The organism is Novosphingobium lentum NBRC 107847 (genome assembly GCF_001590965.1).
Classification (GTDB): Bacteria; Pseudomonadota; Alphaproteobacteria; order Sphingomonadales; family Sphingomonadaceae; genus Novosphingobium; species Novosphingobium lentum.
Genome location: NZ_BCTW01000025.1, coordinates 1 through 55,588, shown reverse-complemented (window position 1 = coordinate 55,588; position 55,588 = coordinate 1). Strand labels below are relative to the sequence as shown.

General features: G+C 66.6%; 55 protein-coding genes. 25 read left to right on the top strand and 30 right to left on the bottom strand.

The genetic code is table 11. The features are described 5' to 3' along the window. Positions 1 to 29 precede the first annotated feature (29 nt). On the bottom strand, positions 30 to 458 hold the full coding sequence (locus tag NL2_RS18400) for an acyl-CoA thioesterase (RefSeq protein ID WP_281191069.1): 429 nt from the start codon (positions 456 to 458) through the stop codon (positions 30 to 32). A 59-nt stretch (positions 459 to 517) separates the two neighbouring features. Further along, positions 518 to 1,153, bottom strand: coding sequence for a TetR/AcrR family transcriptional regulator (locus NL2_RS18395; RefSeq protein ID WP_068077478.1), 636 nt, complete (start codon positions 1,151 to 1,153; stop codon positions 518 to 520). A 178-nt stretch (positions 1,154 to 1,331) separates the two neighbouring features. On the opposite strand from NL2_RS18395, the gene NL2_RS18390 reads away from it, so the two are divergent. Then, positions 1,332 to 3,119, top strand: a complete 1,788-nt coding sequence (locus NL2_RS18390) for a bifunctional metallophosphatase/5'-nucleotidase (RefSeq protein ID WP_068077476.1) — start codon at positions 1,332 to 1,334, stop codon at positions 3,117 to 3,119. A gap of 21 nt (positions 3,120 to 3,140) precedes the next feature. Here the strand turns inward: NL2_RS18390 and NL2_RS18385 are convergent, their stop codons facing one another. Genes NL2_RS18385 through NL2_RS18375 form a run of 3 tightly spaced genes read right to left on the bottom strand, consistent with a single transcriptional unit; the run spans position 3,141 to position 5,119 of the window. Further along, on the bottom strand, positions 3,141 to 3,635 hold the full coding sequence (locus tag NL2_RS18385) for a DUF2306 domain-containing protein (RefSeq protein ID WP_068077474.1): 495 nt from the start codon (positions 3,633 to 3,635) through the stop codon (positions 3,141 to 3,143). Positions 3,636 to 3,666: 31 nt separating this feature from the next. After that, positions 3,667 to 4,458, bottom strand: a complete 792-nt coding sequence (locus tag NL2_RS18380; RefSeq protein ID WP_068077472.1) for a DUF1295 domain-containing protein — start codon at positions 4,456 to 4,458, stop codon at positions 3,667 to 3,669. Further along, complete coding sequence (locus NL2_RS18375; RefSeq protein ID WP_084356205.1) at positions 4,451 to 5,119, bottom strand: lysophospholipid acyltransferase family protein; 669 nt, start codon at positions 5,117 to 5,119, stop codon at positions 4,451 to 4,453. The genes NL2_RS18380 and NL2_RS18375 overlap by 8 nt, the downstream gene beginning before the upstream one ends. 138 nt (positions 5,120 to 5,257) lie before the next feature. Between NL2_RS18375 and NL2_RS18370 the strand changes: the two genes are divergently transcribed. The 3 genes from NL2_RS18370 to NL2_RS18360 are packed head-to-tail and all read left to right on the top strand — an operon-like array spanning position 5,258 to position 8,394. Beyond that, the gene (locus tag NL2_RS18370; protein ID WP_068077470.1) at positions 5,258 to 5,707 is read left to right on the top strand and encodes a MarR family winged helix-turn-helix transcriptional regulator; all 450 of its coding nucleotides are present in this window, start codon (positions 5,258 to 5,260) and stop codon (positions 5,705 to 5,707) included. Further along, positions 5,700 to 6,818 (top strand): HlyD family secretion protein, encoded by a 1,119-nt coding sequence (locus tag NL2_RS18365; protein WP_068077468.1) that lies wholly within the window; start codon positions 5,700 to 5,702, stop codon positions 6,816 to 6,818. The genes NL2_RS18370 and NL2_RS18365 overlap by 8 nt, the downstream gene beginning before the upstream one ends. Then, a complete protein-coding gene (locus NL2_RS18360; RefSeq protein ID WP_068077466.1) occupies positions 6,802 to 8,394 on the top strand; it encodes a DHA2 family efflux MFS transporter permease subunit in 1,593 nt (530 codons plus the stop codon). The genes NL2_RS18365 and NL2_RS18360 overlap by 17 nt, the downstream gene beginning before the upstream one ends. Before the next feature lie 27 nt (positions 8,395 to 8,421). Here NL2_RS18360 and NL2_RS18355 read toward each other — a convergent pair whose 3' ends face one another. The 6 genes from NL2_RS18355 to NL2_RS18330 all read right to left on the bottom strand — a co-directional run bounded on the left by NL2_RS18355 (position 8,422) and on the right by NL2_RS18330 (position 12,669). Then, the gene (locus NL2_RS18355; protein ID WP_245647756.1) at positions 8,422 to 9,051 is read right to left on the bottom strand and encodes a ferritin-like domain-containing protein; all 630 of its coding nucleotides are present in this window, start codon (positions 9,049 to 9,051) and stop codon (positions 8,422 to 8,424) included. Between the two features lie 89 nt (positions 9,052 to 9,140). Further along, complete coding sequence (locus NL2_RS18350; RefSeq protein WP_068077464.1) at positions 9,141 to 9,689, bottom strand: glutathione peroxidase; 549 nt, start codon at positions 9,687 to 9,689, stop codon at positions 9,141 to 9,143. Positions 9,690 to 9,875: 186 nt separating this feature from the next. Beyond that, entirely contained in the window at positions 9,876 to 10,562 is a 687-nt protein-coding gene (locus NL2_RS18345; RefSeq protein WP_068077462.1) for a glutathione S-transferase family protein, read from the bottom strand. Positions 10,563 to 10,580: 18 nt separating this feature from the next. Further along, complete coding sequence (locus NL2_RS18340; RefSeq protein ID WP_068077460.1) at positions 10,581 to 11,240, bottom strand: CoA transferase subunit B; 660 nt, start codon at positions 11,238 to 11,240, stop codon at positions 10,581 to 10,583. Then, on the bottom strand, positions 11,240 to 11,959 hold the full coding sequence (locus tag NL2_RS18335) for a CoA transferase subunit A (RefSeq protein WP_068077459.1): 720 nt from the start codon (positions 11,957 to 11,959) through the stop codon (positions 11,240 to 11,242). Before NL2_RS18335 ends, NL2_RS18340 begins: the two co-directional genes overlap by 1 nt. After that, a complete protein-coding gene (locus tag NL2_RS18330) occupies positions 11,956 to 12,669 on the bottom strand; it encodes an HAD-IA family hydrolase (protein ID WP_068077457.1) in 714 nt (237 codons plus the stop codon). The genes NL2_RS18335 and NL2_RS18330 overlap by 4 nt, the downstream gene beginning before the upstream one ends. Before the next feature lie 199 nt (positions 12,670 to 12,868). Between NL2_RS18330 and NL2_RS18325 the strand changes: the two genes are divergently transcribed. The 4 genes from NL2_RS18325 to NL2_RS18310 all read left to right on the top strand — a co-directional run bounded on the left by NL2_RS18325 (position 12,869) and on the right by NL2_RS18310 (position 17,640). After that, positions 12,869 to 13,654 carry a universal stress protein gene (locus NL2_RS18325; RefSeq protein WP_068077455.1) on the top strand — a complete coding sequence of 262 codons (786 nt, stop codon included), beginning with the start codon at positions 12,869 to 12,871 and terminating at the stop codon, positions 13,652 to 13,654. 41 nt (positions 13,655 to 13,695) lie between these two features. After that, the gene (locus NL2_RS18320; protein ID WP_068077453.1) at positions 13,696 to 14,163 is read left to right on the top strand and encodes a hypothetical protein; all 468 of its coding nucleotides are present in this window, start codon (positions 13,696 to 13,698) and stop codon (positions 14,161 to 14,163) included. A 76-nt stretch (positions 14,164 to 14,239) separates the two neighbouring features. Further along, positions 14,240 to 15,010 (top strand): class I SAM-dependent methyltransferase, encoded by a 771-nt coding sequence (locus tag NL2_RS18315; RefSeq protein ID WP_157083253.1) that lies wholly within the window; start codon positions 14,240 to 14,242, stop codon positions 15,008 to 15,010. A gap of 305 nt (positions 15,011 to 15,315) precedes the next feature. After that, a complete protein-coding gene (locus tag NL2_RS18310) occupies positions 15,316 to 17,640 on the top strand; it encodes a CDC48 family AAA ATPase (protein WP_068077449.1) in 2,325 nt (774 codons plus the stop codon). Positions 17,641 to 17,822: 182 nt separating this feature from the next. Here the strand turns inward: NL2_RS18310 and NL2_RS18305 are convergent, their stop codons facing one another. Further along, entirely contained in the window at positions 17,823 to 19,136 is a 1,314-nt protein-coding gene (locus NL2_RS18305) for a sensor histidine kinase (RefSeq protein WP_068077447.1), read from the bottom strand. A gap of 206 nt (positions 19,137 to 19,342) precedes the next feature. On the opposite strand from NL2_RS18305, the gene rpmH reads away from it, so the two are divergent. From rpmH to yihA, 5 genes are all read left to right on the top strand, one after another. Beyond that, positions 19,343 to 19,477, top strand: a complete 135-nt coding sequence (gene rpmH, locus NL2_RS18300) for a 50S ribosomal protein L34 (RefSeq protein WP_068077445.1) — start codon at positions 19,343 to 19,345, stop codon at positions 19,475 to 19,477. A 38-nt stretch (positions 19,478 to 19,515) separates the two neighbouring features. Then, positions 19,516 to 19,923, top strand: a complete 408-nt coding sequence (gene rnpA, locus NL2_RS18295; protein WP_245647755.1) for a ribonuclease P protein component — start codon at positions 19,516 to 19,518, stop codon at positions 19,921 to 19,923. Further along, positions 19,920 to 20,129, top strand: coding sequence for a membrane protein insertion efficiency factor YidD (gene yidD, locus NL2_RS18290; protein ID WP_068077440.1), 210 nt, complete (start codon positions 19,920 to 19,922; stop codon positions 20,127 to 20,129). The genes rnpA and yidD overlap by 4 nt, the downstream gene beginning before the upstream one ends. A gap of 83 nt (positions 20,130 to 20,212) precedes the next feature. Then, positions 20,213 to 22,003 (top strand): membrane protein insertase YidC, encoded by a 1,791-nt coding sequence (gene yidC, locus NL2_RS18285; protein WP_068077438.1) that lies wholly within the window; start codon positions 20,213 to 20,215, stop codon positions 22,001 to 22,003. A gap of 29 nt (positions 22,004 to 22,032) precedes the next feature. Further along, on the top strand, positions 22,033 to 22,701 hold the full coding sequence (gene yihA, locus NL2_RS18280) for a ribosome biogenesis GTP-binding protein YihA/YsxC (RefSeq protein WP_084356207.1): 669 nt from the start codon (positions 22,033 to 22,035) through the stop codon (positions 22,699 to 22,701). Between the two features lie 21 nt (positions 22,702 to 22,722). Here the strand turns inward: yihA and NL2_RS18275 are convergent, their stop codons facing one another. Then, positions 22,723 to 23,901, bottom strand: a complete 1,179-nt coding sequence (locus NL2_RS18275) for a right-handed parallel beta-helix repeat-containing protein (protein ID WP_084356203.1) — start codon at positions 23,899 to 23,901, stop codon at positions 22,723 to 22,725. Positions 23,902 to 24,078: 177 nt separating this feature from the next. On the opposite strand from NL2_RS18275, the gene NL2_RS18270 reads away from it, so the two are divergent. The 3 genes from NL2_RS18270 (at position 24,079) to dapE (ending at position 26,757) form a co-directional block, all read left to right on the top strand. Beyond that, positions 24,079 to 24,486, top strand: a complete 408-nt coding sequence (locus NL2_RS18270) for a hypothetical protein (RefSeq protein WP_068077434.1) — start codon at positions 24,079 to 24,081, stop codon at positions 24,484 to 24,486. A 451-nt stretch (positions 24,487 to 24,937) separates the two neighbouring features. After that, positions 24,938 to 25,603 carry a glutathione S-transferase family protein gene (locus NL2_RS18265; RefSeq protein ID WP_068077432.1) on the top strand — a complete coding sequence of 222 codons (666 nt, stop codon included), beginning with the start codon at positions 24,938 to 24,940 and terminating at the stop codon, positions 25,601 to 25,603. After that, the gene (gene dapE, locus NL2_RS18260; RefSeq protein WP_068077430.1) at positions 25,600 to 26,757 is read left to right on the top strand and encodes a succinyl-diaminopimelate desuccinylase; all 1,158 of its coding nucleotides are present in this window, start codon (positions 25,600 to 25,602) and stop codon (positions 26,755 to 26,757) included. Before NL2_RS18265 ends, dapE begins: the two co-directional genes overlap by 4 nt. On the opposite strand, the gene NL2_RS18255 is transcribed toward dapE, so the two are convergent. The 3 genes from NL2_RS18255 to NL2_RS18245 all read right to left on the bottom strand — a co-directional run bounded on the left by NL2_RS18255 (position 26,741) and on the right by NL2_RS18245 (position 29,245). Further along, a complete protein-coding gene (locus NL2_RS18255) occupies positions 26,741 to 27,292 on the bottom strand; it encodes a Smr/MutS family protein (protein ID WP_245647754.1) in 552 nt (183 codons plus the stop codon). The two genes, dapE and NL2_RS18255, sit on opposite strands and share 17 nt — an antisense overlap. A gap of 43 nt (positions 27,293 to 27,335) precedes the next feature. After that, complete coding sequence (gene mltA, locus NL2_RS18250) at positions 27,336 to 28,334, bottom strand: murein transglycosylase A (protein ID WP_439646909.1); 999 nt, start codon at positions 28,332 to 28,334, stop codon at positions 27,336 to 27,338. 245 nt (positions 28,335 to 28,579) lie between these two features. Further along, the gene (locus NL2_RS18245; protein ID WP_068077488.1) at positions 28,580 to 29,245 is read right to left on the bottom strand and encodes a Tim44/TimA family putative adaptor protein; all 666 of its coding nucleotides are present in this window, start codon (positions 29,243 to 29,245) and stop codon (positions 28,580 to 28,582) included. Between the two features lie 300 nt (positions 29,246 to 29,545). Here NL2_RS18245 and secB point away from each other — a divergent pair, with 300 nt between their 5' ends. From secB to NL2_RS21280, 5 genes are all read left to right on the top strand, one after another. Further along, positions 29,546 to 30,073, top strand: a complete 528-nt coding sequence (secB, locus tag NL2_RS18240; protein ID WP_068077423.1) for a protein-export chaperone SecB — start codon at positions 29,546 to 29,548, stop codon at positions 30,071 to 30,073. Between the two features lie 45 nt (positions 30,074 to 30,118). Then, entirely contained in the window at positions 30,119 to 31,702 is a 1,584-nt protein-coding gene (gene murJ / locus NL2_RS18235; RefSeq protein WP_068077421.1) for a murein biosynthesis integral membrane protein MurJ, read from the top strand. A 9-nt stretch (positions 31,703 to 31,711) separates the two neighbouring features. Beyond that, positions 31,712 to 32,764 carry a tryptophan--tRNA ligase gene (gene trpS / locus NL2_RS18230; RefSeq protein WP_068077418.1) on the top strand — a complete coding sequence of 351 codons (1,053 nt, stop codon included), beginning with the start codon at positions 31,712 to 31,714 and terminating at the stop codon, positions 32,762 to 32,764. Positions 32,765 to 32,924: 160 nt separating this feature from the next. Next, positions 32,925 to 33,662 (top strand): DUF4136 domain-containing protein, encoded by a 738-nt coding sequence (locus NL2_RS18225; RefSeq protein WP_068077415.1) that lies wholly within the window; start codon positions 32,925 to 32,927, stop codon positions 33,660 to 33,662. Then, positions 33,643 to 34,011: a hypothetical protein gene (locus NL2_RS21280; protein WP_157083252.1), complete on the top strand. Its 369-nt coding sequence runs from the start codon at positions 33,643 to 33,645 to the stop codon at positions 34,009 to 34,011. Before NL2_RS18225 ends, NL2_RS21280 begins: the two co-directional genes overlap by 20 nt. Positions 34,012 to 34,040: 29 nt before the next feature. Here NL2_RS21280 and dut read toward each other — a convergent pair whose 3' ends face one another. Then, a complete protein-coding gene (gene dut, locus NL2_RS18220; RefSeq protein WP_068077412.1) occupies positions 34,041 to 34,517 on the bottom strand; it encodes a dUTP diphosphatase in 477 nt (158 codons plus the stop codon). After that, complete coding sequence (gene coaBC / locus NL2_RS18215; RefSeq protein WP_068077410.1) at positions 34,504 to 35,739, bottom strand: bifunctional phosphopantothenoylcysteine decarboxylase/phosphopantothenate--cysteine ligase CoaBC; 1,236 nt, start codon at positions 35,737 to 35,739, stop codon at positions 34,504 to 34,506. Before coaBC ends, dut begins: the two co-directional genes overlap by 14 nt. A 111-nt stretch (positions 35,740 to 35,850) precedes the next feature. Here coaBC and NL2_RS18210 point away from each other — a divergent pair, with 111 nt between their 5' ends. Beyond that, positions 35,851 to 36,249 carry a hypothetical protein gene (locus NL2_RS18210; protein ID WP_068077408.1) on the top strand — a complete coding sequence of 133 codons (399 nt, stop codon included), beginning with the start codon at positions 35,851 to 35,853 and terminating at the stop codon, positions 36,247 to 36,249. Positions 36,250 to 36,255: 6 nt separating this feature from the next. Here NL2_RS18210 and NL2_RS18205 read toward each other — a convergent pair whose 3' ends face one another. From NL2_RS18205 to NL2_RS18195, 3 genes are all read right to left on the bottom strand, one after another. Further along, complete coding sequence (locus NL2_RS18205) at positions 36,256 to 37,401, bottom strand: acyltransferase family protein (protein WP_245647753.1); 1,146 nt, start codon at positions 37,399 to 37,401, stop codon at positions 36,256 to 36,258. Further along, the gene (ubiB, locus tag NL2_RS18200; RefSeq protein ID WP_068077406.1) at positions 37,398 to 38,951 is read right to left on the bottom strand and encodes a 2-polyprenylphenol 6-hydroxylase; all 1,554 of its coding nucleotides are present in this window, start codon (positions 38,949 to 38,951) and stop codon (positions 37,398 to 37,400) included. The genes NL2_RS18205 and ubiB overlap by 4 nt, the downstream gene beginning before the upstream one ends. A gap of 72 nt (positions 38,952 to 39,023) precedes the next feature. Beyond that, positions 39,024 to 39,773 carry a class I SAM-dependent methyltransferase gene (locus tag NL2_RS18195; RefSeq protein ID WP_068077405.1) on the bottom strand — a complete coding sequence of 250 codons (750 nt, stop codon included), beginning with the start codon at positions 39,771 to 39,773 and terminating at the stop codon, positions 39,024 to 39,026. A 61-nt stretch (positions 39,774 to 39,834) separates the two neighbouring features. Here NL2_RS18195 and mutM point away from each other — a divergent pair, with 61 nt between their 5' ends. From mutM to NL2_RS18180, 3 genes are all read left to right on the top strand, one after another. Next, positions 39,835 to 40,647, top strand: coding sequence for a bifunctional DNA-formamidopyrimidine glycosylase/DNA-(apurinic or apyrimidinic site) lyase (mutM, locus tag NL2_RS18190; RefSeq protein ID WP_068077403.1), 813 nt, complete (start codon positions 39,835 to 39,837; stop codon positions 40,645 to 40,647). A gap of 53 nt (positions 40,648 to 40,700) precedes the next feature. Further along, complete coding sequence (locus tag NL2_RS18185) at positions 40,701 to 41,756, top strand: PLP-dependent cysteine synthase family protein (protein ID WP_068077402.1); 1,056 nt, start codon at positions 40,701 to 40,703, stop codon at positions 41,754 to 41,756. Between the two features lie 180 nt (positions 41,757 to 41,936). Beyond that, entirely contained in the window at positions 41,937 to 43,361 is a 1,425-nt protein-coding gene (locus NL2_RS18180; RefSeq protein ID WP_084356201.1) for a methyl-accepting chemotaxis protein, read from the top strand. A 27-nt stretch (positions 43,362 to 43,388) separates the two neighbouring features. Here NL2_RS18180 and NL2_RS18175 read toward each other — a convergent pair whose 3' ends face one another. The 9 genes from NL2_RS18175 to leuS all read right to left on the bottom strand — a co-directional run bounded on the left by NL2_RS18175 (position 43,389) and on the right by leuS (position 55,503). Next, positions 43,389 to 44,489: a hypothetical protein gene (locus tag NL2_RS18175; protein ID WP_157083250.1), complete on the bottom strand. Its 1,101-nt coding sequence runs from the start codon at positions 44,487 to 44,489 to the stop codon at positions 43,389 to 43,391. A gap of 143 nt (positions 44,490 to 44,632) precedes the next feature. Next, positions 44,633 to 46,855 (bottom strand): GumC family protein, encoded by a 2,223-nt coding sequence (locus NL2_RS18170; RefSeq protein ID WP_084356200.1) that lies wholly within the window; start codon positions 46,853 to 46,855, stop codon positions 44,633 to 44,635. A gap of 26 nt (positions 46,856 to 46,881) precedes the next feature. Next, on the bottom strand, positions 46,882 to 47,625 hold the full coding sequence (locus tag NL2_RS18165) for a polysaccharide biosynthesis/export family protein (RefSeq protein ID WP_084356199.1): 744 nt from the start codon (positions 47,623 to 47,625) through the stop codon (positions 46,882 to 46,884). A gap of 147 nt (positions 47,626 to 47,772) precedes the next feature. Next, positions 47,773 to 49,104: an O-antigen ligase family protein gene (locus NL2_RS18160; protein WP_157083249.1), complete on the bottom strand. Its 1,332-nt coding sequence runs from the start codon at positions 49,102 to 49,104 to the stop codon at positions 47,773 to 47,775. Positions 49,105 to 49,326: 222 nt separating this feature from the next. Next, complete coding sequence (locus NL2_RS18155) at positions 49,327 to 49,593, bottom strand: hypothetical protein (protein WP_068077394.1); 267 nt, start codon at positions 49,591 to 49,593, stop codon at positions 49,327 to 49,329. A gap of 192 nt (positions 49,594 to 49,785) precedes the next feature. Next, positions 49,786 to 51,192, bottom strand: a complete 1,407-nt coding sequence (locus NL2_RS18150) for a sugar transferase (RefSeq protein ID WP_245647752.1) — start codon at positions 51,190 to 51,192, stop codon at positions 49,786 to 49,788. Between the two features lie 226 nt (positions 51,193 to 51,418). Next, positions 51,419 to 52,429 carry a DNA polymerase III subunit delta gene (gene holA, locus NL2_RS18145; protein WP_068077393.1) on the bottom strand — a complete coding sequence of 337 codons (1,011 nt, stop codon included), beginning with the start codon at positions 52,427 to 52,429 and terminating at the stop codon, positions 51,419 to 51,421. 25 nt (positions 52,430 to 52,454) lie between these two features. Continuing rightward, positions 52,455 to 52,883 (bottom strand): LPS assembly lipoprotein LptE, encoded by a 429-nt coding sequence (gene lptE / locus NL2_RS18140; RefSeq protein ID WP_169799542.1) that lies wholly within the window; start codon positions 52,881 to 52,883, stop codon positions 52,455 to 52,457. Positions 52,884 to 52,965: 82 nt separating this feature from the next. Next, on the bottom strand, positions 52,966 to 55,503 hold the full coding sequence (gene leuS / locus NL2_RS18135) for a leucine--tRNA ligase (RefSeq protein WP_068077390.1): 2,538 nt from the start codon (positions 55,501 to 55,503) through the stop codon (positions 52,966 to 52,968). Positions 55,504 to 55,588 lie beyond the last annotated feature (85 nt).

The window sequence follows — 55,588 nt, the reverse complement described above, 5'->3', positions numbered from 1 at the left end:
GCCGCCCGCCGTGAGGCGGGAAAACAGACTCAGGCCGCCTCGGGCGCTTCCGGGAAGAACCTGTCGATGATGTCGCGCGCCAGCCGTGCCGGGCGCATCGTCGCCACGTCGATGCAGCACCAGCTGGAGCGGACTTCGGCCAGAACTTCCTCGCCGCGGCGGATGATCGTTTCGTAGAACGCGCGCGCGCCCTGCACCTTTTCTAGCAAGACCGTGGCAATCACGTCGTCGCCCAGGAACGTGGGGCGGCGGTAGGTGATCTCGTGCTTCAGCGCGACCCAGAGGTGCGCGGCGACGGCATCGGCCGGGGCCAGGCTGCGCCAGTGGTCGACCACCGCGTCCTGCACCCATTTGAGATAACTTGCGTTGTTGACGTGCCCCATGAAGTCGATGTCGCCGGGCTCGACACCGATGGCGAAGGCGTAGGGAACGGCGGGGCTGGCGGGGGATTTACTCACAACGATGTCAATACCACGCGGCGCCGATTCCAGCCAGCGCAATCGGTCGCGGTGCGGGGTCAGGCGGCGCGCAGGCCGGTCACCGCGCGGGCGCCGCGATCGGCTGCCGAAAGTCCGTCGAAGATCGCATCGATGATCCGCGCGAGTTTGGCTTCCGAGAGCCGGTCCATCACCGGCCCCATCCCGGCGATGTTGCAATAGCAGCTGACCATCTGGTTGATGATGCTGATCGTGTCGTCCACCTCGAGCCCGGCAAAGTGACCTTCGTCCATCGCCTCGCCGATAAGGACGGCCAGGTAGTGATCGCCCAGATCGATGTAGCTGCGGATCAGTTCGAAATGGTCGTTGCCGATCTCGACCGTGGTCTCGAACGCGATCGGATCGGCGTAGTACGATTCGCGCAGTCGCGCGAAACGCCGGGCGAAGAATTCGTACATCTTGCGGCGCGGCGGCAGGTCGCTGGCCAGCACTTCTTCCATGATCGCCACCTTGGGGCGGAACCACAGTTCAGCCAGCGCTTCGAGCAGCGCGTCCTTGCTGTCGAAATAGCGATAGATGTTGGCGGTCGACATGCCGGCGCGGGCGGCCAGCTCGTTCATCGTCAGCGCCTGGCTGCCGCGCTCGGTCACCAGCGCCATGGCGAGTTCGGCAAGGCGTTCGCGCCCGGCATCGATGTCGGTCTGCGGTCTGGGCATGGGTCGCGTCCTGCTCTGCCGTGGAGTTGAGTGATTTTACCGGATGAATGTTCACATTACAATTAGCGCAACGCAAATTACGCCGCGTCCTCCCGTAAAACCCGCCTTCATGCCGTAACCGGTTTGCGCTAGATCGGGTGACAGATCCCGCCTCGCTTGCAAGAAGGCCCGCAGTTTCATGAACTTGCCGCTTCGTTTCTGCCCTGTCGCGCGGCTTGCCCCGCTCCTGGCACTGCTCGCTTCGGCGTGTGCCGCACCGATGGCGTCGCATCCGGTCGCGCACGTCGGCACTCCTGTCGACAATGCCCCGGTCGAAGTCGGTATCGTGGCGATCAACGATTTCCACGGCAGCCTCGAACCGCCGCACCAGTCGGTCCAGGCGCCCGACGGCAAAGGCGGAGTGGTGCAGGTTCCCGCCGGCGGCGCGGCGTGGCTCGCCTCGGCGATCGACGGCGTGCGCGGCCAATATCCCAACCACCTGACCGTGTCGGCGGGCGACCTCATCAGCGCCTCGCAATTGCCGTCGTCGCTGTATCTCGATGAACCGGCGGTGGGCGTGGCCAACCGTTTCGGGCTGGAATTCAACGCGGTGGGCAACCACGAATTCGATCGCGGGCGCGACGAACTGCTGCGCATGCAGACCGGCGGCTGCGTGAAGCACACCGCGCGCCAGCCGTGCCAGCTCGAACCGTTCGCCGGGGCGGAGTTCAAATTCCTGTCGGCCAGCACGATCGACCGCGACGGCAAGACGCTGTTTCCCGCCACCGGCCTCAAAAGTTTCGGCACCGGGGCGCGGAAGGTCACCGTGGGCGTGATCGGGCTGACGCTGAAGGGCACGACCGAACTGGTCTCGCCCGAGGGAATCAAGGGGCTGACCTTCGCCGACGAGGCGCAGACCATCAACGCCGCCGTGCCGGTGCTGAAAGCGGCGGGTGCCGACGCCATTGTCGTGCTGATCCACCAGGGCGGCAAGACATCGGGCCAGCCCGATCCCAACGGCTGCAACGCCATGCTCGGCGATATCCGCCCGATCATCGACCAGCTCGATCCGCGCGTCGACGTCATCGTGTCGGGGCACACGCACTGGGCGTATATCTGCGACTATCGCACGATGGACCCGGCGCGCCCGTTCCTGCTGACCAGCGCGGGCGTCTATGGCGAACTGGTCACCGACATCAGGCTGGAGATCGATACGGTGCGCCACGCGGTGGTCGAAAAGCAGGCGCACAACGTGATCGTGCAGTCGCTGCCCTATACCTCGTCGCGCGGTCCGGTGGCCAACACCGCGCTCTATCCGCAGTTCCAGCCGCGCGCCGACATCGCGCAGTACGTGCAGCGCTATGCCGATGCGGCCAAGTCGTTCTCGCAGCGGGTGATCGGGCACGTTTCTGGCCCGGCCAGCAAGGGCGAGGGCGCGGCGGCCAACAGCGGCGGGGCGCTGGGCAACCTGATCGCCGATTCGCAGCTGGGCGCCACGCGCGGCGCTGGCGCGCAGATCGCGTTCATGAACCCGTTCGGCATCCGCGCCAGCCTGGTCCCCACCGCCGACGGCACGGTCACGTTCGGCGATATCTACGCGATCCAGCCGTTCGGCAATCAGGTGGTGACCGAAACGATGACCGGAGCCGAACTGAAGGCCACGCTGGAACAGGGGTTCGACAACGATGGCCCCGAACAGGTGCTGACGCCCTCGGCCGGGTTTGCCTATCGCTTCGACCGCAGCCGCCCGGTGGGTTCGCGGATCGTGGCGATGACGTTCGCAGGTCGCCCGGTCCGCTCCGAGGCGAGCTACCGCGTGACCATGAACGGCTTCCTGTCGCAGGGCGGCGATGGTTTCACCGGCTTTGTCGGCAAGCCCGGCGCGGTGACCGGCGCGACCGACATCGATGCGCTGGAAGGCTGGATCAAGGCCGTGCCGTTGCGCCAGGTGCCCGACGAGGACCGGGCAGGGCCGGTGGGCGGCTAGCGCTGTTGGGCGCCCGCCCGCCTACCCGCCTGACAGCCACGTCCCCAGCATCCGCCCGAACGGCAGGGTGAACACCCCGGCGGTGAGCAGCGCGCCGATCACCATCGCGCGCACGGCGCGGCGGTGGCGGGCGTGGCGGTGGGTGCGCGCGGTCCACACGATGAGCGGCACCTGGATCAGCACCCACGCCGACAGGATGTGGATGAAGCCGAGCTGCCCGTGGTTCGCATCGCGGATCAGAAAGCTGTCGAGCGCGGTCGCCAGCAAGGCGACGACCCAGGCGTAGCCGAAGCGGCGATGGCGCCGGGTGCCGCGCGGCAGCCACAGGATCGCGGGCGTCAGCGCCAGCGCGGTCATCATTGTCGCCAGGTGCAGCCAGACCGTCCATCGCACGCCCGGCCAGTGGGCATGCCCGCGCAGCACCGCGATCCCGACCACGGCGAGCAGGACAAGCGTGGCCCAGCCCAGAACGCGCTCGGACCGGTTGAGCTGCGTGGCATAGGCAGGGGCGGTCATGGTCCCGTTGTGCAAGCGCCGTCCGGTGCGGTCAATCGCGCTTCGGCGGCCACGGAATGAAACCTGAAGTGCGCTTCACGTACTGGGTATAGCCCGGCCGGCGATCGGCCATGCCCTTTTCGAGCAAGGGCTTGCCCGACCAGCGGGTGAGCGTGAAGGTCAGGAACAGCGGGCCCGGCAGGCTGGCCAGCGCGATCCATGGGCCGGCCTCGGCAGCAGCCAGCCAGATGCCCCACCACGCGCAGGCGTCGCCGAAATAGTTGGGATGGCGGGTGTAGCGCCACAGTCCGGTGTCGAGCACGCGGCCCCGGTTGGCGGGATCGGCGCGGAAGCGATCGAGCTGCCAGTCGCCCACCGCCTCGAACGTGATCCCCACCAGCCACAGCAGCGCCCCGCCGCTCGCCAGCGCGCCGGTCGAGGCTGAGCCACTGGCGAGGATGCCGAGCTGCGCAGGCAGGCACGTGAGATAGAGCAGCAACGCCTGCGGCCCGAACACGCGCTTCAGCGCGGCGTTGGCATAGCGTCCCTCGGCCCGTGCCTTGCCCAGGATCACGGCATAGCGCGGGTCCTCGCCGCCCCGGCGCCAGCGGCGATAGAGATGCATCGCCAGCCGCGCGCCCCACGCCAGCGTCATCGCCGCGATCAGCGTCGCGCGCGATCCGGGTCCGGACAGCTGCGACCAGCTGGCCACGGCCAGCATCGCCATGCCGCCGCCCCACACCGCGTCGATGAAGCTGACGTCGCCGATCCGCGCGGCCACGCGCCACAGCGCCAGCATCGCAACCAGCAGCACCGCCGCGTTGATCAGCAGGCTCTCAGCCATGGCCGGTGACGCCTGAACCGCTGCCGGTTTCGCTGCCCGCGTCGCTGCCGAAATCGCTCATCGCGCGCGCGGGATGGCGCGGGGTGACGCTGCGATAGAATTCGGCGATGCGCGCCATGTCGGCCGCGTAATCGCCGGTGGGCATGATCGCCGGGCCGAGCCCGCCGGTGCGCGTGGCGTAATCCATCATCCCGCAGACCAGCGGCACGCCCGCGCCATGCGCGATGTGGTAGAACCCCGTGCGCCACGTGCGCACCGCGCCGCGCGTCCCCTCGGGCGCGATGGTCAGCATGAATTCGCGGCGCTTGCCGAACTCCGCGATCATCGCCTCTACATAGTTGTGCCGTCCCGCGCGATCGACCGGCACCCCGCCCATGTCGCGCATGAACCGGCCCATCGGCCAGCGGAACAGGCTTTGCTTGCCCATGAAGTGCGCCTTGATCCCCAGCGCATCCGTCAGGCCGAGGAAGTTGACGAAATCCCAGTTGGAGGTGTGCGGCGCGGCGATGATGACGCAGCGCCGATCCGCCGGGGGCTGCCCCTGCGCCGTCCAGCCGCGCGCGCGGTAGAACGCCAGCAACAGCCGCCGCACGCCGCGCGACAGGCGGCTGGGCGCCCGGTCCTGGGTCTGCAGGTCTTGTCCCTGAGCAGGCTGTGTCATGATGTCGTCCCCCGCAGCGGTCCTAGCCATTCGGACCGGCCTTGTCGCCAGTCTTTGATGGCGCTTCGCGGGTAGGGAAAACCTGTACTAAGCCATAGGTGTCTTGACGGTAATAAGCATAGCTATTATCTTGTCGTTGTGCAGAGCAACATCGCCTTTCTCGCGACCGATATCGGCCGCCTGTTCCGCAAGCGGTTTGACGTGACCAGCCGCGACCTGGGTGTCACCGGGCCGCAGTGGCGTATGCTCATGGCGATCGAGCGGACGCCCGGGATCAATCAGGGGGCGCTCGCCGCGTGGCTGGAAGTCGAGGCTATTACCGCCGGGCGTATGATCGACCGGCTCGAACGGGCCGGACTGGTCGAACGGCGCGCCGATCCTGCCGATCGCCGTACGTGGCGGCTGTACCTCTCCGAGGCGGCCAAACCGATGGTCGATCGCCTGCGCCGTCGCGCCGCGACGGTGATCGACGAAGCGGTCGAAGGCTTTACCCCGGCCGAGCACGAACAACTCATCTCGCTTTTGCAACGCGTACGCTGCAACCTGAGCGACGAAACTTCCCTCGAGGCTAAACTTGTCCATGGCTGAAGCCGATCCCTTTCCCGCCGCAGACGCGCCCGCGCCAACCGTGTCGCGTGCCGCCGCGCGTGGCGGCGCCGCAGCCGGGGTCGATGCCGCACTGGTGATCGATCCGTCCGCGCGGCGCAGCCGGTGGCGGCTGCCGCTGATGCTGATCGTGCCGCTGCTGATCATCGCCGGCGGCCTGTGGTTCTGGTTCGGCGATTCGGGCACGGTGTCGACCGACAATGCTTATGTGAAGCAGGACATCGTTTCGGTAGCGGGCGAGATCACCGGCCAGGTGGTCTCGGTCAAGGTCCACGAGAACCAGATGGTCAAGGCCGGCGACGTGCTGTTCACGATCGACCCCGCCGCGTACCAGACCGCGATCGCGCAGGCCGATGCCTCGATCGCCAGCGCGCAGGCCAACGTCACCGCGTTGCAGGCCGATGTCGGCGCCAATGCGGCCGACATTGCCGGCGCGCGTGACGACCTTGCGCTGGCCCAGGCCAACTATTCGCGCGAAAAGGCGCTGATGGACCGCGGCTTCAACACCCGCGCGCAGATGGATTCGTCGAGCCATGCGGTCGCCTCCGCGCGCGATCACCTCGCCTCGATCGAGGCGGGCGTGGCCAAGGCGCAGGCCCAACTGGCCAATGGCAGCGCGGTTCCGGGGATCAACCCGGCGATCGCTGCGGGGCAGGCGCAACGCGCGGTGGCCGAACTGAACTTGCGCCGCACCGTGGTGCGCGCGCCCACCGCCGGGCGGATCAGCCAGGCCAGTCGCTTGCAGGTGGGGCAGATGGTGTTCCCCGGCGTACCGATGGTCAGCGTGGTGCGCGACAGCCAGACGCGCGTCGATGCCAATTTCAAGGAAACCGATCTCAACCACATGCGTCCGGGCCAGCCGGCCACGGTCAGCATCGATGCGTACCCGGGGATGAAGCTGAAGGGCCACGTCGAAAGCATCGGCGCGGGCACGGGTTCGGAATTCTCGGTGCTGCCGGCGCAGAACGCCACGGGCAACTGGGTCAAGATCATCCAGCGCGTGCCGGTGCGGATCGCCATCGACGACAAGGCCGATCGCCCGTTGCTGGCGGGCCTGAGCGCGAACGTGCGGGTCGATGTCGGCGGCAAGTAAGGCCGACCCCGGCAGGCTAGACACCGGTCCGGGCGGGCTCGACGAACGCCCGGCGCTGGTCGTTCCCAACCGCTCGCTGCTGCTCGCTGCGGTGATGGCAGCGATGATCATGACGATGATCGACACGACCATCGCCAACGTCGCGTTGCCGCATATGCAGGCCGCGCTCAGCGCGACGCAGGAAACGGTCACCTGGGTGCTGACCAGCTATGTGCTGGCCTCGGCGGTGGCGCTGCCGGCGTCGGGCTGGCTGGTCGATCGGCTGGGCATGCGCATGGTCTTGGTCGGCTCGGTGATGATGTTCACCATCGCCTCGGTGATGTGTGGCCTCGCCCAGAACATGACCCAGATCGTGCTGTTCCGCGTGTTGCAGGGGCTGGCCGGGGCGTTCATTTCGCCCATCACGCAGACGATCATGCTCGACACCAGCACCCCGCGCGAACGCCCCAAGGTGATGTCGATCTTCACCCAGGGCGTGATGGTCGGGCCGATCGCCGGGCCGGTGCTGGGCGGTTACCTGACCGAGAATTTCGACTGGCGCTGGGTGTTCTTCGTCAACGTGCCGATCGGCATCGTCTGCACCTTCGCGCTGCTCGCGCTCATGCCGCATACGCCCAAACGTCACCGCAAGTTCGACATGACTGGGTGGCTGCTGGTGGCGGTGGCGGTGTCGTGCCTGCAGTTGATGCTCGATCGCGGGGCGTCGAAGGACTGGTTCGGCTCGCCCGAGATCGTGATCTACGCCGTCCTCAGCGCTTGCGCGGCGTGGATGGCGGTGGTCCACCTCGCCACCGCGCGCGCGCCGCTGTTCGCGACCGCGCTGTTCAAGGATCGCAACCTCGTCGCGGCGCTGGGCCTCTACATGCTCGTCGGCATGGTGATGATGTCGGTGCTGGCGCTGCTGCCGGTGCTGCTGCAATCGGTGTTCGGCTATCCGGCGATCGAGGCGGGGTGGCTGCTGACCCCGCGCGGCGTGGGCATGGTCGGCGCGATCATGCTGACCGGGCGCCATCTCGACAAGGCCGATCCGCGCCTGCTGCTCGCTTTCGGCCTCGGCATCGCGGGCATATCGCTGTGGATGATGACCGGGTGGACGCCCGACATGCCGACCGGGCCGATCATCTTTGCCGGTGTGCTGCAGGGCGTGGGGCTCAGCTTTACCTTCATCCCGCTCAACCTGATCTCGTTCGCCACCATCGACGCCAAATTCCGCACCGATGCGGCGGGGCTCAACATGCTGTTCCGCAACGTCGGGTCGTCCACCGGCATCGCTGCCGGCACGGTGCTGCTGTCGCGCAACCTCCAGCTCAACCACGCCGAACTCGGCGCGCAGATCACGCGGATGAGCGTGCCGTTCGATCTCGACCGGATCACCGCCTATGGCGGGATCGGCGATTCCGCGATGACCATGGTCGACCTGATGGTGAACAAGCAGGCGGCGATGATCGCCTACCTCGACGATTTCCTGGTGATGAGCATCGCCTGCTTCGCCGCGATTCCGGTGCTGCTGATCGTCAAGGGCACCAAAAAGGGCGCCAAGGCCGATCCCGACGCGGTGGCGGCTGCGGGGCACTGATCGGTTGATCGCGGCACCGGCCCGCTTCTACCCCGCCGCGTAGACCGTCGCGTCCTGGTCGGGCCACACGTCCAGCCGCGGGTTCGCGCGGTTGACGAAGATCGCGGGCAGTTTGGCCAGCATCAGCGATTTGTGGATCCAGTAGTCGGTCCACCGCTCGCGCCATTTCGCGGTGACCCGGCCCTGCCGGGTCAGCCAGTGGAAATAGGGCAGCCAGTGGTCGGGCTCGTCCTTTTCCACGATGCGGAAGATTTTGGACATCACCGGATCGGACTTCACGTGGCGGTTTTCCAGCAGCACGTCGACCTGCCGCATGCCCCTTTGCTCGGTCAGCATGATCACCCGGCACAGCTGTTCGAACTGGTCGCCGTCGGCGATGATCGCGGCGGTATCGAGCTCCTCGATGGTGCAGCCGAACACGCCTTCGATGAACCGGTCGATGTGTCCGCACGTGCGATCGACCTTCAGCGGCATGCGACCCTGCCGTTCGAACCAGCGTTTGAACATCAGGTAATGCTTGCGCTCGTCGGCGCGGTGCTTTTCGACCGCGGCGATGAACTCGGCCTCGTCCGGGCAGCGCGCGCGCACCGCTTCGAGCACGCGATCGAGCGAGGTGTAGCCGCGATATTCGTTGTAGATGTAGATCGAAGCAAGCACGTCGAGGAACCGCGCGCGGAACGCCGCCGTCGACAGAAGCTGCGGCTCGACGGCCGCCGGTTTCCCGGCGGCGCTTTGTGGCGCGGCGCCTATTGCGCCAGCGCCTGCTCGATCGAGCTCACCAGGTCCGCGTCGTCCGGCGTGGTCGTGGGGGAGAAGCGCGCTACCACCGATCCGTCGCGTGCCAGCAAAAACTTCTCGAAATTCCACAAGACCTCCGGATCTTCGTTCGGGGTCATCCCGTAGCCCTTCAGGCGCTCGCGGAACGTTTCCGCGTCCCCGCGCTTGTCCGGCATCGCTTCGGTCAGCGCGGCATACAGCGGCTGCTTGGCCGCGCCCACGACGCTGGCCTTGGCGAACAGCGGAAAGCTGACGTTGAAGCCTGTGTCGCAAAACGTCGCAATCTCGGCATCGGTTCCCGGCTCTTGCGCGCCGAAATCGTTGGCGGGGAAGCCAAGCACCTCAAACCCTTGATCGCCATAGGTCTTTTGCAACGCCTCGAGCCCGGCATATTGCGGGGTCAGGCCGCACTGCGATGCGGTGTTGACCACCAGCAGCACGTTGCCGCGATGCGCGGCCAGGCTGTCGGCAGAACCATCGTTGCGGGTCAGGGCGATATCGGCAAGCGGCTGGGACATGGGGGTAATCCTGTGGCGATAATGGAGGGTCAGTCAGGCAGCTTATCGTGGATTGCGGACAATCGAAACCATTTGTGATCCCCCGCGAAGGCGGGGGTCTCATGCGATATGGGAACGGTCGCGACACACACCCTGAGATCCCCGCCTTCGCGGGGAAGCACCGGTCAGGCGTGTGCCCCGACAGGCTCACACCGGCCTGCGATAGTCCGCGGTCAGTTCGCCGGCGTCGGCGAGTTCCTGCTCGTGGCTGGCTTCGCGCCATGTCTCGGCGAGCGCCTCATGCTCCCACTGCAGCATCGCCGGATGCGCCAGCACGCGGTCGACCCATGCCTGCCCGGCGCCGACGTCGAGTCCGTAGGTGCGCACGCGGAACGCCACCGGCGCGAAGAACGCATCGACCGCCGTGAACGCCGGGCCCGCCAGCCAGGGCCCGCCGAACGATGCCAGCCCCTGTTCGAACAGTTCGCGCACGCGCGTCACGTCGCGCAGCAGCGCCGTCGACATCGGCCGGGGTTTCACCCGTACGCCCACGTTCATCGTGCAATCGTTGCGCAAAGCAGAAAAGCCGCCGTGCATTTCGGCCCCCGCGCTCATCGCAAAGGCGCGGGCGGCCTCGTCGCTCGGCCACACCGCCGGAAAGCGATCGGCCAGGTACAGCGCAATGCCCAGCGAATCCCACACCGTGCGCGCGCCGTCGAGCAGCACCGGCACTTGCCCTGTGGGCGAAAACGCCCGGAAATCGTCGTAGTTCATCGGCTTGGTGAACGGCTCCAGCCGATCCTCGAACGCGATGCCCAGCGCCTTCATCAGCACCCACGGGCGCAGCGACCAGCTCGAATAGTTGCGGTTGGCGGTGATGAGGGTGAAGGCCATGGTCGGTCTGTTCTGCGCTCAGGCCACGTAATGCCCGGTGGTCTTGGCGGCGACTTCCTCGGCCGTCACGCCCGGCGCCAGTTCCACCAGCTTGAACGGGCTGGCATGGTCGGGCCGCTGGAACACGCACAGATCGGTGATGACCATGTCGACCACGCCCACCCCGGTCAGCGGCAGGGTGCAGGCGGGGATGAACTTGGGGCTGCCATCCTTGGCGCAGTGTTCCATCACCACGATGATTTTCTTGACGCCAGCGACAAGGTCCATCGCCCCGCCCATGCCCTTGATCATCTTGCCGGGCACCATCCAGTTGGCGATGTCGCCGTTTTCGGCCACTTCCATCGCGCCCAGCACGGTCAGGTCGATGTGCCCGCCACGGATCATGGCAAAGCTCGCCGCGCTGTCGAAATAGGCCGATCGCGGCAGTTCGCTGATGGTCTGCTTGCCCGCGTTGATCAGGTCGGGATCTTCCTCGCCCGCCCACGGGAACGGCCCGATGCCGAGCATCCCGTTCTCGGACTGCAGCGTCACTTCCATGCCATCGGGGATGTGGTTGGCCACCAGCGTCGGAATGCCGATGCCAAGGTTGACGTAAAAGCCGTCCTGCAGCTCGCGCGCGGCGCGGGCGGCCATCTGGTCGCGGGTCCAGCCTTTGGTCAGGCCGTCATGCGTGGTCATCAGGCCGTCTCCCTTTCGCGCACCGTGCGGAATTCGATCTTCTTGTCATACGGCGCGCCCACGATCATGCGCTGGACATAGACGCCGGGCAGGTGGATCGCCTCGTTGTTGAGGCTGCCCACGGGCACGATTTCCTCGACTTCCACGATGCAGACCTTGCCGCAGGTCGCGGCGGGCACGTTGAAGTTGCGCGCGGTCTTGCGGAACACGACGTTGCCGGTCTCGTCCGCCTTCCACGCCTTCACCAGCGCGAGGTCGGCGAAGATTCCGCGTTCGAGGATGAAGTCCTGCGTGCCGTTGGGCCCGTCGAAGCTTTTCACGTCCTTGCCCTCGGCGACCAGCGTGCCGACGCCGGTGCGGGTGTAGAAACCGGGAATGCCTGCGCCGCCGGCGCGCATGCGTTCGGCCAGCGTGCCTTGCGGGCAGAATTCGACCTCGAGCTCCCCTGCAAGATACTGGCGCTCGAACTCCTTGTTCTCGCCGACGTAGCTGGCGATCATCTTCTTGACCTGCCGGGTGCGCAGCAGCTTGCCGATGCCCTCACCATCGATGCCCGCGTTGTTGCTGGCGAACGTCAGGTCCTTGACCCCGCTGTCGCGCACCGCGTCGAGCAGGCGTTCGGGAATGCCGCACAGGCCGAAGCCGCCGCTGGCAATCAGCAGGCCATCGCGCAACAGCCCGTCGAGCGCGGCAGCCGCATCGGGATAGAGTTTTTTCATTGGTGCCCCATCGTGTTTGGTCCCGTCGTCATTGAACCGGCGTCCGCTGTCCCCAGGTCGAGCCCGAGAATCGTTGACAAGTCTCTAAGCGCCTGCGCCTCGCCTGTCACCTTGATCGCGCGCATGCCCAGCGTTGCCGCCGGTTTGCAGTTGATCCCCAGGTCGTCGAGATAGACGCAATCGCGCGGCGCCAGTCCCAGCGCGTCGCACATCATCCGGTAGATCGCCGGATCGGGCTTGCGCACCCCGGCCCTGGCGCTTTCGATCACGTGCTCGAACCGCGCGAACACGGGTGCAAGCAGGTCTGCCGCCGCACTGTCGGTCGCCATGCCGGGACCATGTCCTGATTGTCCGGGGCCAGACGGCGCGTTGTTGGTGATGCAGGCGATGCGGTAGCCGGCGTCGGTCAGCCGGTCGAGCGCGCGGACCATGCCGGGGCGCAAGCGACCGGCCAGGCAGGCGAGCACCGCCGTGCCGTCTATCCGGTGGCCCAGCGCTGCCGATTCGGTGGCGAAGGCTTCGGCGAATTCCGCGCGTGACAGGAGCCCGCGCTCCAGCCGTGCCCAGGCGTTGTCCTGCGGGTTGGCGGTGTTGACGCGGCGGATGAAGTCGGCGGGCGCGCCCAGTTCGGCCTCGAGCCGGTTGAACGCCTCGAACGGCGAACTGGTCATCACTCCGCCGAAATCGAAGATCACCGCCGCGAAATTCATGCCTGCATCTGCTCCTGCGCCGGCGCTGCACCGCTTCCTTAGCGCGCGATCGCGGCCGGGCAAGCGGCAGATCGGCCACGCGTGCGGCGAAACGCGATCCCGGACGTTGATGCCCGGTGGCGATGCCGTTCGTTGACCAACGTCAATGACAGGCGCTGCAGCAGGTCCATAACGGACTTAGCCACAAGGAACCGTGCTTATGCGATCGATCGTATGCTCCGCAGACCATCAGGCCGCCTTCGACGACCGGCTCGAGACCGCGCTGGCGCTGGCGCGGGCGACGCGCGGCCATCTCAGCCTGCTGATCGCCACGCCGATGAGCCAGTTGATGACGTGGGAGCCGTTCGGCGGCCCGGCGCTCTCCGCCGAAGCTATTCGCGTCGCGCGCGAAGACGATGACGCGCTGGCGGTGCGGGTCAAGGAACGGCTGGTCCACCAGGACGTGCCGTTCGATATCACCACCGCCGACATGGATCGAGTCGAGGCGCTGGGCGATGCGGCGCGGCTGGCCGACGTGATCGTGATGGGGATCGACGATGTGGCGCTGAAGGAAGTCGCGATCGGCGTGCGCTGCCCGGTGCTGGCGGTGCCCAGGGGCAAGCCGCTGCTCGCGTTCGACGGCACCGTGCTGATCGCGTGGAACGGATCGCGCGAGGCCGCCAACGCGATGCGCGCGGCGCTGCCGCTGCTGAAACTGGCGGCAGCGGTCCATGTGCTCGCCGTGGGTGAGGACGGGCTCGAAAGCGATCCGGGCGAGGCGCTGCGCTATCTGTCGCGTCACGACATCCACGCCGAACTGCACAATGCGCAGATCGGGGCCGGCGGAACGGTCGCGGGCGTGATCGCGCAGACCGCCGCCACGCTGGACTGCGGGCTGGTGGTGATGGGTGTCTATGGCCACAGCCGGTTGCGCGAACTGCTGCTGGGCGGCGTGTCGCGCACGCTGCTCGGCCAGTCGGACAGGGCTTTGCTCCTGGCGCATTGACCGCTAAGCCGCCCGCAGACGGGGGCTGGAGAACGGTCGCAATGCTGAAACGAGCACCTTGTCACGTCCTTGTCGCCGGTCTGATCAGCGTTTCGCTGGCCGCCTGTGATCGCACAGAACCGGCCGCCAGCCATGAAGCCGCCAACGTCGCCGCTGCCCAGCCTGCCGCCCCAACCTTGCCGACCGCCACGCCCACGCCTGCGCCCGCGCCGATCGATCCCCCCGCGCGTCTCACTGCTCGCGGCACGGCGCCCGACTGGTCGGCGAAGATCGATGGCGGCTTCCTCATGTACATCACCCGCGACTTTCCGCAGGGCACGCGCATCGCGGTGAAGCGCACAGCCACGCGCGACACCGTCGCCTACGCCGGGTCGATCGACGGCAAGCCGATCCTGCTGACGCTGGCAGCGGGGCCGTGCAGCGATGGCCAGGAGGACAAAGTCTGGGCCTACACCGCCACGCGCGAAATCGGTCCCGACGTGCAGCGCGGTTGCGCCGGCGGCGGTTGATCCCCAGACTGGTATGCATAAGCTTGGCAGGCATCAGACTGGCAGGTATCAACCAGCCATGCGGGGAGTGTGCGCCGTGACGACGAACATCAGACGAAAGTTGCTCGGGCTCGCGGGCTTCGCCGCGCTGGCCACGGCTGGACTGGCCTCAGCCCCCGCCATCGCCAGCCCGGCAGACGATGCGTGCGCCGTGGCCGATCCGGCGCGCAGCGAGGCCAACCGCACGCTTGACGAGGGGCGGATGCCCGCCGCCGTGCTCGATTTCGCCGGATTCAGGCGTGGCGACGTCGTGGCCGATTATGGCGCGGGCGGCGGATACTACAGCGAACTGATCGCCGATGTCGTCGGGCCCAAGGGCCGCGTCTATGCCATGGTCCCGCCGACCGGGTTCAAGGCCGAAACGCTCGGTGCGGTCGCACAAGCCCACGCCAACGTCCTGCCGCTGGTCGCGCCGTACGACCAGATGGCGCTGGCGCCGCGCAGCGTCGATGCGATTTTCGCGCATCTGGAATACCACGACCTCTATTTCGTCTCCGAAAAGTTCCACCACCCGCTGCTCGATGTCGATGCGGTGCTGCGCGGCTGGTTCGCGGCGGTGAAGCCGGGCGGGATGGTGGTGATCGCCGATCACGTCGGCCCGGCGGGCGATCCGCGCGAGGTGGTCGAGAAGTTCCACCGCATCGATCCGGCACGCGTGCGCGCCGACCTTGAAAAAGCAGGATTTGTGTTCGTGGGGCAAACCGACGTGCTGCACCGCAGCGAAGATCAGCACACTGCCAACGTTTTCGATCCCTCCGTGCGCGGAAAGACCGACCGCTTCGTGCTCAAATTTCGCAGACCTGCGTAGATTCAGGCCCTGAATTGCGTAAACTGCAACTACGATTACCTATTTCGCACTTGCACAATAATGGGGGTGGGAGCATATCAAAATGGCCTTTCAGGCATCCTCTCCCAAAACTTCCAAGGCCTGGTCGGAAACGACCAGGCCTTTTTTTGTCCTGCGTTCCGGCACCCACGGGTCGCCCCAGCGTTAGGCTGTCGGACGATGAGCGGCCCGGCTGCCGGCGCCCGCAATGGCCCAGCCGTTTGCAAAGTCGCCGACCAGTTCCTAGCTTCGCTTTACGCAATCACTGAACACGGACGGGACAGCCCATGGCAGACGCGAGCACGGCGATCGACACCGCGACGGCAGGCAAGACCGCGCGCCTGCAGGTGGCGGGCGCGCGCCAGGAAGAAAGCGGCCACGGCATCGCCCGGATCGGCCGCCAGATCATGGCGCAGATCGGCGTGACCGAGGGCGATATCATCGAAATCATCGGCAAGCGTTCCACCGCCGCGCGCGCGGTGCTGCCCTATCCCGAGGACGAAGGGCTCCAGTTGATCCGGCTCGACGGGTTGCAGCGCGCCAACGCGCAAGTCGGTTCGGGCGAGCATGTCGAGATCCGCCGCATCGAATCGCGCCCGGCACAACGCGTGGTGTTCGCGCCCGCGCAGCGCGAGCTGCGCTTGCAGGGCCCGGCGGTGGCGCTGAAGCGCAACTTCTTCGGCCGCCCGCTGGTGACCGGCGATCTGGTCGCCACCGCCGGCCAGCAGCAGGTCGATCGCGACAACATGCCGCCGCAACTGCGCCAGATGCTCAACGCGCCGGCGTTCGCGCTGACCCAGATCCGCCTGTCGGTGGTCTCGACCATGCCCAAGGGCATCGTCCACATCGACGAGAACACCGAAGTCGAGCTGCGCGCCGAGTTCGAGGACCCGCGCGATGGCCGCGCCGACGTGAATTATGACGATGTCGGCGGGATGGGCGACACGATCAAGCAGCTGCGCGAGATGGTCGAGCTGCCGCTGCGCTATCCCGAACTGTTCACCCGGCTGGGCGTCGATCCGCCGAAGGGTGTGCTGCTGCACGGCCCGCCGGGCACCGGCAAGACCCGGCTGGCGCGCGCGGTGGCGAGCGAAAGCGACGCCAACTTCTTCGTCATCAACGGCCCGGAAATCATGGGTTCTGCTTATGGCGAAAGCGAAAAGCGCCTGCGCGAAGTGTTCGAGGAAGCGACCAAGAACGCGCCCGCGATCATCTTTATCGACGAGATCGATTCGATCGCGCCCAAGCGCGACCAGGTGCACGGCGAGGCGGAAAAGCGCCTCGTCGCGCAGCTGCTGACGCTGATGGACGGGCTGCAGTCGCGCTCCAATCTCGTGGTCATCGCCGCCACCAACCGCCCCGACGCGATCGATGAGGCATTGCGCCGGCCCGGCCGGTTCGACCGCGAGATCGTGGTCGGCGTGCCCGATGAAAGCGGCCGGCGCGAGATCCTGGGCATCCACACCCGCGGCATGCCGCTGGGCGATGGCGTGGATTTGCAGGAACTGGCGCGCACCACGCACGGCTTCGTCGGCGCGGACCTGGCCGCACTGACGCGCGAGGCGGCGATCGACGCGGTGCGGCGGATCATGCCCAAGCTCGATTTCGACCAGCAGACCATCCCGCCCGAAGTGCTCGACGCGCTGCGGGTGGAACGCGACGATTTCATCGGTGCGCTCAAGCGCGTGCAGCCGAGCGCCATGCGCGAAGTGATGGTGCAGGCGCCGACCGTGGGCTGGGCCGACATCGGCGGGCTGGACGAGGCGCAGGAGAAGCTGCGCGAAGGCGTCGAACTGCCGCTGAAGAACCCCGAGGCGTTCCACCGGCTGGGCATCCGCCCGGCCAAGGGCTTCCTGCTCTATGGCCCGCCGGGCACGGGCAAGACGCTGCTCGCCAAGGCGGTGGCGAAAGAGGCGGAAGCCAACTTCATCGCGATCAAGTCGTCCGACCTGCTCAGCAAATGGTACGGCGAAAGCGAACAGCAGATCGCCCGGCTGTTTGCCCGCGCGCGGCAGGTTGCGCCGTGCATCGTGTTCATCGACGAGATCGACAGCCTGGTGCCCGCACGCGGCAGCGGTGCCAGCGAACCGCAGGCGACCGCGCGCGTCGTCAACACCATCCTGGCCGAAATGGACGGGCTGGAAGAACTGCAGTCGGTGGTGCTGATCGGCGCGACCAACCGCCCCAACCTGGTCGATCCGGCGCTGCTGCGCCCCGGCCGCTTCGACGAGCTGGTCTATGTCGGCACGCCGGGCGAGGCGGGGCGACTGCGCATCCTGGGCATCCACACCAAGCAGATGCCATTGGCGGGCGACGTCGATCTGGCGATCATCGCGGCGCGCACCGAACGCTTCACCGGCGCGGATCTGGAAGACGTGGTGCGCCGCGCCGGCCTTGCCGCGATCCGGCGCGACGGCGGCGCGGTCAGCCAGGTGACCCGCGCCGATTTCGAGGACGCGCTGGAGGACAGCCGCGCCACGGTCACGCCCGAGATGGAAGAGGAATACGGCAAGATGAAGGGCGAGCTCAAACGCCGTGCGATGGAACCCGGCCCGCTGGGCTTCATCGTCCCCGGCATGGTCAGCTCGACCCGCGATGCGAAGCATGGGTGATGGGGTGAAGGTCAGGATGCGTTGATCGGGATCAGCTGGCGCTGGTCACCCGCGCTAGCTGCGAGACGGGAAAAGGGACTCGCCCCGATGTGCGTCCCCGCGAAGGCGGGGACCTTAGGCCTGCAAGCACAACTGGTCTGCGCTGCCGCCCGAGACTCCCGCCTTCGCGGGAGCGCAGGTGTTTACGCTTCCGCCGGAAAGTCGATCCGCACCACCACGCCGCGTGTGCCGAAGCTGCGGTCGATCGTACCGCCCAGCTGCTGGGCGGAGCTGCGGATCAGCATGGAGCCGAAGCCTTCGCGGGCATCGGCCTGCTCGCCCGACCACTCGCCGGCCTCGCACAGTTCCTCCCAGTCGAGCCGCACGCGGCCGCCGCTCTCGCGCCAGCTGACCTTGAGCAGCCCGCCGGGCTTGGCCCACGCGCCGTACTTCACCGCGTTGGTCACCAGTTCGTGCAGCACCAGCCCGATCGGCACCGCCAGCCGCGCCGACAGGATCAGTCGGCCGCCGTCGAGCTCGCACCGCTCGCTGTCCGACCGGTAGGGCGCGATCGCGGTCGCGACGAGCTCGGCCAGGTCCACCACCGGGCGGTCAGGCGCGCCCTGGCTGACTTCGTGCGCGGTGACCAGCGCCTGCAGGCGGTTGGTAATGCGGTCGATCACGGGCTTGGCGGCCATGTCGCCCTTGCCGGTCATGCGCACGATCGCCAGGATCACCGCGAACAGGTTCTTGACCCGGTGGTTCAGTTCGCGCGCCAGCAGGTCGGCACGGTCGCGCGCTTCGGCGATGGTGGCCGCGTTGGCGGCGGCGGCTTCGGCGCGGGCAGTGCGCGTGACCTGCCACAGCCCCAGCCCCAGCGCCGCCACGATCACCACGAACAGCGCGGCCAGCGCCGGCAGCAGGCGGGCTTCGGCCGCAGCGCTGCGCGATCGCGATGTCGCCAGGCTGCGGTCTTCGATCGCCTGCAACCGGCCGACCGCGTTGCGCAGCGCCAGCATGGCCAGCTGGCCTTCGTCGCTGAGGATGCGGTTGTGCGCAGCGATTATCTGGCCCTGCCGGACCTGCGAAATGGTGCCGTCGAGTTCGGCCCACTTGGCGTCGCCGACGCGCTCGATCTCGGCCACCAGATCGCGCTGCTCAGGCGACAGCTGGGTCCCGAGCAGCTGTTTCAGCCGATCGAGCGCAGGCCGATAGCGGCTGCGGCCATAGTAATACGGTTCGAGGTAGCGTTCGTCGATCGTGATGAAATAGCCGCGCTGCGCGGTCTCGCCGTTCATCGTCGCGCGCATGATGTCGTTGAGCGAGGCGATCGCCGCGCTGGTCCGTTCGACCTGCTGGCGTTCGACGCGCTCCGCCTCGACCGTGGTCAGGATCGCGATCGCGGTGCCCAGCAGCGCGATCGCCACGATCACGAACAGCAGCAGGCTGGGGATGTGGGGGCCGCTGCGCCACAGACGCCAACGCGCCGCACTTGCCTGGTCGTTTGCGGCTGCCATGCGGCGACGCCTATACAAAAGGATGGGGGGCGGCAATATGACCGCTGACGTCGCCCGTAGCCCGTCGCGGTTGACGTTTGATCCGCTCTGGCTTATCGGCGGCAACCTGATTCCCGGCCCGTCGCTTGCGGCGACGCCGTGTTGTTTGTTTCGCGCAAGTCCCAATCCGGTGCCGGCGCGGCGTTAGTCAAGAAGAGCGAATAGCGATGAAGCGCACTTTCCAGCCCAGCAACCTCGTGCGCGCCCGCCGCCATGGGTTCCGTACGCGCAGCGCAACGCCCGGTGGTCGCAAGATCCTGCGCGCCCGCCGCGCCCGCGGCCGCAACAAGCTCTCGGCCTGATCGAAACGGCGGCCGGCGCGATGCTGGCGACCGGTCCCGTGGCTGATGCCGGGGTGCCGATCGCGACGTTGCGCAACCGGTCCGATTTTCTGGCTGCCAACCGGGGCTTGCGCGTGGCAAGGCCCGGTTTCGTTCTGCTTGTCCGCCGCGATGCCTCGCCCGATGGCGCCATCCGCTTCGGCGTGACCGTGACCAAGAAGATCGGCAATGCGGTGGTCCGCAACCGCATGAAGCGGCGTTTCCGCGCGCTGTTGCGTGATGCGCTGCCCACCGCCGGGATCGCGGGTGCCGACCATGTGCTGATCGGCCGCGAAGGCGGGATCGAGCGCGATTTTGCCGCCTTGCGCGGCGAATTGGCCGAGGCGCTCGACCGGGCGAAGTCGGGCAAGGGCGATGCCCCGCGCAAGCCCCGGCAACCGCGCAATGCCAAGGGCAAACGCCCGTGAAGCGCGTGCTGATCCTGATCGCGCGGGGCTGGCAACTCGGGCCCTCGCGCGTGCTGCCGCCGTCATGCCGGTTCATGCCGTCGTGCTCGCAATATGCGGTCGAAGCGCTGGAAAAGCATGGCGCGATTAAGGGTGGCTGGCTGGCGGTGAAGCGTCTATTGCGCTGCCACCCATGGGGCGGCCACGGACATGACCCGGTGCCCTGACGGGCGTCAGGGCCCTTGTTCGAACGGGCAAACCGGCCTCGAAACGTACTACCCCAACTTCAATCTGACGGGACGCAGGCACAGTGGAGAATCAGCGCAACCTCATCCTGGCGGTGGTGTTCACGGGCCTTGTCCTGCTGGGCTGGGACGCCGGCATGCGGCACTTCTACCCGCAGCCCGCGCACAAGGCATCCACCGTGCTCGCGCCCGGCGCAACCGAAGCGGCCCCGACCAAGCCGACGCGTGAGGGCGGGCTGACCAGCGACACCGACATCGCGCTGGAGCAGAAGGATCTCGCCGCCACCCTGGCGACCGGCGGTCGCATCCCGATCGAGGCGCCGCGCGTTGCCGGGTCGATCAACCTCACCGGCGCGCTGCTCGATGACCTGACGCTGACCCGCCACCGCCAGACCATCGCCAAGGACAGCCCGCCGGTGCGGCTGTTCTCGCCCGCCGGAACCCCGGCGCAGTACTTCGCGCAAGCCGGCTGGGTCGGCGAAGGCGTCGCTGCGCCCAACGCGGGCACGGTGTGGCAGGCCGATGGTGCCAAGCTGACCCCGCAAACCCCGGTCACGCTGCACTGGAGCAACGCCACCGGCCAGACTTATTCGATCCGTTACGCGATCGACGACGGCTATATGATCTCGGCCACGCAGACGGTCAGCAACGCCGCCGCCGCGCCGGTGGTGGTGCGCCCGTTCGCGCTGGTCAACCGCACCCGCAAGACCGCCAGCCTCGATACCTGGAACGTCCATTCGGGCCCGCTCGGCCAGTTCGACGGGTCGGTCAGCTTTGCCACCAACTATGCCGACGTGATGAAGGCACCCGGCCGCACCATGACGGCGGACGGCAAGCCCGGCTTCGTCGGCTTCACCGACATCTACTGGCTGTCGTCGCTGATCCCCGACCAGACCGCGCCGGCGCAGGCGGATTACCGCGCGCTGGGCAACTACCTCTACCGCGCCGACCTGCTGTACCGCCCGGTCTCGGTCGCAGCCGGCGCGCAATCGAGCCTGACCACGCGCATCTTCGCCGGGGCGAAGGAAAACGCGATGCTCGAACGCTATGAAAAGGCGGGCATCCCCAACTTCAGCCTGGCGATCGACTGGGGCTGGTTCCGCTGGTTCGAAAAGCCGATTTTCTGGCTGCTCGATTCGCTGTTCCGCACCGTGGGCAACTTCGGCGTGGCGATCATCCTGCTCACGCTGATCGTGCGCACGATGATGTTCCCCGTGGCGCAGCGCCAGTTCGCCTCGATGGCGGCGATGCGCTCTATCCAGCCCAAGATGAAGGTGCTGCAGGAACGCTACAAGGACGACAAGCAGAAGCAGCAGCAGGAAATCATGGCGCTGTACAAGCAAGAGGGCGTCAATCCGCTCGCCGGCTGCCTGCCCGTGTTCCTGCAAATTCCAGTGTTCTTCGCGCTGTACAAGGTGCTGGTGCTGACCATCGAGATGCGTCACCAGCCATTCGTCGGCTGGATCCACGATCTGTCCGCGCCCGATCCGCTGCACGTGCTCAACCTGTTCGGTGCGCTGCCGTTCACCCCGCCGGGCTTCCTGGCGATCGGCCTGCTCGCGATCCTGCTGGGCATCACGATGTACTTCCAGTTCAAGCTGAACCCGGCGGCGATGGACCCGGCGCAGCAGCAGATGATGGGGCTGATGCCGTGGGTGATGATGTTCGTGATGGCGCCGTTCGCCGCCGGGCTGCTGATCTACTGGATCACCTCCAACTGCCTGACCATTGCGCAGCAGAAGTACCTCTACAGCCGCCATCCGCAGCTGAAGGTGCAGGCCGACAAGACCGCGCAGGACGTCGCCCGGATCGTGGCGCGCGACAAGCCAGCCGCGAACAAGCCCAAATCACGGTGAGCGATCCTCACCGCGCAACCGGCGATGCGCTGCCGGCGGACTATCAGGCGGCCGCGCCCGATGCGGCCACGCCCGAGGAGATTGAGCGTGCGCGGCTGTTGTTCGCCGGGCGCGTCGATTTCCTCAAGTCGGCGCCAGCGCTGAAATTCCTGCCCGATCCCGAATTTCCCGAGATCGCGTTTGCCGGGCGCTCGAACGTGGGCAAGTCGTCGCTGCTCAACGCGCTGACCGGGCGCAAGTCGATCGCACGCGCTTCGGTTACGCCGGGGCGCACGCAGGAACTGAACTTCTTCGAGGTCGGCGATCCGACCAAGCTGCGGCTGGTCGATATGCCCGGCTACGGCTTTGCCAAGGCGCCGCACAGCGTGGCCGAGCAATGGCGCCGGCTGGTGCGCGATTTCCTGCGTGGGCGGCACGTGCTCAAACGCTGCCTGCTGCTGATCGACAGCCGCCACGGGGTGAAGCCGATCGACGCCGAAATGATGCAGATGCTCGACGAGGCCGCCGTCGGCTATCGCCTCGTGCTGACCAAGGCCGACAAGATCAAGGCCAGCGATCTCGACGCCGTGGTGCAGGCAACCCTAGCCGAAGCGCGCAAGCGCACCGCCGCCTACCCGCAAGTGATCGCCACCTCGGCCGAAGGCAAGATGGGCATCGAGGAACTGCGCTGCGCGGTGCTGGAGGATGCGGGGCTTTAGGCGGGGCGATCGATCGGGCGGTCAGTTCCCGCAGGACGGCCGCGCCCGATTGTTGGTGTACGGCGACTTCACCGCGCAGGCATAAGGTTCCGGCGGGATCGGCGGCGGGCGCATCGACTGCTCCGCGCTGGCGAACGCGGCTTCCGCCTCGGCGGCGAAGCGATTGTGGGCAAGCACCAGCGGGTCGCAACCCGGGCCTTTCCAGAAGCCCGAACGAACGCCGCCCGGCTGCAGCGACAGCGCCAGGTTGTTGACCACCCGCGTGTTCGCGCAGCGACCTTTAGCGCCATAGAACTGCCAGACATAGATGCCCTGGTTGCCGCCTCCCCCTATCGGCGTGCGATTGAACACCGTGTTGCCGTCCACCACGTTGCCGATGCCATCGGCAATGCCGATGCCGCACTGGCCGGTATCGACCAGCCGGTTGCCGGTCATGCGCACGTTGCTGGCACCGGCGTCGGCGATCAGGCCGCAACCGGCCTGGCTGTGGCCGCCGCTGATGAAGTTGTTCGAGGCGACGGCGTTTCGCGTCATGCCGAAGTTGATCGAATCCTGCGTCGCTTCGGGAAACAGCCAGCGTCCCGCCACGCGGCTCGACAGGGCATAATTGTTGTCCACCGTGATGTCGCTGCAGCCCGGCCCGGTGCCATCGCCGGCATGGCTCCAGCACTGGAAGTTCTGCCCGCGCGGAAACGGTCCGCGCGGATTGAGCAGGAAGTTCCCTTTCGCCGTCACGTGGCTGCTGTCGTGGATTTCGATGTTGGATTCGCCATAGGCAATGACGTTGCCCTGGATGCGCAGGCGGGACGTTCCCACGGCAAACACGCCATCATGCGCATCGCAACATCCCACGCTTTGCGTCTGCGGGTGGATATAGCTGTCGACGATCGTGATGCCGTCGCCTCCCGCAATGCGTACGCCATTGCCGCCACACGGTCCGATCTCGGAATTGCGCACCATGATGTTGCGCGATCGCGTGATGCGCAGGCAATCGCCCCTGGTGGTCCGGATGTGGACGCCTTCGATGACCAGGCCATCCTTCCCGTCGATCACGAGCGCACCTGACACAGGTCTGTTCGCCGCCCCGGCGACGGTCCCGGTGACTGCCGCGACCAGCACCAGCGCCGCCGGGGCCAGGCGCATTAGGTGGCGCACGAAGCGGGGCATCGGGAGGCAGGCGATGAGGCGCGACGCAGCCATGCAGGATTGTTCCGGGTTTGCGGGCAAGGATCGGCGTAGGTTACGCCGCCGTGGCCATGCGGTCCAGCGCGGCGGTCAGGATCGATGTTCGGATTTCGCGCACGATGCTGTACCCAGCTGGCAAGCAAAACCCGACAGTGACGGGGATCGGCACAATGCCGCGTTCGGGACAGAGACATGCCAGCAATCACGCGCGCCGCACTTGCCTATCTGGCCGTTACGGGTCTGGTCGTGGGCATCTGGGCCTGCGGTTTTCCGGCGCTCTTTTACAGCGCGTTCCCCGGTTTTGGCCTGACGTGGGTGTCGGTCGACGGGCCTTACAACCAGCATCTCGTCCGCGATACTGGCGCCGCGTACCTGATGGTCGGCGGCCTTGCCGGTCTGGGCCTGCTGCGCCCACTGCTCGTCACCCCGTTCGCGGTCGGCTTCGCGACGCTGCTCTTCAACCTGCCCCACTTCGCCTATCACATGACGCATCTGGGCATGTACGGCCCGGTCGATAAAGTGCTCAACGTCGTCGCGCTGCTGGGCGCGGTGCTGTGCTCGGCATGGCTGATGACGGGGCGAGCGCAAGTGCGGAGGTGAGGGCGGACAAACGGCCAATCCCTCCCAACCCACCCCCGCTCATCCTGAGCCTGTCGAAGGACACGCGCCAACCTCAACCCAACCGCGTCATGCTGAACTCGTTTCAGCATCCATCGCGCCTCCGGACACGGCGGTGCGAGGGGAGACATCGAGTGTTATGAGAATGTCCGTCAAGGTCTGCTTCCCGCCATGCAAAAATCACCCCAATTCCTCTGTCCTACACGCCCCCCACCTGCCATTCTCCGCCCATGCCCCTGCGTCCGCCTTTCCCAGCCCATTTTTCAACGCCCACGGGCGCGTGCCAAGGGAAGGCCCAAACCCCCGCGCAGGGGTGTGTAAACTTCGTCAACTTCGTGACCTTCCAGCTTAGCCCCGTTCAGTCTCGACAGTCCCCCGGTGAACGGCTAGGCCGAATCGGCACCGGCGCGCTGGCTGGTTGGGGGAACCGCCCGTGAAGCTCATCATCGGCAACAAGAACTATTCGAGCTGGAGCTTGCGCGGCTGGCTGGCGGCCAAGCAATCGGGCGTGGCATTCGAGGAGATCACCGTCCCGCTGTATGGCGACGAGTGGGACGAGGCCAAGAAGGGCGACGATCTGGCGCCGTCGTCGGGCAAAGTGCCGATCCTGTGGGACGGCGAGACCGTGGTGTGGGACAGTCTGGCGATCATCGATTTCCTGGCGGACAAAGTCGGGCGCGACCGGTTCTGGCCCAAGGACGAAACGGCGCGCGGCATGGCGCGATCGATGGTCGCGGAAATGCATTCGAGCTATCTCGCGCTGCGTCGCCAGCATCCGATGAACATCCGCAAGCGCGGCGAAGGCCATCCGGTGACCGACGAGGCACGCGCCGACATCGTGCGCATCCTGACGCTGTGGGCCGAGGCGCGGGCGCGGTTCGGCAAGGGCGGGCCGTTCCTGTTCGGCGCGTTCGGCGCGGCCGACATCATCTACGCCCCGGTGGTCTCGCGGTTCATCACATATGCCATCCCGGTGCCGGGCTTTGCCGTGGCCTATATGCAGGCGGTGTGGGAACACGAATGGCTGCAGGCATGGATCGCCGCCGCCGAGGCCGAAGACTGGGTGATCGAGAAGTTCGAGGAGCCGGCGCGGGCATGAGCGGGGGCGATCCCGTTGCTGCCGCGCTCGATCCGGTCGAACTGGCCGAGCGGCTGATCGAATGCCCCAGCGTCACCCCGGCGGCGGGGCTGGTGTTCGATTGTCTTGAGGGCATGCTGGCGCCGCTGGGGTTCGCGGTGCACCGCTTCACCGTTGGCGACGCGCCCGATGGGCCAGTCGAAAACCTTTACGCCATCCGCCAAGGGCCAGTCGGCAGCCGCCACTTCGCGTTTGCCGGGCATGTCGACGTGGTGCCGCCGGGCGAGGGCTGGGCCAGCGCGCCGTTTGCACCCGAACGGCGCGGTGACTTGCTCTACGGTCGCGGCGCGGTCGACATGAAGGGCGCGATCGCGGCGATGATCGTGGCGGTGGCGCAAGTTCCGGCCGGGGCGGGGACGCTGAGCTTCATCATCACCGGCGACGAGGAAGGCCCGGCGCGGTTCGGCACAGTGCCGCTGATCGAGCATATCCGCCGTATCGGCGCGGTGCCCGACTTGTGCCTGGTGGGCGAGCCGACCTCGGTCCAGCGGCTGGGCGACATGGTCAAGATCGGGCGGCGCGGATCGGTCAACCTGTGGCTCACGGTCAGGGGCAGCCAGGGCCACGTCGCCTATCCGCATCTGGCCGACAACCCGTGCACGAAACTGGTCGCGCTGCTCGCCGAACTCGATGCAATCGTGCTCGACCAGGGCAGCGACTGGTTCCAGCCGTCGAACCTCGAAGTGACCGACATCGCCGTCGGCAACCCCGCGACCAACGTCATCCCCGCCGAGGCGCGGGCCAGATTGTCGATCCGGTTCAACGATCTGCACACCGGCGCGGACCTGGTGGCGCGGGTCGAGGACATCGCCGCACGCCACGGTGGCAGCGTCCATGCGGTGATCTCTGGCGAAAGCTTCATCACCCTGCCCGGGGCGTTTTCGGCGCTGGTGGCCGACGCGATCGTCGCGGAAACCGGGGTGACGCCGGAGCTTTCGACCACCGGCGGCACGTCGGACGCGCGGTTTCTGCGGGCGCTGTGCCCGGTGATCGAATTCGGCCTGTCCAACGCGACGATGCACAAGACCGACGAAGCCGTGGCGGTGGCCGACCTTGGCGTGCTGGCGCGGATTTATGCTCGCATCACCCTGGCTGCGCTCAGCGCGGCTTCCTGAGCACGATGTAGACCGCGCCCGCGCCGCCGTGGCGCGGCTGGGCCGGGCGGATCGCGGCGATGCGGCCCGAATGCGGCCCGGCTGCCAGCCAGTCGACCAGCCGGGCGCGGATGACCCCGCGCTGGCCGCCGCGCGAATCGGTTTCATCGTGCGGCCTGGCCTTGCCGGCGATCAGCAGCATGACCCGCGCGCCCATCGCCAGCGCCTGCCCCAGCGCGGCATCGAGCCGGGCATGCGCCGCATCGAGCCCCAGCCCGTGCAGGTCGATGGTGACGTCGGGCTCCACCGACCCCCGCGCCAGCTTGCGGTCCCACGAGGAATCGAGGCCGTGGCGGACGGGCACCGTCCTGGGCGGAACCGGCGGAGGCGGTGCAATGCGGGCGGGCGGCACCCGGCCGCGCACGCGCTTGGCTGGCGGGGCAGAGGTTGGTTCGGCGGGCGGCACTGCGGCAACCTCGACGCGAGTGGGCTTGGCATGCAGCGGGGCGATCGTGGCGGTGACGCGGCTCCACAGCGCGGCTTCCTCGGCGCTCAAGCCGCGCGGCGGCCTCACCGGATGGGGCTGATCGGAGCGAGGCTCATCGCGGCCTGATCCGCGCCAGCGTGCCCTTGGGCAGCAGCAGCAGCGCCTTGCCGCGCGCGCTCATTCCGCCCGCCACGGCCTTGGCGTCGGGCCCGGCACCCCAGAAGCTGTCGAAGCGGTTGGCGCCCTTGATCGCCCCGCCGGTATCCTGCGCCACCCACAAGCCGCTCGCCTCGCCGCGATCGACCGAGAGCCACACCGGCGCGCCGAGCGGGACGAATGCCGGGTCGGCGGCCACGCTGGTGCGACCGCGCACCGGCACGCCCAACGCGCCAAGCGGGCCGTCGCCGCCGATTTCCTTGAAGAACACCCAGCTCTTGTTCTCGCGCATCAGCGCGCGGCCTTCATCGGAGTGGTCGTGGAGGTACTGGACGATGCCCTGCATCGATCCGGCGTATTGTCCCGGCGCGGTGCCGATCAGTCCGCGCTGGCGCATCAGCGAGCCGATACCGGCGTATTCGCGCCCATTCTGGCCGGCATAGCCGATATGCATCACCGATCCATCGGGCGCGCGCAGCCGGCCCGAGCCCTGGATCTGGAGGAAGAAGAAATCGATCGGATCGGCCGCCCAGGCGATCTCCAGCCCACGCGCCGCCAGTCCCCCGTCCTCGATCTCCCCACGCTCGAAATAGGGCGCGAACTGACCGGTCGCCGGGTCATAGCGGCCCAGCGGCTGGTTGCCCGAGGCCGTGGGCGGCGCATCGCCGGGACGGGCGCGGACGAGATCGGCGGGCAGGCCGTAGACCGGTACGTCGAACCCGGGCTGGCGGACGCGGACGCCGGAAATCTCCGGTTCGTAGTAGCCGGTCACGAATGTCGCGCCATCGGACACTTCGGCGGTTTCGAAATAGCTGGCGAAGAAACCGGCGGCATTGCTTGCGGGCCAGGCGGGTGCGGCGGCGCAGGCGGCTTGCCAGTCGGTGCCGCTGGTCAGCCCGCTCGCATCGTTGCGCTGGACCAGGCGCGGGCAGCTTTCGATGAAAGAACCCAGCACACCGGCCGCATTCGGCTGGCGCAGACCCAGACTGGTGACGGGCGGGCCCGGCCGGACCCCGCTGAGCAGCGCGGTTGCGGGGACGGGCGGCGCTACGACAGACGAAGGCGGCAAAGGGCGGGAGACGGCGCCGGGGCCATGGCCTTCGGGAACTAGCCTGACGCAACCTGCCAGCAGCATCAACGCTGCCATGAGGCAGGCGCGCCGCAGGCTACCTCGCATTCCACCCCACCCCAACGTGCGGTCTAGCCTTCGTCGGTTTCGTCGAGCAGCCAATTGGGATCGCGCGAGGTGAGATCGCGCGAGAACGTCCACACGTCGCGGCTTTCCAGCGCATCGTCCAGCGATCCGGCAATCACCGCGCCTTCGGCGTTGCGCGTGACCGTGGCGATGTCGGCAACGAAGCGCACCGTGATCCGCGCGATGGGCGCCTCGAAATCGGCCGAGACGACGCTGGCTTCCTCGATCCGGATCAGGCGGTTATCGACCGTTTCGCCCGCAGCCGTACGCACATCGATGGCATCGACAAAGCCTTGGTAGACGTCGCTGTCGCACAGTTGCGAAAGTTCGTCCTTGTCGCCGCGCCAGAACGCTTCGAGCACCATGCCATAGGCGCCGCGCGCGCCGGCCACGAACAGGCCGACGTCGAAACGGCGATCGGCAGCGACGATGGCGCGAATGCCGGTTTCGGCGGCGGGCAGGAAACCGGGCCGTTCGGCCAGCGGCAGTTCGCGCAAGGGCCGGGCGTTCGTGGCGGGATTTTCAGCCGCAACCTTGGGCGCGGCGGGCGCCACCGGGCGCGCCGAACGCAGTGCGTCGGGCTGTTCGATCCGGCGCAAGGGTTCTTCGTTCTGTTCAGGACGGCGACCGAGTACGGAATAGAGCCGCAGTCCGAGGAACGCGGCGACCATCGCCAGGATCACGATTTCGACTATGCTACCGCTCACGCCCAAATTCCCGCCAGATCGCGCGCCGCCCAGAATATGGCTCAACGCGTGGAAACAACCTGCCTCAGATAGGTAGGAAATACAAATGAACAACGCGTGGACGGCGAACAGGTGCCTTCCTGCGGCCAAAAATAATAAGCAGGCGGCAGGGCCGTGTCGCGATCTGCGCGCCACGCGGTTCCGACATCGCGCCACCCGATTGCCGCGCGGGTTGCTTGGTGCTAGTCGCGCGCCCACGCAACCGCCAGGAAAGCACAACCGGACATGGCCGACGAAGGCAACATCATCAGCAATCTCGATCTCGGCGCGGCCGATGGCCCGGTGGCCAACGGCGAAGATACCGCGCCTGCGATCGGCATCATCTCGCAGTACGTGAAGGACCTCTCGGTCGAGAATCCGAATGCGCCCGAAAGCTATCAGTGGGAAGACGCACCGCAAGTGCAGGTCGATTTCAACATCGGCGCGCGCAACCTGGGGCCCGACATCCACGAGATCGAACTGAAGATCAACGTGACCTCCAAGGGCGCGCAAGGCACCGCGTTCATCATTGAACTGGCCTATTGCGGGCTGATCGCGATGCGCAACATCCCCGAAGACCAGGCGCACCCGTTCCTGTTCGCCGAAGGTCCGCGCATCCTGTTCCCGTTCGCCCGGCGCATCGTGGCCGACGCCGTGCGCGATGCGGGCTACCCGCCGCTGATGCTCGAGCCGATCGATTTCACCGGTCTGTACATGCAGCAGATCGAAGCGCGGCAGGCCGAAAGCGTCGGCGAACCGGCGGGCAACGCCTGATCCCGATCGCCGCCTGCATGGCGCGCCATCGATGAAAGCCAGGTCGTGAACATCCTGCGCGCCACCGGCACGATCGGCGGACTTACGCTGGTCAGCCGCGTGCTGGGCATGGTGCGCGACATGATGATGGCGCGGTTCGTCGGCGCGGGGCTGGCGTCCGACGCGTTCCTGATCGCGTGGCGGCTGCCCAACCTGTTCCGCGCGCTGTTTGCCGAAGGCGCGTTTGCGGCGGTGTTCGTGCCGTTCTTCAACCGCCGCATGGCCGAGGGCGACGCGGTGGAAGACGGCACCGGACAGACGGCGGCGGTGGCGTTTGCCGGTGAAGTGCTATCGGTGCTGTTCCCGTTCCTGCTGGCGTTCACGGTGCTGATGATCGCGCTGACCGGGCCGGTGGTGTGGGCGATGACCGGCGGGTTTCCCGATGGCGGGCCGGAAAAGTTCGCGCTGGCCAAGCACCTGACGCAGATCACGTTTCCTTATCTGGGGCTGATCAGCCTGGTGTCGCTGCTGGGCGGCATCCTCAATTCGCTCAACCGCTTCTGGGTCAACGCCGCCGCGCCGATCCTGCTCAACATCTGCATGATCGTGGCGCTGCTGTTCTTCCACGGCACCACGCAGATCGCCACGGCCGAGACGCAGGCGATCGCGGTGACGGTGTCGGGCGCGATGCAGCTGGCGTGGCTGGTGTGGTCGTGCCGCCAAGCGGGGGTGGTGCTGAAACTGGGTCCCCCGCGCCTCTCGCCCGACGTCAAGCGGCTGCTGCTGCTGATCGGCCCGGCGGCCGTGGGACAGGGTGCGATCCAGTTCAACCTGCTCGTCTCGACCTCGCTCGCCGCGCGGTTCCTGCCGCAGGGCGCGGTGTCGTACCTCTATTATGCCGACCGACTGAACCAGCTGCCGCTGGGGCTGCTCGGCATCGGCGTGGGCACCGCGATCCTGCCGTTGCTGTCGCGCCAGATCGGCGGGGGCAACATCGTTGCCGCGCAGGCGACGCAGAACCGCGCGCTGGAACTGTCGTTCTTCCTGTCACTGCCCGCCGCGATCGCGCTGGTGATCTCCGCCGTGCCGCTGGTGCGCGGGGTGTTTCAGCACGGCGCGTTCACGGCGGTCGATACCTATGGCGCCGCCGGCGCGCTCGCCGCGTTTTCGGTCGGCGTGCCTGCCTACGTGCTGATCAAGGTGCTCACACCCGGGTTCTATGCGCGGCAGGACACCAAGACGCCGGTGCGCATCGCGGTGATCTCGATGCTGTTCAACCTCGTCGGCAACCTCACGCTGATCTGGCACTTCGGCCATGTCGGCGTGGCGATCTCGACCGCGTTTTCAGCGTGGGTCAACACCGTGCTGCTGTATTGGACGCTGCACAGGCGGGGGCAGCTGGAACTCGACGCGCGGCTCAAGGCCAAGGCGCTGCGCACCCTGCTGGCGGGCGCGGCGATGGGCGTGGCGTTGTGGTTCATGAACCCGCTGGCCGATCCGCACATGGCCCACGGCACGATCGAGCGCGTGCTGGCGCTCGGGCTGTTGTGCGGGGCCGGCGGGCTCGTCTATGGCATCGCGGCCCTGCTGTTCGGGGCCTATTCCATTTCCGAGCTGCGCGGGCAATTCACGCGCGGCAAAGCAGGCTGACGTTCCATCATGCGTGTCGTTTCCGGTATCCAGCCCACGGGCAACCTTCACCTCGGCAACTACCTCGGCGCGATCCGCAACTGGGTGCGGATGCAGGATGAACTGGTCACGACCGGCGGCGAATGCCTGTTCTTCCTCGCCGATCTGCACGCCATCAGCCAGCCGCACGTGCCCGCAGAACTCGCCGCCAACACGCGCGAGATGGCCGCCGCGCTGGTCGCCTGCGGGATCGACCCGGCCAAGTCGATCCTGTTCAACCAGGCGCAAGTCCCCGCGCATGCCGAGCTGCAATGGCTGCTCAACGGCACCGCGCGGATGGGCTGGCTCAACCGCATGACGCAGTGGAAGGACAAGGCGGGCAAGAACCGCGAGGGCCAGTCGGTCGCGCTGTTCACGTACCCGGTGCTCCAGGCCGCCGACGTGCTGCTGTACCAGGCCACCCACGTGCCGGTGGGTGAGGACCAGAAGCAGCACCTCGAACTGGCGCGCGATATTGCGCAAGCGTTCAATTCCGCGTTCGGAACCAAGGGCTTCACCGACAGTCAGGGCCATGAAGTGCCGGGCCGGGACATCTTCACCCAGCCCGATCCGATCATCCCGCCCGAGGCGGCGCGGATCATGAGCTTGCGCGACGGCAGCGCCAAGATGAGCAAGTCCGATCCATCGGAAATGAGCCGCATCAACCTGGCCGACGATGCCGACACGATCATGCAGAAAGTGCGCAAGGCCAAGACCGATCCCGAGCCGCTGCCGTCGGAGATGGCCGGGCTGGAAGGCCGCACTGAAGCCGCCAACCTCGTCGGCATTTACGCTGCGATGGCGGGGATGAAGCCGGACGCCGTGCTGGCGCAGTTTGCCGGGCAGGGCTTCGGCGCGTTCAAGCCGGCGCTGGGCGAATTGCTGGTCGAACAGCTTGCGCCCATCGCCGCGCGGTTCAACGCCCTGCGCCACGATGGCGAGGCGCTCGATGCGATCCTGGCGCAAGGTTCGGCGCGCGCACGGCATCTCGCTGCACCGACGCTGGCAGCGGCCTATGCCGCGCTGGGCCTCGTGCGGGGCTGATTTGTGCGACTGAACCCCGGCTGACTGCATCGGGGGCGAGGGCTGGTGTAAGGAACCATTCAACGCACATTCAGCACTTGTGGAACAAACTGCGGCAATGATGATAGAGTCGCGTGCGGGGATGTTTTGCACGGGACCCGCCCCCAGGAGTCGCCAGACCATGCCATTGCCTGCAAAGAACAAACTGTCCCGTTTCAAGGGCATGGTCGCCGTGCCGCTGCTGCTCGCCAGCCTGGCTGCCTGCACCACCGGCTTCGACGCCAAAGTCTCGCGGTTCCAGAGCCAGCTGCCCGCGCCGGCAGGCCAGACGTTTGCCATCGTCGCCGAAGATCCGCGCGATGAAGGCGGGCTCGAATTCGGGCAGTACGCCGGCTACGTGGCGCAACAGATGCAACGGCTGGGCTACACGCCCGCCAGCCCGGCCAACGCCGATCTCATCGTCAAGTTCGACTACGGCGTCGATCAGGGCCGCGACAAGGTCTATTCCACGGGCTTCCGCGATCCGTTCTTCTCGCCGTGGTACGGCGGCGGGTTCGGCGGGTATGGCGGCGGCTTTTACGGCGGTCGCGGTTTTGGCCGGGGCTTCGGCGGCGGCGGTTTCTATGGCCACGGCGCCTGGGGCTATGGATGGAACGATCCGTTCTTCTTCGGCGGCGGTTATGGCGATGTCGATGTGGTGACGGTTTACACCAGCGAGATCGACATGAAGATCGAGCGCCATGCCGACGGCAAGCGCCTGTTCGAAGGCAAGGCCGAAGCGGCCTCGCGCTCCAACCGCCTGCCCTACCTCGTGCCCAACCTGGTCGAGGCGATGTTCACCAACTTCCCCGGCAATTCGGGCGAAACGGTGCGCATTTCGGTGGCACCCGAAAAGAAGGTTGTCAGCCGCGACCATTGATCGGATGCTGCTTCCCGATTTAATATCGGTGATTGGGGATCAGCCAATGCCAAGTCAGACGGGAAAAGTTCGAGGGGCGGTAGTTGGCCTCCAACTGTCGGGCTATGGTGGTCTTCCGGGATCGGGAGAGGGAGTCATCGTCATACAGCCCGAAGACGCGTCTTCGGGATTGCGTGGCCTAAGGCTGGGCGGACCCGGAACAAATCCGGCGGGCACGGTGACGAGCCTCCAGTTTGAGGATCGCGCGAGGCTGTTGATCCGACTCTATTGCCGCAAGGAACTGGCAGAATTCGACTTTGCCGAAATCGGTGCTTCACTGCCCGACATAGTGGCCATCGACGGTATTTAAGTGATTTCGCGGCGGTGTTTTGATTTATCCTACCCCCCGCCGAATGGAGCGACAAACCCCCCGGTCGAGCCGAACCCGCCTTCGCCGCGCAGCGTCTCATCCAGCTCGTCGACCTTGAGCCAGCTCGCGCGCACCACCGGAGCGAGCACGAGTTGCGCGATGCGGTCGCCGCGGCGCACGGCGAAGTCGGTCGCGCCGTGGTTGATCAAGATCACCTTCAGCTCGCCGCGATAGTCCGAATCGATGGTGCCGGGGGTGTTGGGCACGGTGATGCCGTGCTTCAAGGCAAGGCCCGAGCGCGGGCGGACCTGAATCTCGAACCCCGGGGGGATCGCCAGCGCCAGCCCGGTTGCCACCGCGTGGCGCGCGCCGGGGGCGAGGTCCACGTCCTCTGCCGCGAGCACGTCCATCCCCGCCGCGCCGTCGGTCGCATAGCCGGGCAGATCGAGGTCGCCGAAATGGGCGAGCCGTTTGACCATCACCGGGACGGGCTCAGACGAGTGCATGGACGATCCTTTCGACGAGCGCAGCTGCGACCCGGTCCTTGGGCATTTCGGGCAGGCTTTCGACGCCCGCAGCGGTGACGATGTGCACCGCATTGTCGGCGCCGCCCATAACGGTTCCCGAAACGTCATTGGCGACGATCCAGTCCGCCCCCTTGCGCAGCCGCTTGGCCTGCCCATGCGTGACCACCTCCTGCGTCTCGGCGGCAAAGCCGATCAGCAGGCGCGGTCGGCGCGGCGATCGGGCAAGTGTGGCCAGAATATCGGGGTTTTCCGCCAGCGCGAGCGGCGGGACTTGGCCCGAACCGTCTTTCTTCAGCTTGTGCGGCGCATCTTCGGCCGCGCGCCAGTCGGCAACGGCGGCGACCATCACCGCGACATCGGCGGGCAGCGCGGCGTCCACTGCCGCTGCCATCTCGCGCGCAGTCTCGACATCGACGCGCTCGACACCGGGCGGGGTGGGCAGGTTGACCGGCCCCGCCACCAACGTCACTCGCGCGCCCGCATCGGCGGCGGCGGCGGCGATCGCGAAGCCCTGCTTTCCGCTCGAGCGGTTGGCGATGTAGCGTACCGGGTCGATCGGCTCGTGCGTCGGCCCGGCGGTGACGAGCACATGACGGCCATACAGCGGCCGATGATCGGCCAAGGCGAAATCGGGCTGCGCGGCGAGCGGATCGCGGCCGGTCATTGCGCGGATCGCATCCCAGATCGCGGGCGGTTCGGGCAGGCGACCGGGGCCGTATTCGCCACAGGCCATTGCGCCCTCGTCGGGTTCGAGCACGGTCACGCCCATGCCGCGCAACGTCGCCACGTTGCGCACCGTGGCGGCGTGCTGCCACATCCGCATGTTCATCGCGGGCACCGCCAGCACGGGCTTGTCGGTGGCGAGCAGCAGCGTGGTGGCCAGATCGTCGGCAATTCCCGCAGCCATCCGCGCCATCAGGTCGGCGGTCGCCGGGCATACCACCACCAGGTCGGCCTCGCGGCTCAGCTGGATGTGGCCCATCTCGACTTCGTTTTTCAGATCCCACAGCGTGGTGTGCACCGGGTTCTCGCTTAGCGCGGCCAGCGTCATCGCGGTGACGAACTGCGCGCCGCCGTCGGTCAGCACGCACGTGACCGAGCCGCCTCCCTTGCGGATCAGCCGCACCAGTTCGCACGCCTTGTAGGCCGCGATGCCGCCGCCGACGATCAGCAGGATGCGGGGGTGGGTGGGGGTTGTCATCGCCTGCGCTTGTGCCTTCCCCCCCGCTCGCGCGCAATGGCTTGTGGGTTTGTTTTGCCCTAGTCGCCGTGGTGGGGCACAAGCGGAACAACGATTTTGAGGGGACAACCGATGCGCCTGATCCTGACCGCGCTTATTTTCCTGGCCGGGCTGTTCGACCTGTTCCTGGCATTCAGCTTCCTGTTCGATCCGACCAATTCGGGTGGCAGTTTCGGCCTGACGCCGCAGGGGCTGGCAGGGCTGGCCGTACTGCGCGCAGACTTCACCGCGTTCTTCGGCGTGGCGGCGGTGTGCATGATGTGGGGCGCGTGGCGGCGCAACGCCGACCTGCTGCTGGTGCCGGCGCTGCTGTTCGGGACCGCGCTGACCGTGCGCTGCTTCAGCCTGGCCAAGGACGGCGCCGCGCCCGGTTTCCTCGTACCGATGGCGGTGGAAGCGTTCCACGTCGTGCTGCTGCTCGCGGCGTGGCGCCTGCTGCCGCATCACACGATCGAACAGATCACCGAGTAGAGGGTTTCAGGCCTTGGCGGTCGCCTCGCCGTCGCTCTCCGTCTCGGGCCGGGAGCGCCAGCCACGCGCGCCCAGCCGCAGGATCGCGCGCTGCGCGGGCCGCTCGAGCCAGTGCTGCGAGGCAAATCCCGCGAGGCACGCCAGCCCGACGAAGAATCCCAGGAACAGCGGCTGGCGCGCGATCGTCGGCACCGCGACGAGCGGCGACAGCGTGAGCACGAGCACCAGCTGGATCGGGAAGTGCCACAAGTAGATGCCGTACGAGGCATCGCCCAGCCGCTTGCCGAAGCGCAACGTATCGCGGCGATCCGCCCGATCGACCGCGACGGCTGCGAACAGCACGGCGAATATCGCCAGCGGCACGGTCGCGGGCTGAAGCGCCATGCTGTGGTGGGCGCGCGATGCCAGGCCGACCAGAATGGCACTCGCAATGCCGAGCCTGGCCGGGCCGTAACCGGTGCGCAGCACCAGCGCATAGGCGGCGACTCCGCCGAAGAAATAGCCGATGCAGGTGAACACCGCGTCGTGTTCGACCCCGCGCAGCACGATCGTCGCCATCGCCGCCGCGACGATGACCGCCAGCGCGATCGGCGTGCGGCGCAATTGCGGCAACGACACCCGGAACGCGGCATAGGCCAGGATCTCGGTCGACAGCGACCACGACGGGCCGTTGAACGACTGGTTCTGCTGGAATCCCCAGAAATGCGCCAGCGGCACGGCCAGTGCGAAGTGGTACAGATCGTTGAACTGGTAGATGAAATACTGGCCGTTGTGCGCAAAATAGAGCGATTGCAGCAGCGCCACCAGCACCAGCGTCAGCAGGTGCAGCGGCCACAGCCGGGCAAACCGCGCCAGCCAGAACCGCCCCTGCGCGGCCTCGTCGGCCAGATAGACATGCGCGAACACGAAGCCCGACACCGCCCAGAAATACTGCACCGCCAGATCGCCATGATCGTAGAACAGGCGCAGCGCATGGTGCATCGGCTCCACCGCCGATCGCTCGATATGCTCGACCGACCCGGGGGGAACGAAGAAGTGCTGATAATGCCAGAACAATACCGCGACCGCCGCCAGCAGGCGGGTGAGGTCTAACGCGTTGAAGTGGCGCTTGGTCAACCGCAGATCGGGCCGTGAGAGCGTTCGGGTGGTCATCCCCACCATCCCATCATCGAACCCGCCGCGACGATGGCCGCACCGCTGGCCAGCGCCAGCAGATAACCACCCCAGTCCCTTGCGGGTTTTTTGCGATCCCACATCAGATCGACGTGCGGCAGCGGCGGCGGTTCGGGCGCGCCGCCCTTGGCCGGGAACATGTCCTCGATCCGGCGGATCAGCGCGGGGATGCGCGTCAGCGTCTCGCCATCTTCGCGCAGGCGCGTGGCGATTGCGGCTTCGGGGCCCAGCTCGTCGCGGATCCAGCCACCCACGAACGGCGCGGACACGTCCCACATGTTGATCTGGGGATCGAGGCTTTGCGCGATGCCTTCGACCATCACCATCGTCTTCTGCAGCAGCAGCAGGTGCGGCTGGGTCTGCATGTCGAAATCGCGGGTGATCGCGAACAATCCGTCGAGCATCTGGCCGACCGACAGCTCGCTCACCGGGCGACCGCGCATCGGTTCGCCCACCGCACGCAGGGCGGTCGCGAATTCATCGACCGAGTGGTAGCTCGGCACATACTGCGCCTCGAAATGGATTTCGGCGACGCGGCGGTAGTTGCCCGTGGTCAGGCCGTAGAGGATTTCGGCCAGCCACGACCGCGCGCGCCGGTCGATGCGGCCCATGATGCCGAAGTCGATCGCGGCGATGGTGCCGTCGGGTTCGACGAACAGGTTGCCCTGGTGCATGTCGGCGTGGAAATAGCCACCGCTGATCGCTTGCGTCAGGAATGCCAGCACGAGCCGACGCGCCAGCTCCTTGCGATCGTGCCCGGCGGCATCGAGCGCGGCGATCTCGCTGATCTTGACCCCATCGACCCAGTCGAGCGTCAGCACGCGGCCGTTGGTGCGGTCCCAGTCGATCGCCGGAACGCGATAGCCGGGGAACGCGTGCATCGCATCGGCGAGTTCGGAGGCCGAGGCGGCTTCGCGGCGCAAGTCGAGCTCGCGCAGCGTCCAGCGCTTGAAATTGGCGATGGTCAGGCGCGGTCGCAGCCGGGTCGCCTCGCCGCCCAGCGCTTCAAGGTGCGCGGCGGCCCATTCGTACGTGTCGATGTCGCGCCCGAACTTCTCGCGGATGCCCGGACGCAGCACCTTGACCGCCACGTCGCGCCCGTCGAGCGTGGTGGCGCGATGGACTTGCGCGATCGAGGCAGCGCCCACCGGCACCGGATCGATGTGCCGGAACATAGTGTCGAGCGGGCGTTCGAAGCTCGTTTCGATCTCGCGCCGGATCAGCTCGAACGACACCGGCGGCAGGCTGTCCTGCAGCGTCAGCAGGTTGCGCACGGCTTCCTCGCCGACGATGTCGGGCCGCGTCGCCAGCGTCTGCCCCAGCTTGATCGCGGCGGGGCCGATCGCGCGAAACGCCCCGGCATAGTCGGGCTGTTTGGGCTGGACCGTGCCGAACCGCGCGATACGGCACAGCCGGCGCACCGGGGCGGGCGTGTTCGGGCTCGCCTCGAGCAGGCGCAAGGCGCCATGTCGCGCCAGCACGCGTCCCCAGCCGAGCAGGCGGCGAATATGGGTGACAGGGCGGGTCATTATTGGGTCCGCGTCACGGCGGTGCCGCGCGAGCGGGCGGGTTTGCCGGACGCGATCAACGCATTGACCACTCTAGACTTTCCAGCCCGAATGGATCGCAACCAGCCCGCCCAGAATCGGCTCGACTTTCGTGTGCTTGAACCCGGCGGTCCCGATCATCGTCTGGAACTGCTTCATCGGCGGGAAGCGACGGATCGATTCGACCAGATAGCGATAGCTGTCGGCATCGCCCGCGATCAACTGGCCCAACCGGGGGACCATGTGGTGCGAATAGGCGTCATACGCTTCGGCGAAACCGGGCCATTCGGTGGTCGAGAATTCAAGGCAGAAGAACCGTCCGCCGCGCTTCAGCACGCGGTATGCTTCGGCCAGCGCGACGTCGATCCGCGTCACGTTGCGGATGCCGAACGCGATGGTATAGGCATCGAAGCTGCGATCGGGAAACGCCAGCGTCTCGGCATTCTGGCACGACCACACCAGGCCATCTATCCCGCGTTCCATCGCGCGTTCGACGCCCACGTCGAGCATGTCCTGGTTGATGTCGGACACGGTGACGGCGGCGCCCGAACGGGCCAGCCGGAACGCGATGTCGCCCGTGCCGCCGGCCATGTCGAGGATCGCCTCGCCGGCGCGGGGGCGGACCCGGCGCACGAAGCGGTCTTTCCACAACCGGTGCATGCCGCCCGACATGGCATCGTTCATCATGTCGTACTTGCGTGCGACATTGGAAAACACTGCGCCTACGCGCGCGGTTTTCTCATCGGGGGTGACGTCCTCGTAACCGAAGGACACGCTGCCGGGATCGCTCTTGGTCTCGCTCATCGCATGGCGCTTTAGTGGGGAATTGCCGGGACGGCAAAGCCTGTTACAGCCTGACCCCGAGATGCCCGAACTTCCCGAAGTCGAAACCACCGTCCGCGGCCTTGCCACGGTCCTCGACGGCCAGCGGATCGCCCGTGTGGCGGTCCATCGCACCGACTTGCGCCGCGCGTTTCCACCGGGGCTGGTACAGACGATGACCGGCGCGCGGGTGACCGGGCTGGGGCGCCGCGCCAAGTACGGGCTGATCCACACCGATCGCGATGTGACGATGGTGTTCCACCTCGGCATGTCGGGTCGCTGGCGGATCGATCCGGGCCAGATCGGCAAGCACGATCACCTGGTGATCGAAACCGAGGGTGGCCATGTTCTGGCGCTCAACGATGCGCGGCGGTTCGGGTCGGTCGATCTGGTCGATACCGCAACGCTGGAACAATGGCCGCAGTTCGCCGCGCTGGGGCCCGAACCGCTCGGGCCAGGGTTGAGCGCCGCCCACCTCGCGCAGGCGTTCACCGGGCGGATCGCGGCGATCAAGCTGCTGCTGCTCGACCAGCGGATCGTGGCGGGGCTGGGCAATATCTACGTGTGCGAGGCGCTCAACCGCGCGCGGATCGATCCGCGCAAGGCGGCGGGCATGATCAGCCGCGCGGCGCTGGGCAAGCTGGTCCCCGCGATCAGGACGGTGCTCGAAGAAGCGATCGCGGCGGGCGGATCGACCTTGCGCGATTACGCCCAGCCCGACGGCGCGCTGGGCTACTTCGCCAAGGACTGGCGCGTTTATGGCCGTGAGGGCGATCGCTGCCCATGCGGCGGCACTGTCGAACGGATCGTGCAGGGCGGACGGTCGACGTTCTTCTGCGCAAGATGCCAGACGTGATGGAGAGCCAGACGTGATCGAGAGCCAGACGTGATCGAGAGGAAGCCCGCACGATGACCACGGCCAGCGGTTGGTGCAGCGAAGCGGTGCGGCGGATCGAGGCGGACTACAACCGCTCGTCCGACACGCATCTGGTGCGCCTCGACCTGCCCCGATTTCCCGGGATCACACTGTATCTCAAGGACGAAAGCTCGCACCCCACCGGCAGCCTCAAGCACCGGCTGGCACGCTCGCTGTTCCTCTATGCGCTGTGCAACGCGTGGATCGGTCCCGATACGTGCGTGATCGAGACATCGTCGGGATCGACCGCCGTCAGCGAGGCCTATTTCGCGCGGATGCTGGGCCTGCGCTTCATCGCGGTGGTCCCGGCGTCGACCGCCGTGCCCAAGCTGGAGGCGATCCGCTTCTACGGCGGAGAAATTCACACGGTCGACGATCCGCGTGGCGTCTATGACGCCGCCGCCCGGCTCGCGGACGAAACCGGCGGGCACTACCTCGACCAGTTCACCTACGCCGAACGCGCGACCGACTGGCGCGGCAACAACAACATCGCCGAATCGATCTTCGCGCAGATGGCGCACGAGGAGCATCCGCTGCCCGCATGGATCGTGTGCGGGGCGGGCACGGGCGGAACCTCGGCCACCATCGGCCGGTATATTCGCTACCAGCGCCAGCCGACCCGGCTGTGCGTGGCCGACCCGGTGCAATCGGTATTCCACCGCCATTTCGCCGATCGCACGGTCACATCGCTGCCGGAAGGACGCGGCTCACGGATCGAAGGCATCGGCCGCCCGCGCGTGGAGCCCAGCTTCCTGCCCACGGTGATCGACCGCATGGCAGTGGTCGAGGATGACGCCAGCATCGGCGCGATGCGCGCGCTATCGGCGCGGCTAGGCCGGCGGGTGGGCGGCTCCACCGGCACCAATCTTGTCGGGTGCATGGCACTGGTGCGTGACATGGCGGCGGCAGGCGAGACCGGCAGCATCGTCACGCTGCTGTGCGATGGCGGCGAACGCTACGGGGCGACGTATTACGATGACGCCTGGCTCGCCGAATGCGGCATCGACTGGCAGCCCGAAGCTGAACGGACCGCGGCCTTTTTGGCGTGATTGCGAGCGGTTACGTATTTCTCCGCCTTACCCCATCAACGATAAATCGCCGGTCCTTCGATATAGAGCCGTGGATTACCCCATGGCGCGCGGCGGGCGTTGCCGGGGCTGAACGCTGCTGGAGGCCGATGTGCTCAACTGGTTTGAAAAAAAGCGCCAATTCGCACGAAGTTCAAGGCATTGCTGTTTGCTCTGACGGGCATTTCATCCATCGGCCTCGTCACGACCGCGCTGGCGGTAACCGGCACCGGTTCCGGAGTCGGTTTGCTCATCACGGCCGCAGCCGCTGTCATTGCCACCGCGATCACGGTGGTGATCGCGGGTCAGCTGATCTGCACGCCTTACGTGAATACAGTCTTGCGGATGGAAGGGCTCGCTGCCGGCGACACCGAAAACACCATTTGCTACACCGATTACCACGATTGCGTGGGCCGGATGACAAAGGCCATGGCTGCCTTCCGCGACAACGTCGTGGAAGTGCAGCGCAGCCGGGAGCCGCAGCTCGTGGTCGAACCCTTGAGCGCAGCTCTCAAGTCGTTGTCCAACAATGAGCTGTCGTGCCAGATTCACGATCCGTTTCCCGATGCCTACGAGGCGCTTCGCCAGAACTTCAATGGCGCGGTCGATTCGCTGGCAGAGGCGATCGGGGCCGTCAGCCAGACCGCCGGTTCGGTTTTGATCGGGGCGCAGGAAATTCACACCGCGTCGAACGATCTGTCGCAACGCAACGAGCAGCAGGCGGCCAGCCTCGAGGAAACCTCAGCGGCACTGAACCAGGTGACGCAGGGCGTCAACGACACGGCCATTGCCGCAGCAGAAGTCCAGAAGTCGGTAGCCGAGGCGCATCATCAGGCCACCGACGGCGGTGCAGTGGTGGCCAAGGCGGTCGAAGCGATGTCGGCGATCGAGCGTTCGGCGCAGGAAATCAGCCAGATCATCGGCGTCATCGACGGTATCGCGTTCCAGACCAACCTGCTCGCGCTCAATGCCGGCGTCGAAGCGGCGCGGGCGGGCGATGCGGGCAAGGGCTTTGCCGTGGTCGCCAACGAGGTGCGCGCACTGGCCCAGCGCAGCGCGGACGCAGCCAAGGACATCAAGGCGCTGATTACCGTGTCGAGCGAACAGGTCGGTGCGGGCGTGGTTCTGGTTGGCGAGACCGGTTCGGTGCTGTCGAAAATCGTGAGCCGGGTCGGTGAGATCAGCACCCTGATCGGCGGCATCGCCTCCAATTCGCAGGTGCAGGCGTCGGGCCTGCAGCAAGTCAACAGCGCGGTCAGCGACATGGATCGCGTGACCCAGCAAAACGCGGCGATGGTTGAACAGACCACCGCCGCCGCCCGGTCGCTGACCGACGAAGCGCGCGAACTGTCGGACGTGGTCAGCCGTTTCGATACCGGCCGGTCGGACCGAATGCGGCAATCGGCTCCGCCCAGCCAGAATGCCAGGCTGGCCCGGCCAGCGCGGAAAACCAGCGCATCCCCGTCGACGGCCGCCCGATCGATCGCGTACGGGTCGGGGGCATCCGGGTCGGCGGGGTCCTTGTCCGCTCACGGCAACGCCGCACTGAAGCTGGTCGAGGCGACGGACGACTGGTCCGAATTCTGATCGCCTCCGTTCGAAACGGAAAAACCCTTACCGGCGCGGCTCGAGCGTCACGTCCGACAGGCTGACCGAACCCGATCCGGCTGCGATGGAAAACCGCAACCATTCGCCCGCGCAAGCCGGAGCGATCGACAGCGGCAGGGTCCATCGACCATCGGGCGCCAGCGTGGCTGCCGACAACTTCACCGGCTCCGTCGGTCCGCAACTCAGTGCCGCAAGGATCCGGTCGCTCGGCCTGGCGTTCTGGTCGGTTGCCTGCCACCGCAAGATGTAAGGCCCCGGCGTCGCTGCGAGCAACTGGCTGGCCACGGGCCGATCGAATGCCGCGGTCGAAGTGATGACCAGCTTCTGGCCGTGGTCTGCCGGTTCAAACGCGATATCGACGTCGCCCGAGACCGACAGGTTCCAGGCGAAGGGCGCCAGCGCTGGGTCTGCCGTGACGGCCGCGAACGAACCGTCGTTGATCGCGCCCTTGCCCGTTGCGCTGGGGCAATGCGCCCGCCACAGCTGCGCGGCATCCACCATCGATCCCAGCTGGGCCAACTGCGAGGTGGCCGGGGCGATCGTGTGACAGCCGACCTGTATGCCCTTCGCCGACAGCCCCATCAGGACCTGATAGCGCAGCTCGACGACATCGCGGGGCAGGTCGGTCATATCCGAAGCGTAGTTTTCGAGCCAGCCGGGCCGTTCCGCCAGTCGCGCAACAAGTTCGGCCCGACCGCGCGGATCCCGTTCGAGCGGATCGATCAGCGGGCGCTCTCGCAGCCACGACGGCGATTGCCGGGCCAGCGCATCGAAGCGTTCCGCGGCGCTTTTGTAGTCTTTGAGTGCGGTGGCCTGCTGCAGCCAGTAAAGCTGGGTGGGAACGGTCCGCCACCCGAATTGCGCTGCTACGCGAAAGGCATCGTAGGCACCCTGCTGATCGCCCGACAGCAGACGCGCTGCGCCGAGTGCCGCGGTGCTGTCCGGCTCCATCGGTTCGTGCCGGACCCGGCTTTGCGCCAGGGTGAGCGCGGCCAGCGGCTGCCTGGCCTCGATCCGCTCGAACGCCCGCGCCGACAGCGACCGGCTGGCGAAGAGCGACGGCACGCTGGATGCCAGTTCGGGCCGATCTTCGACGACGCGATCCATCCCGTTTCCGATGGCGCAGATCGCGAACACAAAGCCAGCGATACCGGTCGCTACGGCTGACAGCCTGCCGGCCCGGGGCGCACCTTCTGCCGCCGGCGATGGCAGCCACCAGCTTGATTGCGGGCGGTCAGTGCCCGCCATGGTCAGGCATCCTTGTGCGCGTACTGGTAATACTCGTAGCCATAGTATTCCGAATAGCGATTGCCGGACTTGAGCGGATCGAACTTGGTCAGCACGGCGCCAAGGATGATCGGATGCATCGTGCGCAGGCGGCGCACGGCGGCTTTCAACGAGCCTCGACGGCTACGATCGGCCTCGACCACGAACACCACGCCGTCGGCCAGGGCGGCCATGGTCGGCGAATCCGCAAGACCCAGGATCGGCGGGCTGTCGATCACGACCACATCGAACTTCGCCGCCAGTTCCTGAAGGATATGCTCCATGCGCGGCGACGAGATCAGCTCGGTCGGGCTGGGGGGTATCGGTCCGGAGTACAACAGGCTCAGGTTCGGCTGGTCCGAAGCGGTCAGCACGTCATCGATCGGTTCGTTGGACGTCAGCAGCGTCGACAGGCCGCGTTCGTTGTCGGCATCGTTGCGGCGATGCAGCGACGGACGACGCATGTCGGCGTCGATCAGGACCACACTGCGCCCCATGCGAGACAGACCTGCGGCCATGGCATGACTGGTCGTCGACTTGCCTTCGGCTGGCTGAGCGCTGGTCACGAGTATCACGTTCGGCAGGCCGCCTGGGGTCGAGTACAGCAACGAGCCGCGCAACGAGTTGTACGCTTCCGACATCGGCGATTTCGGATCAGCCAGCGATTCGTCCGGCGTGTCCGAGGACTTGGGAATGACGCCAAGCAGCGGCAGTCCGAGCTTGTGCTCGACGTCTTCGGGAACGCGGATCGAGTCGTCGAACTGGTCTTTGAAGAATACGGTCACTGCGGCCAAGCCAACGCCGATCAGCAAGGCAACAAGAAGGTTCTTGAGCAGGTTCGGCGACGACGGCAATTTGGGGGTGTCGGCAGTGTCGACGATCGACAGATTGCTTACGCTGATGCCCGCTGCCGCGTTCAGTTCCTTGAACCGCTGGAGCAAACCGTCGTAAACTTGCCGGTTGGTATCCGCCTCTCGCGCAAGAAGGCTGTACTGCACGGTGCGATCCTGTTCGGAAAGCGTGGCTTCCTTGAGCTTGGATACCTGATCGGTGAGCGCGGCTTCGTTGGTCCGCGCCGCATCGTAGTCCGACTTGATCGACTGTCGGACGTTGTCCGCTTGCGCGTGTATCTGCTGATTCAGCGCAACAAGCTGGGCCCGCTTGGCGGCAACCGAGGGATAGTCGTCAAGGTGGCCTGCGCGTTCTTGCTGTAATTGCGCTTCAAGCAGCGCTTTTTGCTGCATCAGGTAACTGATGGCACCGTTGCCTACGATCTCGCGCGATGTCATCAAAGGCACGCTGTTGATAGCCCGCAGTCGGCTTTCGGCATTGATGCGTTCGGCTTTGGCGGCGTTGGCTGCGGTGTTGAGCTGTAGCAGGCTTGACGAGGTGACCGAATTCGCACCGGACGTCGTTCCGCCGCCGCCGTTCTTGGTGTCGCCGCTGGCAGGATTTTCAGTGCGGATCAGTCCGGCCTGACGCGCATAGGCATTGAGCGCGCGTTCGGACGTTTCGAGCCGATCCTTGGTCTGGGCGAGTTGGTCGGAAATGAAAGAACGCGCGTAGGATGAACTGTCATACTTGCGCTGCAGGTTCGCCTGGATGAATTCAGTCGCGTAAGCATTGGCGACCCGTGCCGAAAGCTCGGGATCAGTGCTATTGAACGCGATTGTCGCTATCCTTGAATCACGGGGTAGCGTCACGTTCATGTTCTTCTGCAACAGGCGCACCGACAGGTCGCGCTGATCCGAGGCGGATACGCCGCCGACGGGAACCTTGACTTCTTCAGCGGCATAAAACCTTGGATTGCCGGTCAGCTTGAGACTTTGCGCCACGCGCAGCGCGATACCGTTGCTTTTAAGGATGTCGAGCTGGGTCTGGAGAAACCGGTCGGAATCGGCATTGATATCCGCTGCATTCGGCCCTTCGGCGTCGCTGTTGAGAACGCGGTCGGATACGTTGTTGATCTGGATGGTGGCACGCGCCGTGTACCGCGGCGTGTCGAGCAGCGTCGCAACGACAGCAACGACGATCGAAACCGCGATGATCACGATGATCAGCAGCAGATTGCTGCGAATGGTCGCCGCAATATAGCGGAAGTCGAACGCCGAGCGCCCCTGCAGCGGGCCTTGCTCCAGCTCATCCCCCGCGTCGAACGCGGTGGCTGGCCCGACCGATCGCGGAGCGAACGCTTCGGGCGTGTTCATCGGAACTTGGTTCACCTGGTTCTCACTCAAAAAGTGGTGAAGAGATTGAAAAGCGGGATCGTCTGCAGGAAGTCGCGATAAGCGCCCCTGGTGGCCGAATAGCCCACAACGATGGTATCGCCCGCCAGGATCTGCGGATCGGGAGCCTTGCCCGCGCGGATCGCATTGATATCGAACCGTCCGCCGGCACGCTGTCCGTTGATGGTGCGGAACACCAGCACCTGGTTTAGTTTGGCGACAGTCGTGGTGCTGCGCGCGCGCGCAACCGCGCCAATCAAGGTCAGATCGCGACCGGCCTCGTAAATTCCAGGTTCGGTAACCTGTCCTTCGATCACGAAAGTCGCCGTGGTACGCGCCACGATGGCTACGGCGACTTGCGGGTTGCGCAGATAGCGCTGCCCAAGCAGCGATGTCAGATCGTTGCGCAACTGCAGCGGCGACTTGCCCTTGGCCTCGACCGGGCCGAGCAGCGGCACCTGCACGGCGCCGGAATCATCGACCACGTATTCGGTGGCCGTCAGATCTGGCTCGCCAAACACCTTGATGCTCAGTTTGTCGCCGATACGAATCAGGTCCAGCTGTTCGGCTGATCCGGCCTGGGTGGCGATGGCTTCGTATGCTGGCGCACCCTGTGCGAGGTTGTCGTGCATCGCCGATTGGCAGCCACTGGTGGCCAGCAATGCCAGACCGCCAAGCGCGAAACGTTGGACCAACTTGATCGCTATCATCTGTGACATATCTTTGTTTTGCAGTGGGCGATTGAGGGGCATGACCCGACCCTGAGCGCTATTGCCATGGATCGCATCGCCTTATCAATGGTGCAATCGGAATTTGTCGCGACCGCGAGTGTCCGGAACGCGACCAAAAGCCAAGGTTTCCGGGCCTGAACAGGTATGGCGCAGGGCTGAAATGCTGCATTAGCGAACGCGATCCGATGTTGCAGGCGGCATCAGCATGGCTACGGCGACGGCGCACAGGCTGGCCAGCGCCATCGACCGCATCGGGTAATCCACGAAGGCGTGCAAGGCCAGGATCAGCAGGCTGCCAAGCCCGAAACAGACTTGCGCGCGCCGTACCGGTCGGTCGGGTCGGCCACGCATCGCCGCCACGCTGCGAAGTGTGACGGCGATCAATGCGGCCGCAATCGCCAGCATCACCACGATCCCGGGAACACCCGCTTCCAGCAACCATTCGAGCCAATCGTTGTGCGCACGCACCGGCAGGCTCGGATCGACGACCTCGAGCCGTTCTGCGGCAAACAGCATGGGCTGAAAACTGCCGATGCCGCCGCCGGCGGGCCATACCTGCTTGATCGCGTACCATGTGTCGATCCACAGGTCCTTGCGCCCGTCGCCATCCGCGGTGAAGCGCGTTGCCACGCGTTCGAGCGCACCCACGCGCATGGCCATGAATGCGACCATCGCTGCCGCCATCGTTCCGGCCAGGACCAGGATCGCGATGATATGGCGGCTCGCGCCGGCCAGCAGCGCGCCCAGTCGCGGCCAGGCAATGATCAGCGCGAAGATCAGCGTGACCGGCAGGAGCAGGATTCCGCCGCGCGACCCGGTCATGACCACGGCGAGGCACAGCAGTGCGATCAGCGGCGCAAGGATCAGGGCCAAGCCGCGGTCCCGGCCGAGCTGGCCGCCGCCGGCGCTGACGGCAAACGAGACCAGCGCCAGCATGCCGATCTGGAGCACATCGACTTCGGCATTCCGGTTGCCCTGGAAGCCGATGAGGTAGCCGGTGTGGTGTTCCGAGTAGATCGACCACCCTCCGCCGCTGCCCGATGCCAGCTGCAACGTGCCCAGCAACACCGAAACGAAACTGACCGCCGTGATCGTCGCCAGCAGCCAGCGCCGGTGATCGGGCGCCAGCCTGGCCGCCAGCAGCAGGACGACGACGCAGCTGACCATGGCCAGCAATGCGGTAAACGTCCGCGACGGCACCAGCGTCAGCGGCATCCATCGATCGCTGGCGCCCACCAGACGCAGTGCGGCGATTTCGACTTGCCGGCCAGGCAGTGCATGCCACAGGCCGGTGGGCAGCGGGACCAGCTGGATCACCGGCACCACGATGGCCAGCAACGCCAAAGTCCACGCCGCGCCGGGAATTCGCGGAGCGCCGTGACCGGTCGTCAACCTCCGGCCGGCTTCGACCAGCAGCAGCAGCGCCAGCAGTGATTCGAGCAGTATTTCGGTCAGGGGGTTGGACGAACCGCCCCCGCCCAGAACCATTGCCAGTGCCACCGCGATCGCCGCCTCGACACCGTACCAGTTTGATCTGATCGGGGAATTGATAGCGCCTAACTCCACTCTCCGGCGCAAAAATGTGCCTGCACCCGTCCGCGCAACAATCTTGCGTCCTATCTGCAGCAGGGGAATCCCGGCGGCAGTCGCGGATCAACAAAAAACCCGCGACATCGTGCCGCGGGTTTTCAGGATCGTATCAACAATGGTCGTTCGAACCGATTAGCCCGAAGGGCTGTCGTGCTTGACGGCCTTGTAGATGCCATAGGCACCGGCTGCGGCGGCCAGGAAGAACAGGAAGAAGAAGATCGGCGCGAATTCGCTGGCCTGCTGGGCCGGCGCCGACGTGCGCGACAGCTGCGGGGCAGCAGCATAGGACGGAGATTGGGGAAGCGACGATGCAGAACGCGTATCAGCAGCGCTGGCAATCGAAGGGCTCACTAAACCAAAGGTGGTTACGGCGAGCAAGATGCTCTTGGTCAATTTCATTACGTCGTCTCCAGATTCGGCCTTCGATTTCATCCATAATGGCAGGACGTTTCAGTTTCAACGAAATATTGCACTGCGACAAAGGTTTCCTTGCGCCTGCGAATGACATGGCCCGGTTCACCCGGCGTTAACCATCGGAACCCAAACGAGTTCCTGCCCAACGAGAGTGCAACATCGGGTGTTTGGTGCGCTTCAGAACGCGCGGTCATGAACGATGACCCGCACCGTGGATGCGATGATTCGCAAGTCGCGCATCACGGTCCAGCCATCGAGATATTCCAGATCCGCCTGCAGGCGATCGGTCAGGTCGGATTCGGAATCGGTCGCGCCGCGCAGTCCGCGCACTTGCGCCAGCCCGGTCAGTCCCGGCTTCAGCGAATGGCGCAGCCAGTAGCGGCGATCGACTTCCCAGAACTTCTTGTCGCCCGCCAGCGAGCCCAGCGCATGGGGCCGTGGGCCGACGAGACTCATTTCGCCGCGAATCACGTTCAGCAGCTGCGGCAGTTCATCGATGCTGGTGCGCCGGATCAAACGCCCGATCCGCGTGATGCGATCGTCGTCGCGACTGGCCGAAACATGTCCGCTCGCATCGTGTCGCTCGACGCGCATCGAGCGAAATTTATATATCGAAAAGAACCGGTTACCGCGACCTGTGCGCTGCTGAACGAAAAATACCGGCCCACCGTCCTCCAGCTTGATCGCCAGCGCCACCACCAGGAACAGCGGCAGCAGGACGATCATTGCGGAACCGGCCATGGCCAGATCGAGCCCGCGTTTGGCCACCCGGCTGCGCAACCCCAGCGGCCCGCCAGAGACCACCAGAGAGCCGAAGCCGCGCCCGCGCCGTGCCCCCAGCACGCCCAGGGACAGCACTTCGCGGTCGATGATCTCGCCCTGGACGTTGGCGCCCTTGAACACATACGCCCAATCACCCCGGCGATCCTGCGGGCACGAAACGATCACCCGGTCCATGTTCGTCAGGTACATCGCAATTCGGTCGAGCATGCCGGGATTGTCGAGATCGGGCACCAGATGATGTTCGCGCGTATCGATATGGTAGGCGTGCGGTATCCTCACCGGCACGCCGCCGTCGTCGAGCAACAGCACGTTCTGCGCGGTCGGGCCGCAGCGCCGCACGATCACCGGCTGCAGCATCGACCGCAGGTAAAGCAACATTGCAACCGCGAACAAAAGGCCCGCAGTGGTGGTAAATCGGGAAAACTGCGCGCTCGCCTTGGCGAAGAACGCAACGAACGCGGTGATCGTCAACGCGGCGAAAATCGCCAGCATCGCCCGGCGCTTGCCATACCCCAGGTTGATCAGCGATGGCAGCGAGTACACGTTGAGCACCAGCGCGGCGGTCCAGTACAGCGGCAGCAGGATCTGCGCCTGCAACATGTTGCGGCCCCCGGACCATTCTCCGAAATAGAGGTATCCCACGATGCCGAAGGCCAGGACGATCGCCGCCCCGTCGGCCAGCAGCAGCAGCAGGTAGCTTTGCAGACGGCGCCGCTCCAGCGAAGGCGCGAGCGGCAGCGTCACCCGGCGCGGGACGGCGCCCTTTGCAGCCTGTTCGATGGTCGACTCTGCGTGCTCCACCGTCGGATCCCCGGGACATTGCCTTGGCGTCGGGTCCTGTCGCGATGTCGCGTGCGCGTTCCCGAACCACTAAATTCATTTTGGAGGTATGTTGCGCTGCACTCCCTATCGCGGCGCAAGACAATGGCAAGCACGTTGTCGCAACATCATGGTTACCGAATACTAAAGTCGGAACGTTAACTGTATCCGGCAACAGATCGGTGCCCGGACGCCTTGGCGGTTAACCTTAACGCGCGGCAGCGCGGGTGATTTCGGCCAGTCCCTGCGCCAGCAGCAATTCGCCGTTGCGGCTGTCGGCCAGCAGGTTGCGGTGCAGCATGACCAGCCGGTCCACCAGCCGCGCCAGCCGCGCACCGCGCCAGCGCCGCAGCTGGTTGGCGATGTCCGCCTTGTCGCGGAAGAACACGCGCTCCTGGTCCAGGAACGCGCCGATGTCGCTGCGCCGCCCCATCCGCCCCGCAAGTTGCGCCAACTGGGCGGTGCGGCGTTCGAACGCGAGCAACAGCCCGACGGGGTTGATCGCGGTCTCGCGCATCCGCGCCAGTTCGCCCGACAGCCGGCCCACTTCCCCGCCCAGCACGACGTTGACCAGCGGCATGAAGCTGTCGTCCTCGTTGGTCGCGCCGATCGCGTCGAACGCGTGCGCATCGGCGCTGCGCGGCGCCTGCGGGCTGGCGTCGAGGTAGAGCGCGAGTTTCTCGATCTCGCTGCGCGCCATGCGGGTGTCGAGCGCGGCGGCGCGCGCGATGCGATCGGCCAGGTCGCCGTTGATCTTGACCCCGGCGGCGTCGGCCATGTCGCGCACGGCATGGGCGACGGACTTCAGGTCCGGCGGGTGGAACATCGTGACCATGGCATCGCCGCGATCGCCCAGCAGCTTGGCCAGCCGTGACTTGTCGCTGGCGCCGGTGGCCACGATCAACACCGGCCAGCCTTCCACCGGGCTGGCGAGCAGCGCCTCGATCGCGTCGTAGGCCTCGTCACCGTTGCAGCGCACATGAATCTGTCGCTGGTCACCGAACAACGAGACCGAGCGCGCCTCGTCGGCCAACCGTACCGGGTCGCGCTTGAGTTCGGCGCCCGAGAACTCGATCCGTTCGGCATCGCCGAGCAGTTCGGCGATCCTGGCCGCGGCGTCGCTGGCGCCGGCTTCGTCGGGGCCGCAGAAGTAGAACGTGCGGCATTCGCGCACCGCGCGCTGCGCCATCGACGCGAAGTTTTTCTGGGTCGCCTTCACCGGGTGGGCACCATCGCGTGCCGTATCACTTCGCGGCGCGCAGCTTCACCGCCACGCTGGTCACGATCTGGTCGGCGACTTCGTGCGACAGGTTCTCCAGCGCGGTCTGCTCCGCCGCGATCACCGCATATTCGCTCGACACCACGTCGATGCCGGCATCGGACCCGGCGGTCGCGTCGAGCATGATCTTGCCGGTGGACAGGTCGACCAGCTGATACCGCGCGCGCAGCGACCGGCGCTCGCGCGTGATCGTGTCGTTGGACAGCAGGCCCAGCCCTTCGAGCTTGTCGTTCAGCCGCACGTCGAGCCGGTAGCGCGCCGCGGCCTTGCCGCCCGCGCCCAGCCGATCGACCAGCGCGTTGCGCACCAGCCAGCCCGATTGCCCCTCGATCGCCGGAACATCGACCGCAGCCAGCCCCTGCGCCACCACGCCGCTGCCGCCCCCGGCATACATTGGCTGCAGCCCGCAGGCGGACAGCGCCACAGCCAGAGCAAGCGGGGCAGCCAGCGCGAGCGGGGCGAGCAGGCGGGTCAGGTCACGCAACAAGGTTCACCAGCCGGTCGGGCACCACGATCACCTTCCTCACTTCTGCCCCGTCGAGCGCACGCTGCACTTTGTCGCTGGCCAGGGCAAGGCGTTCCAATTCCTCGCGCGCAGTGCCCTTGGCCACAATCAGCGTATCGCGCAGCTTGCCCTTGACCTGCACCGCCACGGTCACCTCGTCCTCGACCAGCAGCGCGGGATCGACCGGCGGCCATGCGGCGTCGGCGATCAGGCCGTCCCGCGCGCCGATCGTCGCCCAGGCTTCTTCCGCCAGGTGCGGCATCATCGGCGCGACCAGCAGCAGCACGACGCGGATCGCGGCGCTGCGGCTGGCAGACGGCGCGGCCTTTTCGGTGGCCGAGGTCAGTTCATAGATGCGCGCGACCGCCTTGTTGAAGCCCAGCGCCTCGATGTCGCCGGCGATGGCATGCACGGTCTGGTCGCGCTTGCGGTCGAGCGGCTTGTCCTCGCCCGTCGCGGCGGGATCGAACTGCGCGAACAGCCGCCACAGCCGCTGGACGAAGCGCGAGCAGCCCTCGATCCCGGCGATCGACCACGGCAGGTCGCGCTCGGGCGGGCTGTCCGACAGCATGAACCAGCGGATCGCGTCCGCCCCGTGGAACGCGACGATCGCATCGGGATCGACCACGTTCTTCTTGGACTTGGACATCTTGATCACGCGGCCGATTTCGATTGGGGCACCATCCGCCTTGAGCGTGGCCGTGTCGGCAGCACGGTCGATCTCGTCGGGGCTGTAATACAGCGGCTGGCCATTCGCGGGGTCGAGGCGCGAATACGTCTCGTGCGTCACCATCCCCTGCGTGAACAGGCTGGCGAACGGTTCGCTGACGTCGATCATGCCGATCCGCGCCAGCGCGCGCGTCCAGAACCGGGCGTAGAGCAAGTGCAGGATCGCATGCTCGATCCCGCCGATATACTGTTCCACCGGCATCCACCGCGCCACCTCGTCGCGGTCGAACGGCTTGTCGGCGGGCTGGCTGGCAAAGCGCAGGAAGTACCACGAACTGTTGACGAAGGTGTCGAGCGTGTCGGTCTCGCGCAGCGCGGGTTCGTGGCACTGCGGGCAGGGCACATGCTTCCACGTCGGGTGGCGCACCAGCGGGTTGCCCGGCGTCTGGAAATCGACATCCTCGGGCAGCACCACGGGCAGCTGGCTTTTGGGCACCGGCACTACGCCGCACGTCTCGCAGTGGATGAACGGGATCGGCGTGCCCCAGTAACGCTGGCGCGACACGCCCCAGTCGCGCAGGCGCCACACCGTCTTGCCCTGGCCCCAGCCTTCGGCCTCGGCCCGCGCGATGATCGCGGCCTTGGCGTCGGCCACGCGCATCCCGTCGAACGCGCCCGAATTGACGAGCACGCCGTCGCCCGCCTCGGCCTCGCTGCCCATCGGTGTGGCGGCATCGTCGAGCGAAGCCGCGACGACCCGCACGATCGGCAGGCCGTACTTGGTCGCGAATTCGAAATCGCGCTGGTCGTGCGCGGGCACGCCCATCACCGCGCCGGTGCCGTATTCCATCAGCACGAAATTGGCGATGTAGACCGGCAGCGACCGCGCGGCATCGAGCGGATGCGCCATCGCATAGCCGGTGTCGAAGCCCAGCTTCTCGGCGGTTTCCATTTCCGCCGCCGTGGTGCCGCCCTGCTTGCACAGCTCGATGAACGCGGCGGCTTGCGGCGATGTGCGCGCCAGATCCTGCGCGATCGGATGGTCGGCGGCGATGGCGATGAAGCTGGCGCCGAAGATCGTGTCTGGCCGGGTCGAATAGACCTCGATCGACTCGGCAAACGGCGCGACTGGCGCGAACCGCAGCTGCGCGCCCTGGCTTTTGCCGATCCAGTTTTCCTGCATCAGCCGGACCTTTTCGGGCCAGCCATCCAGCGTGCCCAGCCCGTCAAGCAGTTCGTCGGCAAAGTCGGTGATCTTGAGGAACCACTGGCTCAGCTTGCGCTTTTCGACCAGCGCGCCCGATCGCCAGCCGCGACCATCGATCACCTGTTCATTGGCCAGCACGGTCTGGTCGACCGGGTCCCAGTTGACCGCCGATTCCTTGCGATAGACCAGGCCGGCTTCGTACAGGTCGACGAACAGTGCCTGTTCGTGGCCGTAATACTCCGGCTCGCACGTGGAAAGTTCGCGGCTCCAGTCGAGCGCGAAGCCCAGCCGTTTCAGCTGCGCCTTCATGTTGGCGATGTTGTCGCGCGTCCAGCCGCCGGGGTGGACGCCCTTTTCCATCGCGGCGTTCTCGGCCGGCATGCCGAACGCGTCCCAGCCCATCGGGTGCAGCACTTCGAACCCGCGCATCCGCTTGTAGCGCGCGAGCACGTCGCCCATCGTGTAGTTGCGCACGTGGCCGATATGGATGCGCCCCGATGGGTACGGAAACATCTCCAGCACATAGCTGCGCGGCTTCGTGCTCGAATCGTCGGCGCGAAAGCTCTGGTGCTCGTCCCATACGCGCTGCCAGCGCGGGTCGGCCGAGGCGGGATCGAAACGGTCTGCGGTCATGCCCGCTCCTCTAGCCCGACAGGCGGGCTTGTCGAGGGGAATGGGGAGTGAGAATGCGTTGACCGGCCACTGACTTCGTCAGCGA

Excerpts from the sequence above, each read along its gene's own strand:
- NL2_RS18390 (WP_068077476.1), top strand. The coding sequence starts at position 1,332 with ATGAACTTGCCGCTTCGTTTCTGCCCTGTCGCGCGGCTTGCCCCGCTC.
- NL2_RS18320 (WP_068077453.1), top strand. The coding sequence starts at position 13,696 with ATGCTGAAACGAGCACCTTGTCACGTCCTTGTCGCCGGTCTGATCAGC.
- NL2_RS18270 (WP_068077434.1), top strand. The coding sequence starts at position 24,079 with ATGCCAGCAATCACGCGCGCCGCACTTGCCTATCTGGCCGTTACGGGT.
- NL2_RS18175 (WP_157083250.1), bottom strand. The coding sequence starts at position 44,489 with ATGGATCGCGTCGTCGAAGATCGGCCCGAACTGGCATCCAGCGTGCCG.
- leuS (WP_068077390.1), bottom strand. The coding sequence starts at position 55,503 with ATGACCGCAGACCGTTTCGATCCCGCCTCGGCCGACCCGCGCTGGCAG.
- NL2_RS18305 (WP_068077447.1), bottom strand. The coding sequence starts at position 19,136 with ATGGCAGCCGCAAACGACCAGGCAAGTGCGGCGCGTTGGCGTCTGTGG.
- NL2_RS18350 (WP_068077464.1), bottom strand. The coding sequence starts at position 9,689 with ATGTCCCAGCCGCTTGCCGATATCGCCCTGACCCGCAACGATGGTTCT.
- NL2_RS18340 (WP_068077460.1), bottom strand. The coding sequence starts at position 11,240 with ATGACCACGCATGACGGCCTGACCAAAGGCTGGACCCGCGACCAGATG.
- NL2_RS18330 (WP_068077457.1), bottom strand. The coding sequence starts at position 12,669 with ATGAATTTCGCGGCGGTGATCTTCGATTTCGGCGGAGTGATGACCAGT.
- NL2_RS18325 (WP_068077455.1), top strand. The coding sequence starts at position 12,869 with ATGCGATCGATCGTATGCTCCGCAGACCATCAGGCCGCCTTCGACGAC.
- NL2_RS18165 (WP_084356199.1), bottom strand. The coding sequence starts at position 47,625 with ATGCCCCTCAATCGCCCACTGCAAAACAAAGATATGTCACAGATGATA.
- dut (WP_068077412.1), bottom strand. The coding sequence starts at position 34,517 with ATGCACTCGTCTGAGCCCGTCCCGGTGATGGTCAAACGGCTCGCCCAT.
- NL2_RS18365 (WP_068077468.1), top strand. The coding sequence starts at position 5,700 with ATGGCTGAAGCCGATCCCTTTCCCGCCGCAGACGCGCCCGCGCCAACC.
- secB (WP_068077423.1), top strand. The coding sequence starts at position 29,546 with ATGGCCGACGAAGGCAACATCATCAGCAATCTCGATCTCGGCGCGGCC.
- NL2_RS18225 (WP_068077415.1), top strand. The coding sequence starts at position 32,925 with ATGCCATTGCCTGCAAAGAACAAACTGTCCCGTTTCAAGGGCATGGTC.
- rpmH (WP_068077445.1), top strand. The coding sequence starts at position 19,343 with ATGAAGCGCACTTTCCAGCCCAGCAACCTCGTGCGCGCCCGCCGCCAT.
- NL2_RS18385 (WP_068077474.1), bottom strand. The coding sequence starts at position 3,635 with ATGACCGCCCCTGCCTATGCCACGCAGCTCAACCGGTCCGAGCGCGTT.
- mutM (WP_068077403.1), top strand. The coding sequence starts at position 39,835 with ATGCCCGAACTTCCCGAAGTCGAAACCACCGTCCGCGGCCTTGCCACG.
- NL2_RS18375 (WP_084356205.1), bottom strand. The coding sequence starts at position 5,119 with ATGACACAGCCTGCTCAGGGACAAGACCTGCAGACCCAGGACCGGGCG.
- NL2_RS18395 (WP_068077478.1), bottom strand. The coding sequence starts at position 1,153 with ATGCCCAGACCGCAGACCGACATCGATGCCGGGCGCGAACGCCTTGCC.
- NL2_RS18345 (WP_068077462.1), bottom strand. The coding sequence starts at position 10,562 with ATGGCCTTCACCCTCATCACCGCCAACCGCAACTATTCGAGCTGGTCG.
- ubiB (WP_068077406.1), bottom strand. The coding sequence starts at position 38,951 with ATGACCCGCCCTGTCACCCATATTCGCCGCCTGCTCGGCTGGGGACGC.
- dapE (WP_068077430.1), top strand. The coding sequence starts at position 25,600 with ATGAGCGGGGGCGATCCCGTTGCTGCCGCGCTCGATCCGGTCGAACTG.
- NL2_RS18155 (WP_068077394.1), bottom strand. The coding sequence starts at position 49,593 with ATGAAATTGACCAAGAGCATCTTGCTCGCCGTAACCACCTTTGGTTTA.
- NL2_RS18360 (WP_068077466.1), top strand. The coding sequence starts at position 6,802 with ATGTCGGCGGCAAGTAAGGCCGACCCCGGCAGGCTAGACACCGGTCCG.
- NL2_RS18310 (WP_068077449.1), top strand. The coding sequence starts at position 15,316 with ATGGCAGACGCGAGCACGGCGATCGACACCGCGACGGCAGGCAAGACC.
- NL2_RS18380 (WP_068077472.1), bottom strand. The coding sequence starts at position 4,458 with ATGGCTGAGAGCCTGCTGATCAACGCGGCGGTGCTGCTGGTTGCGATG.
- NL2_RS18245 (WP_068077488.1), bottom strand. The coding sequence starts at position 29,245 with ATGGTCGCCGCGTTCCTCGGACTGCGGCTCTATTCCGTACTCGGTCGC.
- NL2_RS18185 (WP_068077402.1), top strand. The coding sequence starts at position 40,701 with ATGACCACGGCCAGCGGTTGGTGCAGCGAAGCGGTGCGGCGGATCGAG.
- NL2_RS18210 (WP_068077408.1), top strand. The coding sequence starts at position 35,851 with ATGCGCCTGATCCTGACCGCGCTTATTTTCCTGGCCGGGCTGTTCGAC.
- NL2_RS18170 (WP_084356200.1), bottom strand. The coding sequence starts at position 46,855 with ATGAACACGCCCGAAGCGTTCGCTCCGCGATCGGTCGGGCCAGCCACC.
- NL2_RS18335 (WP_068077459.1), bottom strand. The coding sequence starts at position 11,959 with ATGAAAAAACTCTATCCCGATGCGGCTGCCGCGCTCGACGGGCTGTTG.
- trpS (WP_068077418.1), top strand. The coding sequence starts at position 31,712 with ATGCGTGTCGTTTCCGGTATCCAGCCCACGGGCAACCTTCACCTCGGC.
- lptE (WP_169799542.1), bottom strand. The coding sequence starts at position 52,883 with ATGTATGCCGGGGGCGGCAGCGGCGTGGTGGCGCAGGGGCTGGCTGCG.
- coaBC (WP_068077410.1), bottom strand. The coding sequence starts at position 35,739 with ATGACAACCCCCACCCACCCCCGCATCCTGCTGATCGTCGGCGGCGGC.
- NL2_RS18195 (WP_068077405.1), bottom strand. The coding sequence starts at position 39,773 with ATGAGCGAGACCAAGAGCGATCCCGGCAGCGTGTCCTTCGGTTACGAG.
- NL2_RS18205 (WP_245647753.1), bottom strand. The coding sequence starts at position 37,401 with ATGACCACCCGAACGCTCTCACGGCCCGATCTGCGGTTGACCAAGCGC.
- NL2_RS18275 (WP_084356203.1), bottom strand. The coding sequence starts at position 23,901 with ATGGCTGCGTCGCGCCTCATCGCCTGCCTCCCGATGCCCCGCTTCGTG.